Origin of the sequence: Streptococcus sp. k-378 (assembly GCF_013277505.1) — a bacterium.
Taxonomy (GTDB): Bacteria; Bacillota; Bacilli; order Lactobacillales; family Streptococcaceae; genus Streptococcus; species Streptococcus pseudopneumoniae.
This window is the reverse complement of sequence record NZ_VMNC01000006.1, coordinates 1-41,666: the sequence shown is the minus strand read 5'-3', so window position 1 is coordinate 41,666 and position 41,666 is coordinate 1. Positions and strand designations below refer to the sequence as shown.

General features: G+C 39.1%; 32 protein-coding genes and 4 pseudogenes. 2 read left to right on the top strand and 34 right to left on the bottom strand.

What is annotated here, in order from left to right:
* Positions 1 to 100: 100 nt before the first annotated feature.
* Positions 101 to 301 (top strand): annotated as a pseudogene (locus HT719_RS00605) (helix-turn-helix domain-containing protein); the annotation flags it as partial.
* Positions 302 to 426: 125 nt separating this feature from the next.
* Here the strand turns inward: HT719_RS00605 and HT719_RS00600 are convergent.
* The 11 genes and pseudogenes from HT719_RS00600 to HT719_RS00550 all read right to left on the bottom strand — a co-directional run bounded on the left by HT719_RS00600 (position 427) and on the right by HT719_RS00550 (position 13,346).
* The gene (locus tag HT719_RS00600) at positions 427 to 1,311 is read right to left on the bottom strand and encodes a PucR family transcriptional regulator (RefSeq protein ID WP_000988345.1); all 885 of its coding nucleotides are present in this window, start codon (positions 1,309 to 1,311) and stop codon (positions 427 to 429) included.
* A gap of 3 nt (positions 1,312 to 1,314) precedes the next feature.
* A complete protein-coding gene (locus tag HT719_RS00595; protein WP_000567930.1) occupies positions 1,315 to 1,701 on the bottom strand; it encodes a Mini-ribonuclease 3 in 387 nt (128 codons plus the stop codon).
* Complete coding sequence (gene cysS / locus HT719_RS00590; RefSeq protein WP_172927897.1) at positions 1,694 to 3,037, bottom strand: cysteine--tRNA ligase; 1,344 nt, start codon at positions 3,035 to 3,037, stop codon at positions 1,694 to 1,696. Before cysS ends, HT719_RS00595 begins: the two co-directional genes overlap by 8 nt.
* Positions 3,038 to 3,118: 81 nt before the next feature.
* Positions 3,119 to 4,003 (bottom strand): GNAT family N-acetyltransferase, encoded by an 885-nt coding sequence (locus HT719_RS00585; protein ID WP_172922121.1) that lies wholly within the window; start codon positions 4,001 to 4,003, stop codon positions 3,119 to 3,121.
* A gap of 11 nt (positions 4,004 to 4,014) precedes the next feature.
* Positions 4,015 to 4,632: a serine O-acetyltransferase gene (gene cysE / locus HT719_RS00580; protein ID WP_172922120.1), complete on the bottom strand. Its 618-nt coding sequence runs from the start codon at positions 4,630 to 4,632 to the stop codon at positions 4,015 to 4,017.
* A gap of 15 nt (positions 4,633 to 4,647) precedes the next feature.
* Positions 4,648 to 6,861: a polyribonucleotide nucleotidyltransferase gene (gene pnp, locus HT719_RS00575; RefSeq protein WP_172922119.1), complete on the bottom strand. Its 2,214-nt coding sequence runs from the start codon at positions 6,859 to 6,861 to the stop codon at positions 4,648 to 4,650.
* A gap of 726 nt (positions 6,862 to 7,587) precedes the next feature.
* Entirely contained in the window at positions 7,588 to 8,454 is an 867-nt protein-coding gene (gene metF, locus HT719_RS00570) for a methylenetetrahydrofolate reductase [NAD(P)H] (RefSeq protein WP_172922118.1), read from the bottom strand.
* Between the two features lie 103 nt (positions 8,455 to 8,557).
* The gene (gene metE / locus HT719_RS00565; RefSeq protein WP_172922117.1) at positions 8,558 to 10,807 is read right to left on the bottom strand and encodes a 5-methyltetrahydropteroyltriglutamate--homocysteine S-methyltransferase; all 2,250 of its coding nucleotides are present in this window, start codon (positions 10,805 to 10,807) and stop codon (positions 8,558 to 8,560) included.
* Between the two features lie 345 nt (positions 10,808 to 11,152).
* A complete protein-coding gene (locus HT719_RS00560; protein WP_138700517.1) occupies positions 11,153 to 11,419 on the bottom strand; it encodes a helix-turn-helix transcriptional regulator in 267 nt (88 codons plus the stop codon).
* 83 nt (positions 11,420 to 11,502) lie between these two features.
* Positions 11,503 to 11,928 (bottom strand): annotated as a pseudogene (locus HT719_RS00555) (helix-turn-helix domain-containing protein); the annotation flags it as partial.
* A gap of 251 nt (positions 11,929 to 12,179) precedes the next feature.
* Positions 12,180 to 13,346, bottom strand: a complete 1,167-nt coding sequence (locus HT719_RS00550; protein ID WP_172927895.1) for an IS30 family transposase — start codon at positions 13,344 to 13,346, stop codon at positions 12,180 to 12,182.
* Positions 13,347 to 13,688: 342 nt separating this feature from the next.
* Between HT719_RS00550 and HT719_RS00545 the strand changes: the two genes are divergently transcribed.
* Entirely contained in the window at positions 13,689 to 14,690 is a 1,002-nt protein-coding gene (locus HT719_RS00545; protein ID WP_172927893.1) for an endonuclease/exonuclease/phosphatase family protein, read from the top strand.
* Positions 14,691 to 14,883: 193 nt separating this feature from the next.
* On the opposite strand, the gene pheT is transcribed toward HT719_RS00545, so the two are convergent.
* From pheT to HT719_RS00430, 23 genes and pseudogenes are all read right to left on the bottom strand, one after another.
* The gene (gene pheT / locus HT719_RS00540; protein ID WP_172927891.1) at positions 14,884 to 17,289 is read right to left on the bottom strand and encodes a phenylalanine--tRNA ligase subunit beta; all 2,406 of its coding nucleotides are present in this window, start codon (positions 17,287 to 17,289) and stop codon (positions 14,884 to 14,886) included.
* A 76-nt stretch (positions 17,290 to 17,365) separates the two neighbouring features.
* A pseudogene (locus HT719_RS00535) lies at positions 17,366 to 17,875 on the bottom strand (N-acetyltransferase).
* Complete coding sequence (gene pheS / locus HT719_RS00530; protein WP_172927889.1) at positions 17,875 to 18,921, bottom strand: phenylalanine--tRNA ligase subunit alpha; 1,047 nt, start codon at positions 18,919 to 18,921, stop codon at positions 17,875 to 17,877. The pseudogene HT719_RS00535 and the gene pheS overlap by 1 nt, the downstream one beginning before the upstream one ends.
* Before the next feature lie 591 nt (positions 18,922 to 19,512).
* The gene (locus HT719_RS00525; protein ID WP_172927887.1) at positions 19,513 to 20,928 is read right to left on the bottom strand and encodes a glycoside hydrolase family 1 protein; all 1,416 of its coding nucleotides are present in this window, start codon (positions 20,926 to 20,928) and stop codon (positions 19,513 to 19,515) included.
* A gap of 12 nt (positions 20,929 to 20,940) precedes the next feature.
* Positions 20,941 to 22,779, bottom strand: a complete 1,839-nt coding sequence (locus HT719_RS00520; protein ID WP_172927884.1) for a beta-glucoside-specific PTS transporter subunit IIABC — start codon at positions 22,777 to 22,779, stop codon at positions 20,941 to 20,943.
* A 17-nt stretch (positions 22,780 to 22,796) separates the two neighbouring features.
* A complete protein-coding gene (locus HT719_RS00515; protein ID WP_000584530.1) occupies positions 22,797 to 23,636 on the bottom strand; it encodes a PRD domain-containing protein in 840 nt (279 codons plus the stop codon).
* A 300-nt stretch (positions 23,637 to 23,936) separates the two neighbouring features.
* Positions 23,937 to 26,615 carry a DEAD/DEAH box helicase family protein gene (locus HT719_RS00510; protein ID WP_172927883.1) on the bottom strand — a complete coding sequence of 893 codons (2,679 nt, stop codon included), beginning with the start codon at positions 26,613 to 26,615 and terminating at the stop codon, positions 23,937 to 23,939.
* Positions 26,616 to 26,886: 271 nt separating this feature from the next.
* Complete coding sequence (locus HT719_RS00505; RefSeq protein WP_023936623.1) at positions 26,887 to 27,690, bottom strand: Fic/DOC family protein; 804 nt, start codon at positions 27,688 to 27,690, stop codon at positions 26,887 to 26,889.
* 356 nt (positions 27,691 to 28,046) lie between these two features.
* Entirely contained in the window at positions 28,047 to 28,613 is a 567-nt protein-coding gene (locus tag HT719_RS00500) for a hypothetical protein (protein WP_000253751.1), read from the bottom strand.
* Positions 28,603 to 29,946, bottom strand: coding sequence for an AAA family ATPase (locus HT719_RS00495; RefSeq protein ID WP_000778677.1), 1,344 nt, complete (start codon positions 29,944 to 29,946; stop codon positions 28,603 to 28,605). Before HT719_RS00495 ends, HT719_RS00500 begins: the two co-directional genes overlap by 11 nt.
* A 106-nt stretch (positions 29,947 to 30,052) precedes the next feature.
* Positions 30,053 to 32,704, bottom strand: coding sequence for a valine--tRNA ligase (locus tag HT719_RS00490; RefSeq protein ID WP_172927881.1), 2,652 nt, complete (start codon positions 32,702 to 32,704; stop codon positions 30,053 to 30,055).
* A 126-nt stretch (positions 32,705 to 32,830) separates the two neighbouring features.
* A complete protein-coding gene (locus HT719_RS00485) occupies positions 32,831 to 33,832 on the bottom strand; it encodes a virulence RhuM family protein (protein WP_001002884.1) in 1,002 nt (333 codons plus the stop codon).
* 31 nt (positions 33,833 to 33,863) lie between these two features.
* Complete coding sequence (locus tag HT719_RS00480; protein WP_001085116.1) at positions 33,864 to 35,105, bottom strand: hypothetical protein; 1,242 nt, start codon at positions 35,103 to 35,105, stop codon at positions 33,864 to 33,866.
* A 297-nt stretch (positions 35,106 to 35,402) separates the two neighbouring features.
* The gene (locus HT719_RS00475; RefSeq protein WP_172927899.1) at positions 35,403 to 36,635 is read right to left on the bottom strand and encodes a beta-carotene 15,15'-monooxygenase; all 1,233 of its coding nucleotides are present in this window, start codon (positions 36,633 to 36,635) and stop codon (positions 35,403 to 35,405) included.
* A gap of 5 nt (positions 36,636 to 36,640) precedes the next feature.
* Complete coding sequence (locus tag HT719_RS00470; RefSeq protein ID WP_004237269.1) at positions 36,641 to 36,796, bottom strand: hypothetical protein; 156 nt, start codon at positions 36,794 to 36,796, stop codon at positions 36,641 to 36,643.
* 30 nt (positions 36,797 to 36,826) lie between these two features.
* The gene (locus HT719_RS00465; protein WP_007284866.1) at positions 36,827 to 37,024 is read right to left on the bottom strand and encodes a hypothetical protein; all 198 of its coding nucleotides are present in this window, start codon (positions 37,022 to 37,024) and stop codon (positions 36,827 to 36,829) included.
* A gap of 296 nt (positions 37,025 to 37,320) precedes the next feature.
* Complete coding sequence (locus HT719_RS00460) at positions 37,321 to 37,899, bottom strand: AAA family ATPase (RefSeq protein WP_172927879.1); 579 nt, start codon at positions 37,897 to 37,899, stop codon at positions 37,321 to 37,323.
* Complete coding sequence (locus HT719_RS00455; RefSeq protein ID WP_023933266.1) at positions 37,899 to 38,459, bottom strand: GNAT family protein; 561 nt, start codon at positions 38,457 to 38,459, stop codon at positions 37,899 to 37,901. Before HT719_RS00455 ends, HT719_RS00460 begins: the two co-directional genes overlap by 1 nt.
* Positions 38,446 to 39,023 (bottom strand): annotated as a pseudogene (locus HT719_RS00450) (flavin reductase family protein). The gene HT719_RS00455 and the pseudogene HT719_RS00450 overlap by 14 nt, the downstream one beginning before the upstream one ends.
* A 283-nt stretch (positions 39,024 to 39,306) precedes the next feature.
* Complete coding sequence (locus HT719_RS00445) at positions 39,307 to 39,702, bottom strand: helix-hairpin-helix domain-containing protein (RefSeq protein WP_000038630.1); 396 nt, start codon at positions 39,700 to 39,702, stop codon at positions 39,307 to 39,309.
* Positions 39,703 to 39,797: 95 nt separating this feature from the next.
* Positions 39,798 to 40,052, bottom strand: a complete 255-nt coding sequence (locus HT719_RS00440; RefSeq protein WP_000119707.1) for a DUF1912 family protein — start codon at positions 40,050 to 40,052, stop codon at positions 39,798 to 39,800.
* A gap of 9 nt (positions 40,053 to 40,061) precedes the next feature.
* Positions 40,062 to 41,396, bottom strand: coding sequence for a DUF438 domain-containing protein (locus tag HT719_RS00435; RefSeq protein WP_172927877.1), 1,335 nt, complete (start codon positions 41,394 to 41,396; stop codon positions 40,062 to 40,064).
* A complete protein-coding gene (locus HT719_RS00430) occupies positions 41,396 to 41,629 on the bottom strand; it encodes a DUF1858 domain-containing protein (RefSeq protein WP_000368739.1) in 234 nt (77 codons plus the stop codon). The genes HT719_RS00435 and HT719_RS00430 overlap by 1 nt, the downstream gene beginning before the upstream one ends.
* Positions 41,630 to 41,666 lie beyond the last annotated feature (37 nt).

Here is a 41,666-nt window from a genome sequence, read left to right as displayed (position 1 = left end):
TTTTATGTTTTGTAATTCGAATGTAATAATGTCTTTAGTAAATCAAACGTGAAAATGTCCCATTTGATAAAATAGTCATATGAAAATGATCCAACTGAATATGAAAAAAGCGAAAAAATATCTTGTGATAAAAGCTATAAACCAAGGAAAGAAAACAAAGAATCGAGCCTGTGTCGAACTGAATCTTTCTGAAAGACAAATCAATCGTCTGCTACTAGCCTATCAACAGAAAGGAAAAGAAGCCTTCAGACACGGAAACAGAAATCGAAAACCAAAACATGCAATCCCTGATGAAAGCAAAATAATTGCCCTCAATCTCACCATTTTTTTGGGACATCATCACTTTCGATTGACAGCATCAATCCACTATAACTCTGCACATAAAAATGGAGAAGATGCAATCCTCTTCTCCAAATATTAACTTCTTTACAAACCAACTATAGTTGACAAAGAACCTAAAATCAATTGATAACACAAGGTCAAGTCGGTCAACTCTTTCAACTGAAGCCCTGTCAATTCTTCCCATTTATCAATTTTGTATTGGAGAGAATTGCGGTGCAGATAGAGTTGCTGGGCTGTTTTTGTTAGGACAGCACTATTTTCCCAAAGGGAGAGAATGATTTCCTGAATCTGATCCTGGTCCAAAATCATCTGGTGTAGACATTCCTTGATTGGCTTCAAGTCCACGAGCCTTTCTCCCATACTCCAAAGATAGAGCTGTGAAAAAGTATGAACACCTTGGTGACCCTGACGCCACCAAGTCTTAAACAAATCTCTCTCTGCTTTAATCAAGTCTGATAGGGCTTGATGTCTTGCCTGAGACCAAACCTGGCCTAACATGATAGAGAGACGAAGTCCAAAGTCATACTCAACCGCTTCAATCGTATCAGATAAGATTGAACGTACAGAGGTGTACTTATCTTGTTGCAGCACGAAAACATAATCCTGAGCTCCGACCTGAAGCACCGTCTGACAATTCGGAAAAAGAGTCCGCATCATATCTAGCCAAGAAGCCAGATTTTCCTGCTGAAAATAGGAAAGATGGCAATACACCAACTGAATCTTTTTAAAAGTTTGCGGTGCCTGACCCTTCCCCTCAATCAGATAGGAATACCAAGGATTGAGCGAACGAGCCTGCTCCTGCTGGGTCAAAAGGGAAATCAACTGCTTTTCACGCTCACTGAGCCCAGCTTTCTCCAGCAAAATCCACTGCTGAGAAGCTAAAGGGAGAGTGAGATAGCCCTCTTTCTCTACTGGTTGGTCTGAAATCTGAGCCTCAGGAAACCAGTCTTGTAGTTCTTTTGTCATCATGTCCTAGCCCTCCACTTTTTGGATGCACCACCAAATCAAGCTCTCAAGACGTTCCAAATTTTCAGTCATATGGAGATAGCCCATCACAGCTTCAAAACCTGTGGACATGCGGTAAGTCACCACATCGGCATTTTTAGCCTTTGTGTGGCTATTGGTATTGCGGCCACGTTTGTAGATTTCTTTTTCTCTTTCCGTTAGGACTTGCTCCTCTAACATGAGGGAAATCAGGCGAGCCTGAGCTTTGGCCGACACATACTTGGTCGCTTCTTGATGGAGTTTATTGGGTTTGGTCATGCCTTTGAGGATGAGGTGACGACGAATATACATGGAATAAACCGCATCTCCTTCAAAGGCTAGCGCAATCCCATTAATGAGATTGACATCAATCACGTGTCCACCTCACTCCATCCTTGGTGTCAAGGAGCTTAATTCCCTGAGCAGCCAATTGATCACGGATTTGGTCTGCTGTCGCAAAGTCACGATTGGCACGCGCCTCTTGGCGTTTTTGAATCAAGTCTTCAATCTCTGCATCCAAAGCTTCCTCAACAAAGACAATTCCAAAAATTTCTAACATATCTGCAAGAGCTTGCTTGACACTTGCATCATAGTTCCCTGAGTTGATCCATTTGGCCATTTCAAAGACAACTGTGATACCGTTGGCAGCATTAAAATCTTCATCCATAGCTGCTACAAACTTATCTTTAAAGTTTTGTAACTCTTGGGCATCCACGTTTCCTGTAAATGGTTGCTCATAAGTATTCTTCAGATACTTGAGATTGGTCTCGGCATCGCGAACTGCCTTTTCCGTGAAGTTGATAGGCTTACGGTAGTGCTGGGTCGCAAAGAAGAAACGAAGTACTTGCCCATCAAGAGTTTTAAGGGCATCGTGTACCGTAATGAAGTTACCCAAGGACTTAGACATTTTGACATTGTCGATATTGACAAAGCCATTGTGCATCCAGTAGTTAGCAAAAGTCTTGCCTGTTTTAGCTTCAGACTGGGCAATTTCATTGGTGTGGTGTGGAAACTCTAGGTCAGCTCCACCACCGTGGATATCAATGGTATCACCTAAAATCTCTGTCGACATGACTGAACACTCAATATGCCAACCCGGACGTCCAGGTCCCCAAGGACTATCCCAAGAAATCTCACCTGGTTTGGAAGATTTCCATAGGGCAAAGTCTACAGGATTTTCCTTACGAGCCGTTTCTTCATCGGTACGACCTGAAGCACCTAGCTCCAAATCTTCCAAGGTTTTATTAGCCAATTTGGCATAGTTGTGGGATTTTTCCACACGGAAGTAAACATCCCCTTGACTCTCGTAGGCAAAGCCTTTTTCAATCAAATCTTCCACAAAGCGGATGATGTCAATCATAAACTCCACCACACGCGGATGGCGAGTCGCAGGTTTGACGCCCAAGGCCGTCACATCCTCACGAAAGGCAGCGATGTACTTGTCCGCAACCTCCTGAGGCGTGATGCCTTCTTCCCTGGCACGGTTGATTATCTTATCATCTACATCCGTAAAATTGGAAATATAGGCAACCTCATAACCACGATACTCAAAATAGCGACGAATGGTATCAAAAGTCACCGTTGAACGGGCATTCCCCACGTGGATATAGTTGTAGACGGTTGGTCCACAAACATACATCTTGACTTTGCCGTCCTCGATTGGGACAAATTCTCGCAAATCACGAGACATAGTGTCATAGATTTTAATCATAAATCATAATCAGGAAAGCTGAAATCCAAGAACAGTTAGTTTCATCATTAAGAGTTCAATTGAATTTCAGTCCGAATGTCTCTACACTTCGGAATCCCTTGCTCCTTTCTCATTCAGATAAACCACCTGAGTCTGTTTGACAAAGCCAATTTTTTCGTACAAGCGCTTGGCACCTACATTGCTATCTTCCACTGCAATCTGAAATTCCTTATCATTTTGCTCAATTAGTTGATTGACAAGGGATTTTGCTAAGTAGCTTCCATAGCCTTTCCCACGTTCAAGTTCTGATATTGCTAAACCGTAGAAGTAATTCGTATTAGTCGATAAATCTACCGTGCAAGTTCCAATAACCTGACCATCTTTTAACAAAATATATAAGCGACTTTCTGGATCCTTCAGAGCTTCAGCGACATATCTATCCACAACTTCTCTCGATTCAGGTTCCCCTGAAAATGCCTGAAATTTTAACTGACTGATTTGCTCCTGATACGAACTATCTGCTAACAAAACTTCAAGATTGGAAACATTTGCTAACGGATAAGGGCTTCTATCCTTACCTAACCAAGTTTCTGTCTCTTCATCCTCGACCAATCCCCAGTTGCTGACAAAATCAGGATGGCTGTCTAGAAAAACACGCTCTGTCTGAAAAGTAACTGAACAAATAGAGAAAGAAGCTGTTTCTCTCTCAAAACTAGTAAACAACGCACGCGCAATTCCCTGACGGCGATGATCTGGATGAACCAGTATCGTCACTTCTACATCTTGGTCATCTGTATAGACAGTTAAGAGACCAACAAGTTCGCCTTTTTCATAATAAAGGAAAAAGGCGGGCATGTTTGGGTCAAAATTAAGCATGTTAGAGAGATAGGGATCACGATAGGTACCGTCATAGTTTTGGCAACAGTTAATTAGTTTTTTCGCCTCAGATAGCTCCTCTCGGCTTAACTTGTTTCTTGCTTGAATCATATAGATATCCTCTACAAACCAGACGATCTGTGACTGGCATCTTTAGCCTGCTCGAGTTTATTAACGTAGTACTCTCGTTTTTTTTCGACTTCGTGGATCGTCGGTTCATCCTTCTGTCCATGAACTCGGACAATCCTGGCCGGAATACCGACAACCGTCACATCACTAGGTACATCTGCTACGACGACTGCTGCAGCACCGACCTTGGCATTTGCACCGATTTCAACGGGTCCAATGACTTGGGCATGAGCAGATATTAAAGCTCCTTTTCGCACGGTTGGATGGCGTTTACCACAGTCTTTCCCTGTTCCACCCAGAGTCACCCCATGATAGAGGAGAACTCCCGTCTCAACGATCGCTGTTTCCCCAATCACCAGACCAGAACCATGGTCGATAAAGACACCTGAATCAATCTGGGCACCTGGATGAATCTCAATCTGAGTCCAAAAGCGCCAGAACTGACTGTGCATACGAGCCAGTAGTTTGAAGCCATGCTTCCAGAGAAAATGCGAGAGACGGTGGGCCGCCAAGGCCTTGACACCTGGATAAGTCAGCAAAACCTCCAAAGTGGTGCGGGCCGCTGGATCATTTTCTTTTACGATATCAATGGTTTCGCGCCACCATCCCATACATTTCTCCTTTTCTTATTCTGAATCTTTTGGTGTTTCTGTAAATTCTTTCTTAGGTTTGTGATCCTTGTGATGACGTGGGCGGTGAGGTCTCTCAGACTTTTCGCCTTTTTCATCACGTTCAGGTTTTGGAGGACGAGGAAGAAGAGCTTTCATAGAAGCATCCACACGTCCTTTTTCATCAATCTTGATAACCTTAACATCAACTTCATCCCCGATTGCTACCAAGTCTTCGACATTATTGGTACGCGTCCAAGCCATCTCCGAGATATGAACAAGTGCATCTGTTTTATCAAAGAGGTTAACAAAGGCACCAAATTTCTCGATACGAACGACTTTAGCACGGTAAACTTCGTCCACCTTAGCTTCACGGACCAAACCAGCAATAATTTCTTTAGCACGGTTAATAGCATCTTGGTCGCTAGAGTAGATAGACACATTTCCTTCTTCGTCGATATCAATCTTAACGCCTGTTTCAGCGATAATCTTGTCGATGGTTTCTCCACCCTTACCGATGACAATCTTAATCTTGTCCACATCAATCTTGATGGTATCAATTTTCGGAGCAGTTGGAGCCAATTCTGGACGAACTTCTGGAATGGTTGCTTCAATCACATCAAGGATTTCAAAACGCGCTTTCTTGGCTTGGGCAAGAGCCTCAGTCAAGATTTCTGCAGTAATCCCTTGAATTTTGATATCCATTTGTAGGGCTGTAATCCCGTCACGAGTTCCTGCAACCTTGAAGTCCATATCTCCAAAGTGGTCTTCCAAACCTTGGATATCTGTCAAAACTGTATAGTTGTTTCCATCTGAGATAAGTCCCATGGCAATACCAGCTACTGGCGCCTTGATTGGCACACCACCAGCCATAAGGGCAAGAGTTCCTGCACAGATAGAAGCCTGAGATGAAGAACCGTTTGATTCCAAAACTTCTGCTACTAGACGGATAGCGTATGGGAATTCTTCCAAACTTGGCAAGACTTGAGCAAGGGCACGCTCACCGAGAGCACCGTGACCGATTTCACGACGACCTGGCGCACCGTAACGACCAGTTTCCCCTACAGAGTATTGTGGGAAGTTATAGTGGTGCATAAAGCGTTTCTTGTACTCTGGATCCAAACCATCAATGATTTGAGTTTCACCCATCGGAGCCAAGGTCAAGACTGAAAGGGCTTGAGTTTGTCCACGAGTGAAGAGACCTGAACCGTGCACACGAGGAAGGAAGTCAACAACCGCATCCAAAGGACGGATTTCATCGACCTTACGACCATCAGGACGTACCTTATCTTCTGTGATCAAACGGCGCACTTCAGCGTGTTCCATTTGTTCCAAGATTTCAGCCACATCTCGCATGATACGGTCAAATTCCTCATGGTCTGCATATTTTTCTTCGTAAACGGCAGTAACTTGGTCCTTAACTGCTTGAGTTGCAGCTTCACGAGCCAATTTTTCCTCTACTTGGACCGCTTTTTGGAGGTCACTGTTGTAGGCTGCGATGATTTCAGCTTGCAAGTCAGCGTCCACATGAAGCAATTCTACTTCTGCTTTTTCTTTACCAACTTCTGCAACGATTTCTTCTTGGAAGGCAATCAATTCTTTGACTGCTTCATGCCCTTTAAGAAGAGCTTCCAACATGATTTCTTCTGACAATTCTTTGGCACCAGACTCTACCATGTTGATGGCGTGTTTGGTACCAGCTACTGTCAATTCAAGGAGAGATTGCTCTGCCTGTTCTTGCGTAGGGTTGATGATGATTTGGCCATCTACATAGCCCACTTGTACCCCAGCGATCGGTCCATCAAATGGGATATCTGAGATAGAAAGCGCCAAGGATGAACCAAACATAGCAGCCATTGGTGCAGAAGCATTTTCATCATAAGAAAGCACGGTGTTGATGACTTGTACTTCATTACGGAAACCTTCCGCAAACATAGGACGGATTGGACGGTCAATCAAACGCGCTGTCAAAGTCGCATCCGTTGAAGGACGTCCTTCACGTTTCATAAAGCCACCAGGAAACTTCCCAGCTGCATACATTTTTTCTTCGTAGTTGACTTGAAGAGGGAAGAAATCCCCAGTTGCCATTTTCTTAGACATCACGGCAGCAGTCAAGACAGTTGACTCACCGTAACGTACAACAACAGAGCCATTTGCTTGCTTAGCAACCTGACCAGTCTCTACAATTAACTCACGACCCGCAAAAGTCGTTTGAAACACTTGTTTTGTCATTTTAATCCCCTTTGGATTGATAATATTATACGTCTTGCCTACAAAAATCAAGATACTAAGCCGTTAAGCAACTCAAAGGAAAATAGGAAATCGGACGACGGAGCGACTGCTCCTAGGTAGATTTATCTTTTTCCACAGAGTTGTAGGCGTGTTCAGTTACGCAAGATATTTTGGACGGTTCGGCTTGCCGAACATTTCTGTAGAAAAATAGGAAGGTGACGCCGCACTCGATGAGTGCTAGGAAGCTTATCTTTTTTCCTAAGGAATGAGGCCAAAATTCAATTAAGTATCTTTTTGATATTTCCCTGGAATAGTGCGGACGGGAGCTAAAATTATCCAGTGGATGATTTTAGAAATCCAACGGAATTTCAATGGTAATTTTTAATTACTTCGCCTTTTTATTTCTATGCTCAGGCTAAAATAGTTTCCCGAACTATTTTACTCTCAAAAATCCTGCCTTAGATAATAATATTGTTATCATCTAAGATACCACGATAGCGTGAAATATCTTTTAAATACTTACTCCGTTCGTGTTTTTTGAGACACACATTATCAGATTTTGCTTAAAAAATAATCAACTTTAAACAAACTTCTAAAACCTAAATACCCTCATCTTTGTATCAAGTACGTACAGAGTCTATTTTATCATATTTTTCTTAAAAAGTGCGGTCTTTACCATTAAAAAGGAACCATTCCCCTCACTTGAGAAGAATGGTTTGCTTTTTATTATCCTAGAGACTGATGATTAAACAAGGCATGGGTTGCTTGGTGGATATATTTTGCTGTTTCTGCATTGTTCATAGTGTAGAGATGCACACCAGCAACATCCTGAGTTACCAAGTCCACGATTTGGTCCACTGCATAGGCAAGTCCTGCTGCTCTGAGCGACTCAGGGTCATGCTCATACTTGTCTAAGATGGCTTTAAATTTGCGTGGAAGGTGGATATTCTCACAAGTCTTCAAGAGGCGGAGAGCCTGATTTCGATTCAGAATTGGCATAATCCCTGCATGAATAGGAACATCAATCCCAGCCAAGATGCACTTGTCTTGGAAATCATAGAAGCGCTCATTGTCAAAGAAAAGCTGAGTGACAAGACTCGAACAGCCTGCATCCACTTTCTTCTTAAGATTTTGAATATCTGAAATCTGATTTGGTGAATCTGGATGCCCTTCTGGATAACAAGCACCAACAATATCAAAGTGAGGAGCTTGCTCCTTGATGAACTCAATCAAGTCAGTTGCGTAGCGAAAATCCTTTTGTGGCTCCACACCTGGAATAATATCCCCACGCAAGGCCAAGATTTTCTGCACTCCAACCTTGTCCAAGTCAGCAATGGTTTCAGCAACCTTTTCCTTAGTTAGATAGATAGCTGGCAAGTGGGCAATAGTCGGAATCGCCAAGTCATTTTGGATAAAATCAGCCAAACGGACCGTCGTTTCCTTGATATTAAATTTATTATTGCTGGCAGTCACACTGATAAAGTGGGGAGCCAACTCCTGCATATTTTGAAGAGCAGAAATAATGTTATCATTACCCACTGCTGGGTTTGGAGGGAACACTTCAAATGAGAGTGACGGTGTTTGGCGTGACATAGTCATTATCCTTTTCTAGTTGATTTTTTTCGTTAGCTGGACTCTTAGAACCCAAGTGAAACAGGCAGATTGACTAAACAGCGCTTTTAGAGAAATCCTTATCTTACAATTTCTCACGCGCAGCTTTAGCTGCTTCAACAAGGCGGATCAAGCTTTCTTTTGTTTCTGGAATACCACGTGTTTTCAAACCACAGTCAGGGTTGATCCAAACTTTCTTGCTTGGCACTTTAGCAAGGATGGCTTCGATTGTATTGTCGATTTCGCCTTCATTTGGCACACGAGGAGAGTGGATGTCGTAAACCCCAGGACCCACTTCTGTTTGGAAGTTTTTCGCTTTGAGTTCGTCCAAGATTTCAAGGTTTGAACGGCTAGCTTCAAAGGAAATAACATCTGCATCCATGTTGTCGATAGCTGGGATGATATCTGTAAATTCTGAGTAACACATGTGAGTGTGGATTTGAGTATCTGGCGCTACTGTTGAGTGTACCAAGCGGAAGGCAGGAATTGCCCAGTCAAGGTAGTCTTCGTACCAGTCGCTACGACGGAGTGGCAATTTCTCACGAAGAGCAGCCTCGTCGATTTGAATGATCTTCACGCCAGCAGCTTCAAGATCAAGAACTTCATCCTTGATAGCAAGGGCGATTTGAAGAGTAGAATCCTTGATAGAGATGTCTTCACGTGGGAATGACCAGTTGAGGATGGTAACAGGTCCAGTCAACATACCTTTAACAGGTTTGTTTGTACGACTTTGTGCATAGCTAGACCATTTGACAGTGATAGGGTTAAGACGAGTTACATCACCCCAGATGATTGGTGGTTTAACTCCACGCATACCGTATGATTGTACCCAACCATTTTTAGAGAAGAGGTAACCTGACAAGTTTTGACCGAAGTACTCAACCATGTCATTACGCTCAAATTCACCGTGAACAAGGACATCAAAGTCAATATCTTCTTGCCATTTGATCCATTCATCGATCGTTTCAGCAAGGAAAGCATCGTACTCTTCTTGAGACAATTCACCTTTACGGTAAGCCAAACGTTTAGCACGAACTTCTTTAGTTTGAGGGAATGAACCGATAGTTGTTGTTGGAAGAGCTGGAAGTTTGAAAGCTTCTTCTTGGATAGCTTCACGTTCAGCAAATGCTGGCAAACGAGTGTAGTCTGCGTCTGTCAAGCCAGCTATACGCGCACGAAGTTCAGCATTTTCACCAACACGCTCAGTCGCAAAGAGTTCTTTGTTAGCTGCAAGTGCTTCTTCACCTTGACCGTTGCAGATAGCATCCAAATCACGGATTTCATCCAATTTTTCAACTGCAAAGGCAAAGTGGTTCAAGATTGCTGGTTCAAATTCTTCATTAGCAGTTGTAAATGGCACATGAAGAAGTGAGCATGAGCTTGTCAAGACAATGTTTTCAGCTGGGATTTGCTCAAGAACAGCCAAGCTCTTTTCGTAGTTGTTGCGCCAGATGTTTTTACCATTGACAATACCTGCATAAAGAGTCTTGTCAGCTGGGAAGCCACCTTTAACGAGTTCAAGAGTTTTCTTACCTTCAACGAAGTCAAGACCGATAGCATCTACTGGCAAGTTAACAAGGTCAGCGTAAACGTCACGAACGTCACCGAAGTAAGTTTGAAGCAAGACTTCAAGACCTTTTTTGTCAGCCAAAAGTTTATTGTAAAGGTTCAAGAAGAGAGCTTTTTCTTCAGCTGTCAAATCTTTTACAAGAGCAGCTTCGTCGAGTTGGATGCGAGTTGCACCAAGTTCTGCCAATTTTGCAAAAACTTCTTGGTAAGCAGCCACTAAGCTGTCTACGAAGTCTTCTGCTTTCACACCTTCTTCAAAGTCTGACAATTGAAGGAAAGTGAATGGACCTACAAGAACAGGACGAGTGTTCAATCCAAGTTCTTTTGCTTCTTGGAACTCATCAAAGATTTTGTGACCTGCAAGTTTGACTTGAGTGTCTTTTTCAAATTTAGGAACGATGTAGTGGTAGTTAGTGTTGAACCATTTCTTCATTGGAAGGGCGCGAACATCCCCTTTTTCTCCTTGATAACCACGACCCAAAGCGAAGTAGCGCTCAAGGTCAGACAAGTCCAAGTTTTGAACTGAAGCAGGTACCACATTGAAAAGGAAAGCTGCATCTAGGAAGTTGTCATAGTGAGAAAAGTCATTTGATGGAATTTCAGTGATGCCTTTTTCTTTGACAATGTTCCAGTGTTTAGCACGCAAGTCTTTTGCGGCTGCCAAGAGTTCTTCTTCTGAGATTTCTTTTCTAAAGTATTTTTCAGTTGTAAATTTTAATTCGCGGAATTCGCCCAAACGAGGGAAACCGATGATTGTAGTTGACATGATGTGTCCTCCAAAATTTGTTGTTGAAACTATCTTAACAGAAAAGAAATCATCTGTATAATTGTAAAAAATTAGGCTTTGATATAGTTTGAAACTATATATCTGTTTTAAACAAAAGAAAAAGACCTGAGACAAATGCCTCAAATCCTTTGTATAGCGTGTTTTATAGCTTTATTTCAGTTATGCTCTTCAAACGCTTTATTAGTAATTCTTATAAGTGACTATGGCTTGTTATTAGAAAAGACTATAATACTCTTCGAAAATCTCTTCAAACCGCGTCAACGTCTCCTTGCCTTAGACATATGGTTACTNNTTTGATTTTCATTGAGTATGAGTCTACTCTAATCAACTCTTTTCCTGTTCGAGTGGGACGACTACTAGTGTCTTTCCTAAACTGGCTAGGACTTTTAAGACTGTGTCCAACTGAGGACTAGTCTTGCCTGTTTCCATCCTAGCTATGACAGGCTGGCTTACTCCACTAAGTTCTTCTAGCTTTTTCTGACTGATTCCTTGCTCATGCCTGGCTTCAATCAACTCACTCATGATAGCCACTCGCATATCACTTTCAAGGATTTCCTCCTTGCTAAAGAGCTCAGATGGACATCCTTCCAATTACTCCCAATAGCACTCTTCTTCATCACTTAACCCTCTTTCTTTTACGTCTATGTATTTTTAAAAAAATGAGCGAATTATGATTCGATAGATTGACCAGGGGGTTTAAAATTGGTGCTAGCTTGTTTCTTAAGCGCTTTTCCTTTTCTAGGATAGAGCAGATCCTGTTTTGACAATCCTAATTTTCCATGATGGATCCAGTAGTAGATGGTAGAAATTCCCACGTTAACGCCCTTAGCCTTGACCATCATTTCAGGCGAAAATTTTTGGTTATGATAGTGGAGAATCTTTTCCTTTAGTTCCTTGGTCAAGCTTGATTTCTTGACCGAGCGCTTGCGATTGTTTTCATAAGACTGTTGAGCATAGTCGGCAGAATAAACCTCTTTAAAGCGTCCTTTTCCAAGACATTGTCGGACTGTCCCACGCTTGATTTCAGTATGGATAGTTTGAGGAGCTTTTCCAAGTAAAGAGGCGATTTCTCTATTTGATTTTCCTTCTTTTTTCCATCGGGTAAATTCCCAAACTAAGTTCCACTGCTAATCCAAGTGGAAGTTAGTCTGATAAAAATCCTAAAAACCAGTGGAAATCCGTGTCAGGGTAAGTTCCACTGGTTTTAAACATGCTTGATTTCATCGTTTTTGTAGCCGAAAGGAATCGAAAAAAGAGCGCACAAAATCCCCTCATCTGAAAGCGTTTCAGATTAAGTTCCGCTATGGTGGAACTTAGTGTGAAACGTTTGAATGGGGTTAAAGGTTAGTTTTTAGATTTTATGTTGGAGTAATTTAGACGACTGGCAGACGTCTTCTGCAGGTATTTTAGAAATGCCGAGAAGCTTAGAAATCTCTTCTCCATAAGTAAAGGCAAAGAGTTCATAGGCTGACTTTCCATTCAAAGCAGCGCGTTTGACACTGTTGACATGCGAACAAACGAGATTGATGTCCTCTTGAGTTAAGTTGTCAAAAGAAGTTCCTTTAGGTAGAATGTCGCGAATCAGCGTGTGATTTTTCTCAATTCTCCCTTTCTGGTCAGAGCGATTAGGGTCACAAAAGAAGAGTTTACTCTCTCCTCGCACATCTATTTCGATATCATCGACCCTGGCAAACTCTCCTCCATTATCGGTAAGAATGACAGGGAAGAGTTGGAAGAAATCTTTGTCAACTTGGTGAAGAGTGTTCTTGATGTCATAGAGGTGTTTGGTAACCTCAAGGGCAGTTTTATTATCCAGAAGTCTAGCGAAGATAAAGTTACAGAAAGAGAGATTGAAGGTGAGTAGGACTTTACCTCCCATTCTGCCCAAAACTGTATCCATTTCCAGCCAAGAGTCTAGTTGATTCAGTACTAAATAGTTTTGGAAATCCTCATAGGAACGGTCTTTTTTCGCTTCTTTAGGGATGGAAGGTAGCTTACTTTTCCGTCTTTCTTTGAATTTAACGGCTCTGGCTAGGTCAATAGGAGCGATAGACAGGTAACCTTTTCGGATGTGTCGATAGACAGTCGAGGAGCTAACATCAAGGTTATGAGTTTTGAGGATATGATAGATGTGTTGTCCCTTTTTAACCCCATCAGAAATGACTTTATCCATGTCCCAGAAGGTCTTGGAATTGAGAGGAGTTCCTTCACGAGCTTCAACAAGAGTTTGTTCGTATTGTTTTTGAGCTTGTTTAGCGAGGTATAAAATCTTCTTATAGCCACAATTCTGTCTTCTTTTAGAACAGCCGTTACAGACAAAGGGAGCTTTGTCGAGTAGAGGGCAAGGAAGCTTATCGCATGTAGACTCTCTAATTTGTCTGTTTCGTTTGACTTCTTTGGAAACAGTAGTTGGGTCTTTTAGAATGGATTGTCCGATAGATTTGAAGGTTTCACCGCGCTCTAAGCCTAATTGGATATCATTACGGTCTGAAAGGGTAAGGTGTTTATGTTTTGTCATAGTGAACCTCATTTCTAACTCAAACGTCTCACACTTAATTCCACCATAAAAATCCGTTTTAGACTAATTTCCACTTTGGTTAGGCAAGTGGAAGTTACTTTGAGAAGTTACCCTTTTTCCATCGTTCGATTAAGCGACGACTATCGATTGTCAAATGTTTGCCTTTTGTAGTATAATTGTCTTGCATCTCCGTGACTTTTAATCATTTCAATCTTAAATTGGACTTTTTTTACTTGGGTTGTACTTAATCTATAAGGAAGACAAGAAAAAGAGTATCAATCAAGTAAAGTCACAAAGTCACATTAGCTCCGAGCAACCATTGCAAATCGAGGTACTCATACAATGATTAAAATATTTCTCTCTGCCTTTTCTGTCATTCTCTTTGCTATCCCTATCATAGCTTATTCTTTTTTTCCATCTTCTAATCTTAATATTTGGCTATCTACCAGACCTATCTTGGCACAGATTTATGCCTTCCCCTTAGCTACTGCAACTATGGTTTCTATTTTAAGTTTCGTATTTTTTTCCCTATCTTTTTACAAGAAAAATAAACAAATACGGTTTTATTCTAGCATCTTTCTCTTACTATCGTTCATATTACTATTATTCGGAACAGATAAAACCCTTTCTTCCGTATCAAATAAGACTAAAACCTTAAAATTAGTAACTTGGAACGTCGCTAATCAAATAGAAGCACAACATATTGAGCGAATTTTTAGCCATTTTGATGCCGATATGGCTATATTCCCTGAACTAGCTACCAATATCAGAGGTGAGCAAGAAAACCAGAGAATCAAACTATTGTTTCATCAAGTTGGACTTTCTATAGCCAACTATGATATTTTTACTTCTCCACCTACTGACAGTGGAATAGCTCCTGTGACTGTGATTGTCAAGAAAAGTTATGGTTTCTATACAGAAGCTAAAACTTTCCATACAACACGGTTCGGGACAATTGTATTACATTCGAGAAAACAAAATATACCAGATATCATTGCTTTGCATACTGCTCCTCCTCTGCCAGGTTTAATGGAAATCTGGAAGCAAGACTTAAACATCATTCATAATCAATTGGCTTCAAAATATCCAAAGGCTATTATTGCAGGTGATTTTAATGCAAATATGCGTCATGGAGCACTTGCAAAAATAAGCTCTCATAGGGACGCATTAAATGTACTACCACCTTTTGAAAGAGGAACTTGGAATAGCCAAAGTCCAAAACTTTTTAATGCAACAATAGATCATATTTTATTGCCTAAAAACCACTACTATGTTAAAGATTTAGACATTGTAAGTTTTCAAAACTCTGATCATAGATGTATTTTTACAGAAATCACATTTTAATTATTTTATACTCTTCGACAATCTCTTCAAACCACATCAGCATCGCCTTACCTTAGACATATGGTTACTNNACAGTGTTTTGAGCAACCTACGGCTAGCTTCCTAGTTTGCTTTTTGATTTTCATTGAGTATTATATAAAATCACCCCTCTAGTGTTCATAAACTAGAGGGGGAATTTGTATCATACTATCGTTTAACGCACTTCTGCATTGATTTTTTCTTCGAGAGACGCTTGGATTTTTTCCATATATCGTGCGACTTCTTCGTCCGTTAAGCTGTCTTCTGGATTTTGGAAGGTCAAGCTATAAGCCATGGACTTCATACCAAGTCCCAATTTCTCACCTGAGAAGACGTCAAAGAGTTTGATATCTGTCAAACGTTTCACGCCGGCAGCTTGGATAGCATCTACAACTTCTTGGTGAGTGACTTCTGCCTTGAGGAGTAGAGCCACGTCACGGCTGACTGCTGGGAATTTGGTGATTTCCACAAATGGAGCAGCTGGCTGAAACACTGCTTCGATAGCTGAAAGATTGAGCTCTGCTACATACGTTTCTGGAATATCGTAAGCCTTAGCTGTGACCGGATGCACTTGTCCAAGGAAACCAAGAACTTGGTCACCGAGTAAAATGACTGCTGTACGACCTGGATGAAGGCTAGCAATTTCAGATGTTGCTGTATAAGTTACTTGGAGCCCCAAACGAGCAAATAGCGCTTCAAGGATTCCTTTAGCATAGAAAAAATCAACTGGAACTGCTGCTGTTTGGAAATCTTTTTCAGCAACCAATCCTGTCAAGGCAAAGGCAAAACTGTTGACTTCATTTGGAAGTTCTTCTTTTGGATTGCCAGTTTGTTCAAAGACTTTTCCAATCTCGTAAAGAGCCAAGTTTTTATTCTTACGAGCCACGTTGTAAGCAACTGTATCTAGGATACCAGAAATCATATTTTGACGGAGGACAGAACGGTCCACTGTCATTGGCCACATGAGTTCAGTAAGGTTACTTGGTTGAGCCGTAAACTCAACTGCTTTTTCAGGAGTTGTTAGAGCATAGGTGATGATTTCTGTCAAACCTGCTCCTTCAGCAATGGTACGAACTTGACGGCGAAGTTTTTGAGTTGCAGTCAATTCACCAGCTGTACCATCGTCTTTTGGAAGGCTGGTTGGCAAGCGATCATAGCCATAGATACGAGCGATTTCTTCAAAGAGGTCTGCCTCGATAGTGATATCCCAGCGACGACGTGGGACGCTGACTGTAAAGCTGTCTGCATTTCCAGAAAGACCAAAGCCAAGACGACGGAAGACATCTTCTACATCAGCGTATGAAAGCTCAGTTCCGAGGACACGGTTGACGTCAGCAAGGGTAGAAGAAACTTCCACATCAGAGGTATCAAGTTCACCCGCTGAAACGATACCTTTACGCACCGTCGCACCTGCAAGTTCTGCAATCATGCTAGCCGCCGCATCAAGGGCTTCGTTAACAGTTGCCACATTGATACCTTTTTCAAAGCGAGAAGATGACTCAGAACGAAGGTTAAGACGACCACTAGTCTTGCGGATAGATTTTCCGTTGAAGACTGCAGCTTCAAGGACGACACGACTAGATTTCTCAGAGATTTCTGTTGCTTGACCGCCCATGACACCTGCAAGGGCTACTGGTTTGTCTGCGACAGTGATAACTAAGTCATTCACCTCTAAGTCACGTTCTTCACCATCTAAAGTCACTAATTTTTCACCAGCACGCGCTTCACGCACACGGATGTCAGTCCCTTCAAAGGTATCCAAGTCAAAGGCATGCATAGGTTGACCAAAGTAGAGCAGGATGTAGTTTGTCACGTCCACTACGTTGTTAATAGGACGGATTCCTTTGTTCATGAGAAGGTTTTGCAACCATTGTGGACTTGGTGCAATCGTCACATTATCCAAGATACGAGCTGCATAGTAAGGCGCCTTGTCTGTATCAATGCCCACAGAAAGAACATCTGCTGCAGCTTGGTCAGTTTCTGAAAGAGTAAATTCTTTAAAGTTGACTGCCTTGTCATAGATAGCTGCCACTTCGTGAGCCACTCCACGCATAGAAAGGGCATCTGCACGGTTTGGTGTGATAGACAGTTCGATGATTTCATCATCCAAGTCTAGGTATGAGAAGACTTCCTCACCTGGAACGGCATTTTCTGGCAAAATTTGGATGCCATCTGCGAATTCCTTAGGCACAACTGAGTCAGAAATTCCCAATTCGCCAAGCGAACAGATCATTCCAAGTGACTCTAAACCACGGATTTTTCCTTTTTTGATTTTGTAGTTGTCAGCGATGCGAGCTCCTGGAAGAGCCACCATAACCTTGATACCAGCACGCACATTTGGGGCACCACAGACGATTTGACGGGCTTCTTCTTCGCCAACGTTAACCTGACAAACATGAAGGTGAGTTTCTGGCACATCTTCGCAGGACAAGACCTCACCGACGACAATTTTTGAGAGACCAGCAGCCGGTGATTCGACACCTTCTACCTCGATCCCTGTGGTTGACATTTTTTCAGCCAACTCCTGTGATGGCACATCAATGTCCACCAATTCTTTTAACCATTTATAAGATACAAGCATAATTTAGTTCTCCAGAATGACCATTGCCACACTGGTTCTTTTCCTTTCCTATCATTTCAATAGAAGAATCCTCTTCTTACCTTAATTTCTTTCGCAGTAACCAATCCGTATCTACTTTTTGACCAACCATAAAATGATGTTGGCTAAATTTTTCAAAACCATATCGATTATAAAACGCTTGAGCTTTTGTATTATGCTCTCAAACACCTAACCAAGCCCAAGAAAAACTATTTTTTGTAGCAAGTTCAAGAGCAAATTCAAACAGTTGCTTACCGAATCCAAATCCTTGGAATTTTTGTAGCACATAGAGGCGTTGAATTTCAAAAGCGTCCTCTAATTCTCTCTCAGTTTGAGCACTTCCCCAGTTGACTTTGAGAAAACCAGCTATCTCCTCTTCATGCATAATGAAATAGGTTTCGGAGTCAGAATTTTCCAACTCAGTTGATAAAGTTTTCAGACTATAAGCCTCTTCAAAGTATTCCTGTAACTGCTCTTCCGTATTATCATGAGCAAATGTTTCACGAAAGGTTTGTTTGGCAATTTTAGCCAACACCTCAACATCTACCATTTCTACTTTTCTAATCATTATTTAAACTGTTCTGAGAAGCGGACATCTCCTTGGTAGAATCCACGGATATCGTTGATTCCATAACGGAGCATAGCTACACGCTCTTGTCCAAGACCAAAGGCAAAGCCAGAGTATACAGTCGCATCGATACCACTCATTTCAAGGACACGTGGGTGAACCATACCGGCCCCCATAATTTCGATCCAACCTGTTTTCTTACATACGTTACAGCCTTCTCCACCACATTTGAAGCAAGAAACATCCACCTCAACAGATGGCTCTGTGAATGGAAAGTAAGATGGACGCAAACGAATTTGACGCTCTTCACCAAACATTTTTTGGACAATCAACTGAAGCGTTCCTTGAAGATCAGCCATAGAGATATTTTTCCCAACTACCAAGCCTTCGATTTGGTGGAATTGATGACTGTGGGTCGCATCGTCCGTATCGCGACGGAAGACACGCCCTGGCGAGATCATCTTCAAAGAACCTTTAGAAAAATCATGGGCATCCATAGCACGCGCCTGAACTGGAGACGTGTGGGTACGGAGCAAGATTTCTTCAGTGATATAGAAAGTATCCTGCATATCACGAGCTGGGTGGTCTTTTGGAAGGTTCATACGTTCAAAGTTATAGTAGTCTTGCTCCACTTCAAAACCATCCACGACTTGGTAACCCATCCCAATGAAGATATCTTCGATTTCTTCACTGGTTTGTGTCAAAACGTGACGGTGACCAGTCGCAACTGGACGACCTGGAAGCGTCACATCGATACTCTCGCTAGCCAGTTGAGCCGCGACTTTCTTTTCTTCCAAGAGCTTAGCTGTTTCTTCAAAAGCAGCTGTCAAGACATCACGAGCTTCATTGACGTGTTTCCCGATGATTGGACGCATCTCAGCAGAGACATCTTTCATCCCTTTGAGGATTTCAGTGAGCGAACCCTTTTTACCAAGGACAGAGACACGCAAATCTTGCATCTCTTTTTCATTTCCAGCAGTAATCTGCTTCAAGCTAGCCAGCGTTTCTTCGCGAAGCGCTTTTAATTGTTCTTCAATAGTTGACATATTTCCTCCATCAGTCTCTCGTAGATAAAAAGAAAACCACATGCCAAAAACTCCACTCGGAGCGTTGACACGCGGTACCATCCGTTTTCATCTGACAAGTCAGACCTTCATTTCTAAATCCATGCGCAAGTGAATTCACCCAGCTTTCATATAGAGAGCTTGCAGTCACGGCTCTCCTCCCTGATATACTTCCCTTGGGCTACTAGTCTTTCAGATTCCTATTCAATTACTACTTAGTTTATCAGATTTTTACCATTCTTGCAAGACCTATCTTACTTCTGCTTGTTAGCTTATTCTTATCTAACTTTATAGCGGATTGAAATAAGATGAAAACAAATCGATTGGGAAAGTAAAATTAATTTCTATAAACGTTTTAGCAATTGTTTCGTACTATTTTAGATTCAGTCTACTATATATAACCAATCTATCCTAAGTTAACTATTTATAATCGGCTCTCTGTAACAAAATTAAATTAATTAATCCCCCTATAAAATAAAGAGGTTTAGAATTTGATGTCTTCCAAACCTCTTTATTTCATATTTAATGAGATGCTGCCTTAACCGTGATAATATCTAATCATCAATAAACAAACTATTTGAATAAGGATTCTCCATTTGATTCAATCACTCCTTTATACCAAGTAAAGGACATTTTCTTATATCGATTGAATGTGCCATTTCCATCATCATTTCGATCAACATAAATGAGACCGTACCTCTTAGAAAGCTGTGCAGTGGACATAGAAACGCAGTCAATACATCCCCAAGACGTATAGCCCATAATTTCCACACCATCTTGTAGAGCTTCAGCTACTTGCAATAAATGTTCTTTCATATACTGAATTCTATAATCATCTTGGACTGTTAAGTTATTAAATTCATCTTTTATTAGTTGATCTTTAGCACCTAATCCATTTTCCACTATAAATAATGGAATTTGATAACGGTCATAATATCTATTTAAAATTATACGTAGTCCAATTGGATCAATTTGCCATCCCCACTCAGAAGACTCTAAATAAGGATTTACTAAGCCACCAATAATATTCCCTTCTCCTGAATTATACTGTGTTGGAAGAGCAGATTGAGTCACACTCATGTAATAGCTAAAGGATAAAAAATCTACAGTATAATTTTTTAATAACTCTGCATCTTCAGCTGCAAACTCTATGTTAATGTCATGTTCCTTAAAATATCTTTTTGCATAATTCGGATAATAACCTCTAACATGCACATCTGAAAATAGATAATTTAGATTCTCATACTCATGAGTCGCCCATACATCTTTTGGATTTGGAGTCATTGGATAAGCTGGCATAGCTAATACCATACACCCCACCTTAAACTCTGAATGAATCTCACGAGCAATTTTTGTAACCAAACTCGAGGCGACTAATTCATGATGTATAGCTTGATATAATTCTTGTTTCGAAAGATTCTCCTTAGGTATATCTATTCCTCCACTAATAAACGGTAATTCCAAAACAGAGTTTACTTCGTTAAATGTAAGCCAATATTTAACTTTATCTTTATACCTTTCTAAAACTGTTCGAGCAAATTTTTCATAAAAATGAATCATTCTCCTATCAATCCATCCATGATATTTTCTTGCTAAATATAATGGAGTCTCATAGTGTGAAAGAGTTACAAGTGGTTCTATCCCGTGAGCATGTAGTTCATCAAACAATTCATCATAATATTTCAACCCAGCTTCGTTAGGTTCTTCCTCATCTCCTTTTGGAAAAATTCTACTCCATGCAATAGAAGTACGAAAAACATTAAAGCCCATTTCAGAAAACAAGGATATATCTTCCTTATATTTATGATAAAAATCAATACCTATCAATTTTAAGTTATCTTCTGTAGAATTTTCTGTTGCTTCTCCTAATCCACCCTTGGGTAACACATCCTGAACTGATAATCCCTTACCATCTTCATTATATGCTCCCTCTACTTGATTAGCTGCAACAGCTCCACCCCAAAGAAAATCATCTGGAAAAATGGTCATAACTTTCCTCCATTATAATATTACCAGTAATTCCTTAGAATGCTCGATTGTCTGATTATTAGGTAACACTAATACATCTAGAAAATCATTGGTATTCGTTACAATTACTGGTGTAACTGTTTCGTAGCCTTTAGTCTTGATTAAATTTAAGTCCATTTCAAAAATCAACTGATTTTTAAAAACTCTATCTCCTTCTTCTACATGACTAATAAAGCCTTGACCTTTTAACTCAACAGTATCTAATCCAATATGAATTAGTAACTCAACACCTTCATCACTCTTCAATCCAATTGCGTGCTTAGTCGGAAAAATATTTGTAATTTCCCCATCGAATGGTGCATAAACCTTACCCTCATTTGGGATAATCGCTACTCCGTCTCCAATAAGTTTATCTGAAAATGTTTTATCCTGGACATCACTTAACGGAATGATTTCTCCTGATATAGGAGAAAATACCATTTTTTTATTTGAAACTCTAGCCTCAACTTCTAAATGGCTAGAACTCTCTTCTTCATCGATTCCAAATATATAAGCTAATACAAAGGTAATAACAACCGAAATGACCACCACAATTAAAGCATTTACAATATTTGATGGTACATCAGAATAAATAAATTGAGGCAACGCTATCAAAGATGGGACAGCAAATAGATACGCTTTAACACTAGTAAGACCTGCAAATAATCCCGCTAATCCACCACCAATCATAGCTGCATAAAGCGGTTTTTTATATTTTAAAGTCACACCATATAATGCAGGTTCGGTAATCCCTGCAAGTAAGGCTGAGAAACCTGCTGCAAAAGCAATTTGTTTTGTATTATTATTTTTACTCTTTAATGCAACAGACATCGAAGCAGCTCCTTGAGCTAAGTTTGACCCTAACATTGCTGGAAGAATTAATACGTCTGGAGTAGCAATAGATGCCGCCAAAAAAATAGGTGCAAAAGCCCAATGCATTCCAGTCATAACAATAAATGGCATAATAGCGCCAAGAATAGCTAATGTAAGCCATCCAGCTACACCATACATTTGCCCAACTAGATTTGATAATCCTTCACCAACAATTACTCCAATAGGTCCGACTACAACTAAGGCAATACAGCTTGATACTAATAATACTAGCGTAGGTTGCAAAAAACTCTTAGTAACAGCTGGTGTTAATTTAGCAATCATTTTTTCAATATATTTCATCAACCAAACCATAATAAGAATTGGAATGACTGATGAACCATAACTAGCTGGTGTCACAGGTGCACCAAATAAACTAAGAGGATTCCCTGATTGCACCATTTGAACAAAATTTGGATGGAGAAGTACACCTGCTACAGACATAGCTAATGTAGATGTTACTTTTAATTTTTGTGATGCAGAATAAGCTAATAACAGCGGTAAGAAATAATATGGAGCATCCCCAAAAAATGTCAAAAAAGCAATAGTTTGAGAATCTGATTGCAATATACCAAGCATTGGTAAAATGATTACCAAGACTTTCAACATACCTCCCCCTAACATTGCTGGAATGATTGGAGTCATGGAACCAGCGATATATTCAATGATTCTTTCTAAAATATTCCCTTTGTGCCCTTGAACAACTGAATCGGATTCAAAATTGCCAAGTTTAACGAATTCTTTATAATAATTAGCTACATCATTACCAAGTATAATTTGATATTGTCCATTCTTTTTCATAATACCTATTACATCTGGTATCTTCTTCACATCATCATCATTGACTAAATTTTCATCTTTTAATTCTAATCTTAAACGTGTTACACAATGGGTAACTCTATTGACATTTTTTTCACCTCCAATTACATCGAGGATTTTTTGTACCGTATCTTTATAACTCATGGTATTCTCCTATTCTATTAATCTAAATTTTTTGTTAAGCGACGAATATGAGCCATCAAATAAACTAATTCACTAGAAGTCAGCAAATAATTGTACTCAGTTTGTATAAACATTGCCACCTGTTCACCACATTCATATTCTCTAGGATATTTATTTTTCATTAATGCTAACAAGTCTTCATCATCATCGTCACAATAAGTTGTATTTTCAACCAAGCGATGGGCAAATAATTTTATATGAGTTATGAATCTATAATAATCAATAGAATCTTGGTTAAACTCAGTACAATAGAAATCTTGAATGATTTTCTCAATTCCCATAATTATTTCAGTGATTTTATACGACTCTTGAAAATTATTTTCTAAATTAGCATTAACAAAATGTAGCGCTATGAATGCAGCTTCGTCAATTGGAAGTTCAATACCTAACTCTTTTTTTATTATTTGTAAAGCCCTTTTCCCAAGTTCAAATTCTTCTTTATAATATTTCGATATTTCCCAGCGTAGGGGATTCGAAATAATAATCCCTTCTTTATAACGTTCTATGCTCGAAGAAATATGATCCGTTAAATTAATATAGATAATTTCATCAAAATTATTACCCAATGTTATTTTACCTAGGTTAATTATTTTTTCGGTGATGTACACCAACTCCAAAGGAACGTTAATAAACATCTCTGTAAAACGGGTCATATTATCTCTATTTTTGAGAAAAAAACTTTTCTCAATATCAATTGGATTTACTTTATCTCCAATTTTTCTTCCAAAAGCTATGCCCCTTCCAAAAAGAAGAATATCGATATCTTTTTTACTTTGCGCAATTACGGCATTGTGGTTTAGTATTCGTTTTATGATCATAAAATTTCCCTTTTAAAATAAAAGGAACCTACTTAAAAAACATCAAGAAACTTCTTCTGATGTGATTAAATAGGTTCCTGCTCACTTGTATTAGTGATAACATCCTTTTATTTCAATTTTTAATGGTGACATGAAGCTTAAATAATTAATAACTCTGTAACCGTTTTCATTTTAAGATATTTCAATCTATTTGTCAAGTACTTATAGAAATTTTTTTATTTTGTGTGATTCGAATGTGATAATGGCAACAGTCTCACTAAAGAAATGAAAATCATACATAGAAATTTTTAAAAATTTTCTCTATCGTAAACCTGCCACTAGTTCAGAAACTATACTAGCTGATTCCAAACGTAATATGGTCATTTCATCTACCTTCCCTAATAATGGCATTGCGCCATACCAAACAATGGTCTTGTTTACCAAAAGAATAGGCGTGACTATTTTTGATTGAGTAAAAGATACTTTAATTTTCTGGCTCTTCAACTGGTCTAGCCATGCTTTATTTGCAACCGTCTCTGGTATACATATCTCAATTTGACTAATCCTAAATTCTTTTAGAAAATTCATCAGTTTTGTCTGGTGCACATAAGGTAAAATAAGCAGACATTCCTGTCTTTCCCCTGCCAAGTCCTCTCTCAACACCTTCTCATATCTACTATCAACATAAACGAATTGTTTCTCCTCACCCTCGATGACACGATAATCCATCTTTCGATAAGCTACTTGTCGTTTCTGAAACATCTTTTCTAAATAAGGAACATGAATATCCACATAATCGAAAATCCGCACCAAAGACTTATCCTTGTAGTTTCTATGAATCCGACCTGCATACTGAATTAAATTATTTTTCCAAGAAAAGGGTGCTGCCAATATAAGCGTGTCTAGCTGAGGCAAGTCAAAACCTTCGCCAATGTATTTTCCAGTAGACAATAAAACAAACCCTTTATCTAACTGTTCTAACGTCTCCATTAAACTTGTTCTATCTCGGACTTTGGTTTTTCCGCTAATAATATAACAGTCATCAACCTCTTTCTCTTTCAATAACTTTTCAAAGACATCTATCTGTTGAATTCGATTGACTAGAACCAAGATATTCCGCCCTTCTGCCACTTGGTCTAGAATATCCTTGATAATCAACTGATTCCTCACTGAGTCAGTAGCAATCCAATCACTAAGCTGTATAAAATTACTTGCTTTGGTCTTTTCAATCTCCAAATGACCAAAAGAAGTGAATCTTAATTGCAATTGCCGTTTAAAATCCGTTTCCCTCTTATCAGCAGTATGGAGTATCTCACCAATTCTCTGAAAAACAATAGGCTCATGACCATTCTTACGCTCAGGCGTAGCCGTCAAACCGTAAAGATACTTCCCTCTAAACTGAGCAACAACTTTTTCAAACATCAAGGCAGAGACATGATGACACTCATCCACAATCATCATCTCATACTCATCCAAAAGACTTTGACTATTTTCCAACTTAAATAGAGATTGAATCATAACAACATCAACCAGTTTACTCAGCCATTTCTTAGTCCCACCGTACTGCCCAACATAGCCTATTACCTTTTCACGACCTGATGCCGTATAACGGGTAGCTTCTTCCTCTTCGAAAGTCAAAAAATGGTTTAAACGATCCAGCCATTGGTCTAAGAGTTGCCTATTATGAACTAGGATAATTGTTTTGGTCTTCCATTCAGAGATGAGAGCAGCACCTAAAACGGTTTTCCCAAAACCAGTCTCCGCATGGAGTAAACCATTTTCTTTGGAAATCATATCTGACAGGGCTAACTCTTGCTCAAAAGTGAGTTCTCCCTTAAATTCCACTCTAATAGACCTTTGTACCTTTCTCCTATCTTCCACAGATACCTGCTTAAATTTATCTTGCAATGGATACAGCAAGCCTCTTGGCAGCCATAAATAATGATCGGATTCTCCAAATAAATACATTCGCTCAGGAATTTGATAGGTTGGCTGTCGCATAGCCTGCTTTAAATAAAATTCGGGATTAGAAAATGAAGCCATATTTTTCAAGAAAAACAGTGTCTTGGGTGTCACAGACGATTTTTCAAGTTGGATCATATTGGATAAGACGACCTTCAACTCCTTATCCAATTCTTCCTTACCTAACTCCTCTTGGATTAACAGTGCCACTTTAGCAGTTGAAACCCTCTGAATTTCTTGTAGATACCTCCATTGGTCTTCATAAGGCTGAAAATGTTCATCCACAAAGACCGTTCGCCCTTGATGATAAGCTTCTCCTTGAAAAGGAAGGGCAATCAAATTACCAAATCCACCTTTAGGAAGAACATCCTGATTTGGAAACATGCGATCAAAAGAATCAAAGGACAGTTGCATACTTTCCTGCATTGCCAGTTCTAACAGTTTCTTTCCAAACAAGCGAGCCTCTCGACTCGGAATCGCTTCCTCAAAGAAGAACCAAATATGGAGTCCGTGACCCGAACGAGAAATCTCTAGATGGGCTTCCATCTGGCGTTCCCTGGCTATTCTTCGAATGGCTAAACCAGCTTCTTTCCAATCTCTTTCATCCAAATCCAGTACCAAAAAATAACAGCTATCATCTAAGTGCATAGGAAAGATACCGATAGCTGTCTCCCCACGAAAATGAGATTTCAAAACGGAATCTGTCAATGTCTGGAAACTCCGTTTTTCAGGTGGCAACTGCTTCCAACCATAATCATAGGATGGAAAATATTGAATTTTCCCTTGATCATTGATGAAACTCTTAGCATAAACATCATAACGGCCAGCAAACACGGAGGTAAACAATTGTAATTTGTCTTGCGTCGTCAAGCGACTACTTTGAAGTTGGAACATCTCCTCGAACTGAGAGCGTTCCATCACAAACTGACTCTTGTCTTTAAGATGTTTACACAAGAAAAACTCACTATCCCCATTAAAAGAAGAAAAGACATCAAGTACTTCTACCACAATTCCATCCAAAGACACAAAAACAGCCATAACAATCACCTCCTTGATTCCTATAGGCTGATTATAACAAGAATAGCTGAAATTGTACACGAAAATAAAATCCTAATAGTACTCATTTTGTATGTGGCTAATATTCCGTCTCGCTCCGGAATGTACGAGGTAAATAGAGTTTAAACGAGCAGTCTATAAAATTCAAAAAACGCATATTATCAAGTGACCTAAAACTTTGATGATATACGTTTTCTTGTGAGAATATTTACTTCATTTTTTCCTAAAATTCAATGTTTACTCAGTATTAGGATTATGAAAAATCGAGGTCTAAATCTAGATACATTTTTTCTGAAGACAAATCATTTTGACCACCGAGCAAGAGATTTTCAAAAAAAGCTGTTAAAAACTCAGGACGTCGCTGTAAAATCTTTGCATTATCTAATACCAAGGCATCACGAAAATACTTGGCATGTTGCTGAAATGGTGTATTATCAATATCAAAACCAAACTCACGAAGATACTGAATCAAAAAGACCGTTACTGTCCGAGTGTTTCCTTCGCGAAATGGATGAATCTGCCAGATTCCTGAAATAAAATGCTGGATTTGTTTAACCACATCCGCCTGAGTTAGTGTCGCATATGCAACTTGTTTTTCCTGATTAAAATCATAATCCAAGGTCATTTGAATCATGGAGTAATCAGAGTACACAACACTTTCACCATTCAAAACAGGTTCATTCTTTGTGATATTGGTCTGACGAAATTGCCCCACCGGAATAGAGGGTTCAAATATATCTTGAAACAACTCCTTATGAATAGCAAGTAAGGTCGCAGGACTAAAGCTAAAGCCTCTTCGAGACAATAGTTCTACAATACGTAGAGAAACCAAGTCTGCCTCTTCCGTACTTGCATCAATAGTATGGTGATAAGCCGTTGCATCCTCATAAACCTGCTCGTAAGTCAGTTCACCCCGGGACTGTTTCTCAGCCAAAGATTCCATATACGCTGATGGCACTAGATTGTCAACTTTCTGCAGACCAAAACCTATCCGCCATAAGTCACGCTTAGCTTCATAAGACAAGTTTGGGTTGTCAATGTTGTAAGTTGGTTGCATAGAAATATCCTTTCAATTGTTTTTCTGTGTCATCGGTAAATGGTGAAATTGGGGTGAACTATAAAAAACATTCATAATAAGTTCTATGAAGAAGTAATAAAAGAGTTATACTCAACATCCCATGCACTCATTTGTAATGCCTTTTGGATGAATGGTTTGATTAAATGAATAATTCTAGCTTGCATACTTATCAAACTCATAGGATACACCACTCTGAACTCGTTGGTTTGTTCAAATCCCCCAACACCTGAGAAGAAACTGCAATGTTGTACTTCTCAGAGCGGTTCGAACTTAGAGGGGTTGTTGTGTAGTGAGCTGGTTTTTAATCAAAGCTATAAAATTTTAGTATTTTAATTTTAACTGACTAAATTATTATTCTCTATAAATTCTATAAATTTTTCAGGGGGATATTTAAAAGATTCAATTCCATAAAAATCTTCTAAAGCCCTAAAATTTTCAACTTTATAAGGTGACTTACCACTTATTTTTGCCTGATGTTGTCTAATTTCATTTAAATGTCTTTTACCTTTTTGTGATTTAACTACAGTAACTGTCACTATTTTTTTATAATCAGTTTTTTGCAATCCATAAAAATTTTCTAGTAGGAACAAACTCGATAATATTTTAGCTCTAACGTTAGCATATGGAATATTTTTTGAATTCTTAAACTCTATTAAATATAATTTACTATCAGCATCTACAGGAAGAAGAGGCAGAATTGTATCTACAGATTGCCATTTATCAAAGCTATGTTTTTTAAAAATAATTTCTGAAATCTTATCAAAATTATAACAAGTATATTTAGAGTTTACCAAATTATAGTTAGAATCAGAATCATATGAGCAGGTTTTAATATCGCTACGACATTCAGAAAATCTAATATTAAAATCATGTAATATAGAGAAAATTATTTTACTCACCATCAAAATCCTCCGCTAGCTCCTCAAGGCGATTTAAAGGAACATACATTTGCTCATAAATCTTATCAATCGAGTCAGTAACATCTTCAATAGAACTATTAGCAAGATAATACTTAACAGAATCATTTGTATCATTTTTTTTGCTAAATATATCAATCGCTTCAACTAAATAAGGACTATGGGAATTGATTAAGATATGTAATCCAAATTCTTTCTGAAGTAATACTATAATTTCAGCAAATTTCAATTGCCATTCTGGATGTAAATGGACTTCTGGTTCATCTAAAATGAGTGTCCCATTTTCTCTAATCACACCATTTTCTAAAAGAGATTTAATTAAATAGAACGTTTTCATACCTGAAGAATAATTGATTATATTAAGTTTTTTTTCATCTTCCTCATCTTCTGAACTATTAACAATATCAGTCTTCAATATATGATTTATTTCATTAAACACCAAATTTAATCTGTCAGTTATCTTAGCTCGTAATGTGTAAGTGTTGTTTCTTTCATCTCTAAGCTGCTCCATTAAATGAGCATTATGATCCAATTTTAAATCAATTTTATTTAAAAATTCATTTAAAAATTTAGTTGAAAATTTATTTAAAAATTTAGTTGAAAATAAATTTTCAACTATTGCAGCAGCATCATCTATGTATACTACATCTGTTTTAAAATTTATCAATTTATCTGCAGTAGCTCTATTTTTGTTAACTTCAACATTTATTTGTTCATCTTTTATTCTTAAAGAAATTAGTCCTGTCAATGGGTCGTATATATTATTTATTTGATTATGAAATTCATCAGTTAAATGAGCAGTTAAAATTTGGTTAAAGATAGATTGGTCTGACTGAGATAGAATTTCTTTTATATTTTCAGATAAAACATTTAGGTCCAAATCCTTAATATTTAATACAAAGTATTTTGAATTTCGTTTATTGAATTCATTAATTGATTCAATGATACTCTTCTTAAGGGATTCATTATTATGTTCACTATAATTTTTATCAAGAAATATCAATAAATTTTTTGAAATGATTTTTGTCAATTCTGTATAAAGGAAACTCGGAACGATTCTTCTAGCAATCCCTATTTCAGAATTATTTTTACGATTCATTTCGATATCAGAGAGATAGTCTTCTAAAAAATCATTAATTGCTTTAGTTCGATCGTTAGAAATTTTTTTTATAACATCATAATTGGCACTAAATATTGAAAATAAAGAACGACTTATTGTACTTTTTCCAGTGCCATTTTGACCTGCAATAACTGAAATTCCATTTATTTCAATTTCTGCATTCTTTACATTACCTATATTTTCTATTGTTAGTTTCATATATATTCTCCTTTCACCATGGAGGCAGTACTATCAGTTTAACACAAACTACATAAAAAAGCAGGTGTGAGGTGTAAATCATCTTCCAAGTATATCTCACTTCACACTACTTCACCAACTTCTTCATATCATCAATACGTGCAACTGTCGCGTCGTATTTGGCTTGGTAGTCGGCTTGTTTGTCGCGTTCTTTTTGGACGACTTCTGGTTTAGCATTGGCGACGAAGCGTTCGTTAGAGAGTTTCTTGCCCACCATATCTAGTTCTTTTTGCCATTTAGCCAGTTCCTTGTCGAGACGAGCCAGTTCTTCTTCGACATTGAGGAGGTCTGCCAGTGGCAAGTAGATTTCTGCTCCTGTGATGACGCTTGACATTGCGAGTTCAGGTGCAGGGATGTTTGATGCAATTTCCAAGTGTTCTGGATTTGTGAAACGTTTGATGTAGTTGACATTGCTGTTAAAGAAGGCTTCCAAGTCACTATCGCTAGTCTTAACAAGGATTGTGATTGGCTTACTTGGTGCTACGTTTACTTCCGCACGCGCATTACGAACGGCACGGATCAAGTCTTTGAGACTTTCCACACCAGTGTGAGCCGCAAGGTCTTCAAAGGCTAGATTAACAGTTGGGTATGCAGCTGTCACGATAGAGCCTTCTGAGATTTGTCCAAAGATTTCCTCTGTCACGAATGGCATGATCGGGTGAAGGAGACGAAGAATCTTATCCAAAGTATAAAGGAGAACAGAACGCGTGATGACTTTCTCTTCTTCGTTGTCACTATAAAGGACTTCCTTGGTCAACTCAACATACCAGTCCGCAAACTCATCCCAGATGAAGTTGTAGAGGATGTGTCCAGCCACACCAAACTCAAACTTGTCAAAGTTGGCAGTTGCTTTTCCGATGGTTTCATTGAGGTTGTGGAGAATCCAGCGATCTGTGACATTTCCAGCTTCCTTGTTGGCAACTTTTTCCACATTGGCAGTTGCTTGCTCAAGGGTCAAGCCTTCATTGTTCATGAGGATGTAGCGAGAGATGTTCCAGATCTTGTTAATGAAGTTCCATGAGGCATCCATTTTCTCGTAAGAGAAGCGGACGTCTTGACCTGGTGCAGAACCGTTTGAAAGGAACCAACGAAGGGCATCGGCACCGTATTTCTCGATGACATCCATTGGGTCAATCCCGTTACCGAGAGACTTAGACATCTTGCGTCCTTGCTCGTCACGAATGAGACCGTGGATAAGCACGTTTTGGAATGGTTGACGGCCTGTGAATTCCAATGACTGGAAGATCATACGAGACACCCAGAAGAAGATGATGTCGTAACCTGTTACCAAGGTTGAAGTTGGGAAGTAACGTTTGAAGTCTGCTGAGTTGACATCAGGCCAGCCCATAGTTGAGAATGGCCAAAGGGCAGAACTGAACCAAGTATCCAAGACGTCTTCGTCCTGAGTCCATCCGTCACCTTCTGGAGCTTCTTCGCCAACGTACATTTCACCCTCAGCATTGTACCAAGCAGGGATTTGGTGACCCCACCAGAGCTGACGAGAGATTACCCAGTCGTGGACATTTTCCATCCATTGGAGGAAGGTATCGTTGAAACGAGGTGGGTAGAATTCAACCTTGTCCTCTGTGTCTTGGTTGGCAATGGCGTTCTTAGCCAAATGGTCCATCTTGACGAACCATTGAGTAGACAAGCGTGGTTCAACCACAACACCAGTACGCTCTGAGTGACCAACACTGTGGACACGTTTTTCAATTTTAACGAGGGCACCGATTTCTTCCAACTTAGCAACGACTGCCTTACGAGCTTCAAAACGGTCCATGCCTGCAAATTCGAAGGCTAAGTCATTCATAGTACCGTCGTCGTTCATAACATTGACTTGTGGCAAGTTGTGACGTTGACCAACCAAGAAGTCGTTTGGATCGTGGGCAGGTGTAATTTTCACGACACCAGTACCAAACTCAGGATCTGCGTGCTCATCACCAACGATTGGGATCAATTTATTAGCGATTGGAAGGACGACGTTTTTACCGATCAAGTCCTTGTAGCGTGGGTCTTCTGGATTGACCGCAACCGCAACGTCCCCAAACATGGTCTCAGGACGAGTGGTCGCAACTTCAAGGGCGCGAGATCCGTCTTCCAGCATGTAGTTCATGTGGTAGAAGGCACCTTCGATATCCTTGTGGATAACTTCAATATCAGAAAGGGCTGTGCGTGCAGCTGGGTCCCAGTTGATGATGAATTCACCACGATAGATCCACCCTTTCTTGTAAAGGTCCACAAAGACCTTACGAACAGCTTTTGACAAACCTTCGTCAAGAGTGAAACGCTCACGAGAGTAGTCTACAGAGAGCCCCATCTTACCCCATTGTTCCTTGATAGTAGTGGCATATTCGTCTTTCCATTTCCAGACCTTGTCGAGGAATTTTTTACGACCTAGGTCATAACGTGTAATGCCTTCTCCACGCAAGCGCTCCTCAACCTTAGCCTGAGTGGCAATCCCAGCGTGATCCATACCTGGAAGCCAAAGGGTATCAAAGCCTTGCATGCGTTTTTGACGGATGATGATATCTTGCAAAGTCGTATCCCAAGCGTGACCAAGGTGAAGTTTCCCAGTTACGTTTGGTGGCGGAATGACGATTGAATAAGGCTTAGCCTTTTGATCTCCTGAAGGCTTGAAAACATCAGCGTCAAGCCATTTTTGGTAACGACCAGCCTCAACCTCGGCTGGATTGTATTTAGGTGAAAGTTCTTTAGACATGTGTGTGTCCTTTCTAGTTAATATCTTTAAATAAAATTAGTATGTAGAAGATATGCCTTGATTCAGCACATCTGATTTTTTCAGTATCTTCTATTAGTAAAAAAGAAACTGTATAAAAATTTTACATTAACTTTCTCTCATTATCTTCAGAATATGTTTATCAAAGTCCGATATAATTTTTTGAGTTCGGTTAAATTTTTCATACTCTTGGATGGCTTTTGAGTCTGCTTGTTTCTTGGAAATGCTTCCTTTTCCTTCTAAGATTTCATATTCATTAAAGGATAGAAAGCGATCAATACTATCTGCCAATCCTCGCATTGTAAACGTATTACGGCGCTCAACTAAACCCTCGATATAATCAAAATAGGCTGTAACAGTTCGCTCTAGTTGTCGAATTTCTTTTTCTTGCAAATAATTTTTGGCTACCGTTACATCTGATTTGAGCACTCGTCCATCAGGTGCATGTTTCCAAGTAGTTAATCCCATTTTTTCTTTACTAGCATCAGCTTGCTGATAGATAATTTCTGCAGCCGTACTTCCAGTAATTGCATAATGAAATTTATTTTGCACCATAGCATAGAAGTTTTTAGTAATATCCGAGTTTCGATCATAATCTATGGCACATTCGGCAAAGATATCCGTAATTTGTTGATAGATTCGGCGCTCGCTAGAACGAATAGAGCGAATTCGTTCTAAAAGTTCACGGAAATAATCTTGTCCGAAAACTGTCTGTCCTTGTTTCAAGCGTTCATCATTCAAAACAAAACCTTTGATGATAAATTCTTTCAAGGTCTTGGTTGCCCAAATTCTAAATTGAGTAGCCTTGCTGGAATTTACGCGATAGCCAACTGAAATGATAGCATCCAGATTGTAATATTCAAGTTCACGTCGGACAGTTCTATTTCCCTCTTGTTGAACCTGTGCAAATTTTGCACAAGTTGACACCTTATCCAACTCACCACTATCATAAATGTTTTTTAAGTGCTTTGTAATGACACTTCGTTCAACTCCAAAGAGCTCTGCAAGACCTTTTTGAGTCAACCAAAGATTTTCATCTTGTAAAAGGATATCTAGCTGAACGTCGCCATTTGGTGTAGTATACAGGATGAAATTAGAAATTTCATTCAAGACAATTTCACCTCCCCCCTTCCATAAACAATTACTTCTCTTTCTTAAACTTTATGCCGTTTTCTTTCAGCTTTTTAACGGTTACAGGACCAATTCCCTTCAAAGCGAGAACTTCTTTTTCAGTCCATTTTTTGAAATCTGAAGATGTACGAATCCCATTTTCAACAAAGATGCGAACAAGATCCATCCGGATTCCCTTCATTTTTTCCTCGCTCATAAAGGAGTACCAGTCTGTAACCTGGGATAGATTTCTTAACACACTGGAATGATTCGAAAATACTGGTTTACGACGGAATTTCTTGGCTTCTTTTGTTAAAAATTCTGTTAAGATAATATTTTCTTGTAAATAGTCAAGCAGAGGATACAAACTAGCTTGTAGCGATTCAACTGAATTTGGACAATAGCATTCTTGTTCTTCAATGTCTAAAATATTGAATTGCCAGTCTTTCTCTATGAAGAATTCAACAGCTTCATCATTGATTTCCACTAATTTTGCAAATAGCTGACTGGCTTCCTCAATTTTTCCTTGAGAAAAAGCAGAGATGATGGCATGAATAAGGATGGTATCATCCCGCTTTCCTTTATTTAATTCTTCACAATAGAAACGTTCAACCTTTAATTCCTGACCAGTAATATGATACAAGGAAAGCATACAGAAGACAAAATTAGGAGGAAAACGTTCTGGTCGCTTACTTAAGTATAAGTTAACCAAGTCCAAAGCCTTAAAGTAAAATTTTTCTGTCATATAATATTCAATCAGAAACATCAGAGCAGACAGGATAGGGCGAGCTTCAAAATAATTCCAACTATTGTATCCGTTCATTTTCCATTTTTCTAAAACTAGAACTTCAAAATCCAGTACTTTTTTAAAGGTTGGTAAATCAAAATCTTTAACTTCTGATAAGAATAAGTGAAAATCAGCCGCAAAATAATCTGGATTGATCTTTAAAACTTGCTTTAACAGTTTATTTCGCTTTTGTGTATTTGGAGTATGCATAGCTTCTCTAAATAAAGCGTGATCCTGATTCCAATCAAAAGTCCTATTTTTTAGTTGGTAATTGATTAGCTGGACATCTGGATACTCTCCATGTTCATCAGCATATTGCATCACTGCTGTATGTAGTTCATCGAAATTTTGAATTTGTCGACGTTCTACAAAAGTTGGTTTTTTAGCCATTATTTCTGTCCAAGCAGCCTCTTCTTCAGAAATAATTTTGATATCCAACTTTTGCTGGCGTTTTAATTCTTTTTTTCTATTTTTCTTTTTAGCCATCTATTTTCTCCTCTAACTCATTCTTCAATAGACCCGACTCAACTGGCTTAGATATCCTTTGGGACTCAGCTACAGGCTTGAATGGGAAATCTCAGTTTCTTTGTGATTCGTTTACTTTGAAAGTTATCCCCAAGCGTGACTAAGGTAGAGTTTTTTCCAGTTACATTTGGTGGTGGGAATCACGATTGAATAAGGCTTAGCCTTTTGATCTCCTGCCGGCTTGAAAACATCCGTATCAAGGCATTTTTGTAACGACCAGCCTAAACATAGGATGGAGTGTATTTAGGTGAAAGTTGATTAGACATTATTTTTTCTCCTTTTATGAATATTTCTTTTATATCTACGATTTATTAATACACTGTGCATGTTGTCACGATACACGTAATATCCATTATGGGTGTTTAAATAGAAATACTGTAATAACCAAATTATAGCCTTCCCAATAACTAATGATAATATGAAACAAACGAAAATAATTATAGTTGAGGCAAATAATTCAGACATCCAATCAGCTGCGGGAGTTATAAATTCGACCAATTTCATCTTAATCTTTAAACCCCAAATAATTTCGGTTAACTTTGGAATAATACTCAACATTAATAGAGTAAGAAAACTATATAGTTGAGTTCGATAGAGGTGTCTATCCATTTTCTCAGTTCTTATTGGTTTTTTCTTATATTTTTTTGTATCAAATTGAGAATTTATTTCTCCAATTAGACTAGGAATTAATATTGGCAAAAACCAGGTTAAAGCATTTATTAATTCATTTTCAACTTGATTAAATATTGCTAACAACAATATACAGATTGTTCCAGTTAGCCATGATGCTATTACTTCTTTGGTATCTTTTGCACCATGTCTAATTAGATTATGAATTCTCCACCAGAATATTAAATAAAGCGCAATAAATGAATTAAATATAAAAATGTCAGTTATTAAATCGGAATGAAAATCAATAGCTTTAGAAATAAAGTAATAAATATAGATATAATACCATAAAAACGAAATAATAAGCATCGTGGCATATACATTCCACAGTGTCTTTCCCTTTACCATATCTATTTTATTAACTTTTTGAAATATCTTGATTGATCCTACAGTTTTTATAACAGATAATACAAATGGTAATATTAAAAGCATTACAATGATAATCCAGTTATTTATGTGATTTTTACTTATGCCATAATTAATAAAAAAATATTGAGATAAGTTGATTAAAGTTGATTCAACTAGATTTAGGTTATAAAGAATGTAAGTCAAGATTCCGCAAAATATTCCATCCCATGCGTTCATAAAAGCTAAAGATTTAGTACTTTTAGTAAGAAAAACTCTAAACTTATTAAATCGATTTTTATAGTTAAACACATATATTAGTATCAAGGCAAATTGTAAAATTATAACTAATTTAAAATCGGTAAGACAGAATACAATTAGAGATATTATTGGAAAATACGTTAGCGCATACATAAGTATTTTCCAAGTTTGAGCAAAAAGATTCTTCAATCTATTGTCAGTATTAAAATAATACATTAATTTCAATCTTTGCCTCCTAAATCTAATCTAAAGGTTGGTAAATCAAAATCTTCAACCTCTGATAAGAATGGGTGAAAATCAGCAGCAAAATAATCTGGATTGATCTTTAAAACTTGTTTTAACAGTTCATTTCGCTTCTGTGTATTTGGAGTATGCATAGCTTCTCTAAATAAAGCATGATCCTGATTCTAATCAAAAATCCTATTTTTCAGTTGGTAATTGATTAGCTGAACATCTGGATACTCTCCATGTTCATCAGCATATTGCATCACTGTTGTATGTAGTTCATCGAAATTTTGAATGGTCCGACGTTCTACAAAAGTTGGTTTTTTAGCCAGTAGTTCTGTCCAGACAACCTCTTCTTCAGAAACGACTTTGATATCCAACTTTTGCTGGCGGTTTAATTCTTTTTTCTATTTTTCTTTTTAGCCATCTATTTTCTCCTCTAACTCATTCTTCAATAAATCAAACTCTACCTCTGCTGTATTGGATATTCTTACGACCTCGGATACAGGCTTAAATGGGAAATCCCAGTTTCTTTGTGATTCGTTTACTTTGAAGGGTGTACTCCAAGCGCGATTAAGGTAGAGTTTTCCAGTTACATTTGGTGGTAGGAATCACGAACGAAAAAGATTGAGACTTTTGAACTTCTTGAGTCTTGAGAACGTCTTCATGAAGTTGTTTAGATATGTGTGTGTCCTTTCTCTATTGTATTCATTTTATTTTGAATTTGCTTAGCAGCTTCTTCTGCAGACAAATTCGTATTATTTATTTTAAAGTAGTGGTGCAACTCATTCGGTTGATATTGGGAATTTAATTGAAGTGTTTCAGTGGTTTCTAAAATTTCTCTTTCAGATACCTCAATATGTCGTTTTAAGGGTTTGTGCTTTAATCGATTCTCCGTTCGATTTCGATGTAAGCGCTCCTCAAGACTTGTTTCCAACTCCACAAACAGAATCTCTTGATGATAGTCATTCAACAAATCCTGAATTTGCTTTAAATACATCAGCTGGTACTGATTTGAAAAATCAATTACGTCAGTTAAAATTACTGATCGCTGATTTCTTGCACTTGCTCCAAGGAAAGAAAAGGTGATTCCACGAACAAATTCCCACATTTCCTCTGTAAAGTCCTGATAGATTTCTAATGCAAAATCGATGGCTTGATGGTTATAAAAGAGGGTAGCATCTGTCAGTCGAGATAACTCTTGACCAATGGTCATTTTTCCTGATGCTGGAGCACCAATGATGAAAAGATGCATCAAATCACCTCCCACTCGCTCTTCAGCAAGCCATATATCAGACTGTCACAGCGGTTTCCTTGAACATCCTTTCGGTCTCTTATGCGAGCTTCGAGGGTAAAGCCAAGCTTTTCCGCGACTCGTTTACTTTGAAGGTTATATCCAAAGCAAGTTAGTTCAATCTTGTGAAGACCCAAATCTTTAAAGGCTAAGTCAATCAAGGCAAGCGCTGCTTCTGGCACATAACCTCGCCCCCAATAGTCTGGGTGTAAGGTATAGCCGATTTCCAGCACATCATCTTCATGGCGATGGTTGAAATCGACAGAGCCAACGATCTTATCCGTTCCTTTGACGACAATCCCGTAGCCTGCTGGGAGATTTTCCTTTTGATTACGCTCCGGAAGAATGTGCTCCAGATAATAAATCTCATCTTCCAAGGTCTTGACTGGAGGAAAACCTGCTGGATAGGCGACCTCTGGCAAACTAGCGTAGGTATGGATATCCTCAGCATCTGCCACTGTACGAACTCGTAGGACGAGTCGTTCGGTTTCTAATCGTTCTGGTAATTCAGCTCTTGACATCCTTCATCCTCGCTTTCTTAATGAAGCTCCCCATAGGGTCTACTCGGTCATCTAAATAGCGATAAACGCGCTGGTGGCCATCCCCATAAAGTAAGTAGGTGCAAAACGGTCATTTCTAAAATGTCCCTTTTCATCCAAAAGTTCTGGGTCAACAAATCGCTCAACAATCTTAGCGAAAATATGACAAATTCCCTCTTCCTCATCAATCCTATCTACCTGACATTCTAACACGACTGGACAAGCCTCTAAAATCGGTGCCTGAGTCCGTTCAGAAATCTCGTAGTCTAGCCCCAGGTGTTTCAATTTCTCTCGATGACTGATAAAACCAGCCTGCTCCATCTCGAGCATGAGATTTTCATCAGGAATATTCACAGTAAACTTCTGGTAACGCTTGATTTGCTCAGCCGCATTTTCCTCAGCTCCGACACCAATGGCTAGCCAATCTCCCAAGCTATAAGAGGAGCTACAGGTCGTAATATTGTGTCCAAAATTCTGATCCTGATACCCCAAAATGAAGATAGGAAAACCATAATAGAGTTTACTTGTTTTAAAAGATTGCTTCATAACAAGCTCCTTTGACTAAGACGCAAAAGAAAATCCCTGCCATCTACATGACAGGGACGAATGTGTTTATCCGCGGTACCACCCAATTTCGGGCAGTTGCCCGCAACTCTCGTCTTTAAAACAAAAAGACACTTTTATTTCAATTTTTCATCCATTAGCAACCAGTTTTGACACATTTGTGGACTTCTCAGCGCCGCCACTTTCTGTAAAATGCGGGATTCAAAACACCTCTAATGGCTCTATTGTAGCAAGATTTTGACGGAAATGCAAGGCACAAGAAAAATTACTTGAACTTGATGCCATTTTCTTTCAATTTCTTGATGGTAGCTGGGCCGATTCCTTTCAAGGCAAGGAGTTCTTTTTCAGTCCAGTTTTTGAAATCTGAAGCAGACTTAATTCCTTCATCATAGAAAGTCTTGGCACGATCAAGGGGAAGTCCACCCAAGTTTGCTGCAAAATCTTCTACAGAATTAACTACTTTTTGAGCTTGCTCTTTGGTAGCTTCTACTGCTTGTTCAACTTTTTTAGAAACAGCCTTACCAGCTGCGCTTGCTGACTGTTCTGCACGCTTCACGACTTTTTTTGTCTCATCTACAACCTTAGTCACAGTACTTGAAAAGGCACCTGCACGACGGAGACTATTTCGTAATTGTTTTTTACGATTGAGTTTCTTTGACATGATAAAATCCTTTCAATAAAAAATCCCTGCTCTGACAAGGATTTAATATAAATATTCTATCAAGATTTTAGTGAAAAATCAAGAACCTATCTCGTTTAATAATTTCGCTCACCAAACAAGCCTTCTGGCAAATCATGGAATCCCTTTCCTGCTTTGAAATTTTCAAACTTACCAAGCAAGAACTGATAAGCATCCAAACGACTTTCGTAGCGAATCATGGCATCTTTGGCACGTTCGTCTTGGTCTTCTTCGTAGACCTTTTGACTTTCCTTATGCGCCATGTCGTTGATCATGATTTGGGTATTGACCCAAGCTTCAAATTCCTTCATAAATTCTTGTTCGTAACTCATTTTTTCTCCTTATTCTAATCCACGGAAATAGTCCGTGTCAATCTCACGGTAGGGCTGGATATCCTGAACGTATTCCAGCACACCTTGAAATTCTCCGTTTTCATCGTGTACTGCTGCGTAGGTGATGTGGACAAACTTACCTCGCGACTCAGACTTGAACCACATTTCATACTTATCCTTGGTCCCCTCACGAAGTCCCTTCATGATAGTTTTGACCTTGTCCAAGTACTTAGGCGGATGACAAAGTTCAACATTACGCCCGACTTGGGACGGGATCCGTTTGAAAATCATCTCATCAGCTGGCGTATTGTCATTGTAATACTGGAAAATATCATCTTTATTGACAAAGGTAATTTCCATAGGGAGGTGATTGAGGATGAGATTGGCCTGCTCGACCGATAGGTAGCCATTTCCAAAGGCCTGTTGACTATGGCGGTCCAGCACTGCTTCCTTTTCCTTAGGGGTAAAGGTAATGGTAAACTGGCCTTCTGGCGTATCGATAACTTGCTGAACTTGACCCTCTGCCGTATCTAGCTGTATAGGCTCCCCTGCACTCTTTTCCTCAACAAAGCTCTGGCGTTCTGGCACCCATTTCTCAGACGGACGGATGATGGCATAACCATAGGCATCGCTCTCCTCCGCAATCTGAAGCCAGTCATCCTGAGTAAAGGACTCAAGGAGAATCATGAGAAGGATGGACTCTTCCTTGAAAATCATACTTTCAAACTCTGTCGCAAAGGCTTCAAAAGTTTCCTTTACACTGCTAATCGACACTTCTGGTAGTGACTTGGCTGTCGCTAAAGCTGTTTGAAAGAGTTCCCTGATCTGATCATCCACTCCCCACATGACCTTAGGAGGTGAATCGTGACCATAGCGCTCCATGATGGGGAAGAAGAGCTCTTCCTTACGCTGGTAATGAATATCAAATTGACCTACAAGTCCCATCTGACGCACCAAACCCTTACGCATCTCCGCAAGCATTTCTTCATCTTCCATAGACTCATAGGTATCTAACAATCTACGAATACGAATCAAAGCTGCACGGAGAGCCAGATTTTCTTCTTTGAAAATCCGAACTGGGTGACCTGGGTGCTCGGTATCCTCTACTTTGACACCTTTGATAGCATTTTTAAAAAGATTGGCATGGACATCACAGAGTTCCATGACATCTTCAAAAGTGACGCCCGAGTCCGAGTTCATCAGCTCGTGCTCCATGAGGGAAATCTCGATGGCTGAGACACCCGCAAAGGTCGCATCAAAACGCTCCTGAACCGACTCAGGAGAGGCACCATTGTGCAATTCTAACAAAATATCCCGTAGGATATGAATCCGTTCATCTGCCATTAGTCTAACCCAATCACTTCGTAGCCGTTTGCTTCCAGCGTGCGGACAATCTTGTCCATAGGAGTTCCTTCAAGCTTAGACCCCTGCTTAAGCGATACTTTGCGCCCGACTGTGTTGCGCATCAAGGGATTAGCAAGGGGTTTAAAACCCAACTCCACTAGAATCTCTAAGACCTCTGGATGCTTATCCACCACTTCTGCAACAGGAATTGACACATCGATGATATTGTCCATGACGACCTCCTTTGTATGTTCTAATACTCAATGAAAA

What these genes read in the sequence shown, in the direction of transcription:
- HT719_RS00520 (WP_172927884.1), bottom strand. Translation starts at nt 22,779, where the DNA reads ATGAGTTATAAAGATACGGTACAAAAAATCCTCGATGTAATTGGAGGT.
- pheS (WP_172927889.1), bottom strand. Translation starts at nt 18,921, where the DNA reads ATGTCAACTATTGAAGAACAATTAAAAGCGCTTCGCGAAGAAACGCTG.
- metF (WP_172922118.1), bottom strand. Translation starts at nt 8,454, where the DNA reads ATGTCACGCCAAACACCGTCACTCTCATTTGAAGTGTTCCCTCCAAAC.
- HT719_RS00510 (WP_172927883.1), bottom strand. Translation starts at nt 26,615, where the DNA reads ATGGCTGTTTTTGTGTCTTTGGATGGAATTGTGGTAGAAGTACTTGAT.
- HT719_RS00455 (WP_023933266.1), bottom strand. Translation starts at nt 38,459, where the DNA reads ATGTCAAGAGCTGAATTACCAGAACGATTAGAAACCGAACGACTCGTC.
- cysS (WP_172927897.1), bottom strand. Translation starts at nt 3,037, where the DNA reads ATGATTAAAATCTATGACACTATGTCTCGTGATTTGCGAGAATTTGTC.
- HT719_RS00430 (WP_000368739.1), bottom strand. Translation starts at nt 41,629, where the DNA reads ATGGACAATATCATCGATGTGTCAATTCCTGTTGCAGAAGTGGTGGAT.
- HT719_RS00475 (WP_172927899.1), bottom strand. Translation starts at nt 36,635, where the DNA reads ATGTATTATTTTAATACTGACAATAGATTGAAGAATCTTTTTGCTCAA.
- HT719_RS00460 (WP_172927879.1), bottom strand. Translation starts at nt 37,899, where the DNA reads ATGCATCTTTTCATCATTGGTGCTCCAGCATCAGGAAAAATGACCATT.
- HT719_RS00435 (WP_172927877.1), bottom strand. Translation starts at nt 41,396, where the DNA reads ATGGCAGATGAACGGATTCATATCCTACGGGATATTTTGTTAGAATTG.
- HT719_RS00495 (WP_000778677.1), bottom strand. Translation starts at nt 29,946, where the DNA reads ATGAAACTAACAATAGAAAATATAGGTAATGTAAAGAATGCAGAAATT.
- HT719_RS00480 (WP_001085116.1), bottom strand. Translation starts at nt 35,105, where the DNA reads ATGGCTAAAAAGAAAAATAGAAAAAAAGAATTAAAACGCCAGCAAAAG.
- HT719_RS00550 (WP_172927895.1), bottom strand. Translation starts at nt 13,346, where the DNA reads ATGACAAAACATAAACACCTTACCCTTTCAGACCGTAATGATATCCAA.
- HT719_RS00525 (WP_172927887.1), bottom strand. Translation starts at nt 20,928, where the DNA reads ATGACCATTTTTCCAGATGATTTTCTTTGGGGTGGAGCTGTTGCAGCT.
- HT719_RS00515 (WP_000584530.1), bottom strand. Translation starts at nt 23,636, where the DNA reads ATGATCATAAAACGAATACTAAACCACAATGCCGTAATTGCGCAAAGT.
- pnp (WP_172922119.1), bottom strand. Translation starts at nt 6,861, where the DNA reads ATGACAAAACAAGTGTTTCAAACGACTTTTGCGGGTCGTGAGTTAATT.
- HT719_RS00585 (WP_172922121.1), bottom strand. Translation starts at nt 4,003, where the DNA reads ATGATTCAAGCAAGAAACAAGTTAAGCCGAGAGGAGCTATCTGAGGCG.
- HT719_RS00440 (WP_000119707.1), bottom strand. Translation starts at nt 40,052, where the DNA reads ATGAGTTACGAACAAGAATTTATGAAGGAATTTGAAGCTTGGGTCAAT.
- cysE (WP_172922120.1), bottom strand. Translation starts at nt 4,632, where the DNA reads ATGGGATGGTGGCGCGAAACCATTGATATCGTAAAAGAAAATGATCCA.
- HT719_RS00545 (WP_172927893.1), top strand. Translation starts at nt 13,689, where the DNA reads ATGATTAAAATATTTCTCTCTGCCTTTTCTGTCATTCTCTTTGCTATC.
- HT719_RS00600 (WP_000988345.1), bottom strand. Translation starts at nt 1,311, where the DNA reads ATGATGACAAAAGAACTACAAGACTGGTTTCCTGAGGCTCAGATTTCA.
- HT719_RS00505 (WP_023936623.1), bottom strand. Translation starts at nt 27,690, where the DNA reads ATGCAACCAACTTACAACATTGACAACCCAAACTTGTCTTATGAAGCT.
- HT719_RS00470 (WP_004237269.1), bottom strand. Translation starts at nt 36,796, where the DNA reads ATGCATACTCCAAATACACAGAAGCGAAATGAACTGTTAAAACAAGTT.
- HT719_RS00490 (WP_172927881.1), bottom strand. Translation starts at nt 32,704, where the DNA reads ATGTCTAAAGAACTTTCACCTAAATACAATCCAGCCGAGGTTGAGGCT.
- metE (WP_172922117.1), bottom strand. Translation starts at nt 10,807, where the DNA reads ATGTCAACTACAATCATCGGTTTCCCTCGTTTGGGCGAATTCCGCGAA.
- HT719_RS00445 (WP_000038630.1), bottom strand. Translation starts at nt 39,702, where the DNA reads ATGTCAAAGAAACTCAATCGTAAAAAACAATTACGAAATAGTCTCCGT.
- HT719_RS00500 (WP_000253751.1), bottom strand. Translation starts at nt 28,613, where the DNA reads ATGGTGAGTAAAATAATTTTCTCTATATTACATGATTTTAATATTAGA.
- pheT (WP_172927891.1), bottom strand. Translation starts at nt 17,289, where the DNA reads ATGCTTGTATCTTATAAATGGTTAAAAGAATTGGTGGACATTGATGTG.